This is a genomic window from Acinetobacter sp. AOR12_HL (assembly GCF_027855275.1).
GTDB classification, from domain to species: domain Bacteria; phylum Pseudomonadota; class Gammaproteobacteria; order Pseudomonadales; family Moraxellaceae; genus Acinetobacter; species Acinetobacter baumannii.
Window position 1 is genome coordinate 230,685 of record NZ_JAKTIJ010000005.1, and the last position, 51,352, is coordinate 282,036.

A 51,352-nucleotide genomic window follows, 5' to 3' on the forward strand; every position below is an offset into this window, starting at 1 on the left:
TAGAAAATATCGAAACTATCCATGCTTTAAGAATTCACCTTGTGGTCTACGGTTCAAGCAAGGTGAGTACTGATAATAATAGTGGTATTGATCCGAATAAAACCTGATTACAGGGGCGAGTTCGGGAATATATAAAAGACATACAAATAATAAGGTATTAAGAAGAATGAATCAGTTAAATAATTTACAGCATAAATTTCCAGTAGTGGACGGTATTCCTGAAAGTGTACGTTTGCCATCTCAAATTCATCAGCGTGTCTCACTCGTGGATGGTGAGTTGAAGTTATGGGCTGGTGCAACCAAGAAAACATTATCTCCGATCTGGATACAGCAGCCTGACGGTAGCCTACAGCAAGTTGAACTTGGTAGTTACCCAGTCATGGGCGAAAAAGAAAGCGATGAAGCATTAGAAGCAGCGGTACGAGCTTATAACAATGGTCGTGGCGAATGGCCAATGATGAAGGTTAGTGAGCGTATTGCATGTATGCAAAATTTCATTCAGCGCATGGTAGAGCAACGAGATTTGATTATTAAGCTGATCATGTGGGAAATTGGCAAGAGCTTGGCCGATTCAGAGAAAGAATTTGATCGTACTATTACCTACATGCGTCAAACCATTGATGCCCTGAAAGATCTGGATAATGCTAACTCCCGCTTTGTAATTGCTGAAGGCACCATTGGTCAAATTCGTCGTACTCCATTAGGTGTTGTGTTGTGTATGGGACCATACAACTACCCGCTGAACGAAACCTTCGCAACCCTGATCCCGGCTATGCTGATGGGTAATACTATTATTTTTAAACCACCTCAATTTGGAACCTTACTATTTGAACCATTGCTAGAGGCATTTCGTGATTCATTTCCAAAAGGGGTGATCAATACCATTTATGCACCAGGTTCTCTAGTGGTGCCGCATTTGCTGGCATCTGGGCAAATTAATGTACTGGCACTGATTGGTTCTAGTAAAGTGGCCGACCACTTGAAAAAGCAACATCCTAAATCTCACCGTCTGCGTGCGATTTTGGGGTTGGATGCGAAGAATGCAGCTATCATTTTGCCAGATGCTGATTTGGACCTGACAGTGAAAGAGTGCCTGTTGGGTGCATTGTCATTCAATGGTCAGCGTTGTACAGCTTTAAAAATGCTGATGGTGCACCGTTCGATAGCCGATGAGTTTGTTAACCGTTTAACGACTGAGCTGGCTAAGTTGAAAGTAGGTATGCCGTGGGAAAAAGGTGTATCTATTACGCCGCTACCGGGCATGCACCGTACAGCCTACATGACTGAAGTGATTGAAGATGCTGTGGCAAAAGGAGCAAAAGTGGTTAATCCGGAAGGTGGTGAATTTTGCAAAACCATGTTCTATCCGGCCGTAGTTTATCCAGTGACTGAGGGGATGAGACTGTATCGCGAAGAACAGTTTGGTCCAGTGGTACCAGTTGCTGTTTATGATGATATTGAAACTGTATTGGATTATGTCACTACTTCTGATCATGGTCAGCAGGTGAGTATTTTTGGTAGTGACCCAGCGCAAATTGGCCATTTAGTCGACACACTCGTACATCAAGTTTGTCGTGTAAACATCAACTGTCAGTGTCAACGTGGTCCTGATGTATTCCCATTTGGTGGCCGTAAAGATTCTGCAGAAGGTACACTTTCTGTGCATGATGCGCTTCGTGCATTCTCGATTCGCTCTATGATTGCGGCTAAACAGACGGATGACAGTAAAGGTATGCTGGCTTCTATGGTGTCTGAGCACTATTCTAAATTTGTGAATACCGACTTTATTTTCTAATTGATCTATGGTTAAAAAAACCAGCCTTCGGGCTGGCTTTTTTATGGGAAATAACAAAATAAAAACGCCTGATATGGATCAGGCGTTTTTATTTAAGTAGGAGGCTTATTGACGAATTTGACCGTCACCTAACACAATCCATTTTTGAGAAGTTAAACCTTCTAAGCCAACAGGGCCGCGTGCATGAATCTTATCTGTTGAGATACCAATTTCAGCACCTAAACCATATTCAAAGCCATCGGCAAAACGAGTTGATGCATTAACTACGACAGAGCTTGAATCTACACGAGCCAAGAACTGACGAGCTAAAGTGTAGTTCTCTGTCACAATTGCATCGGTATGATGCGAACCATATTTGTTGATATGGTCAATTGCTTCATCAATACCGCTAACCACTTTAACTGCAAGAATTGGCCCTAAATATTCGGTATACCAATCTTCTTCTGTCGCAGGTTTTACAGTAGTACCCAAAATACGACGTGTTTCTGGGCAACCACGTAACTCAACTTGTTTTTCAGCATAAAGCTCAGCAATGTGTGGTAAGAAAACTTCTGCAATTTTTTCATCAACGAGCAGAGTTTCCATTGCATTACAAACGCCGTAACGATGTGTTTTAGCATTCAAGGTAATTGGTAATGCTTTTTGTAAGTCTGCTTGTGCTTCCACAAACACATGACAGTTACCATCAAGATGCTTAATTACAGGAATACGAGCTTCGTTGGTTACACGCTCAATTAAGCTTTTACCACCACGTGGAACAATGACATCTACATACTCAGCCATAGTAATGAGGTGACCAACCGCTGCGCGGTCAGAAGTTTCAATCACTTGTACTGAGTGCTCAGGTAAACCAGCAACTTTTAAGCCATGCTTCACCGCTTCTGCGATTGCTTTATTTGACTCAAGTGCTTCTGAGCCACCACGTAAAATAATGGCATTGCCCGATTTAATTGCTAAAGATGCAGCTTCAAGTGTGACATTTGGACGTGATTCGTAAATCATACCAACGACACCTAGAGGTACACGCATTTTCCCAATTTGAATGCCTGTGGGGCGATATGCAAGATCCGTAATTTCCCCAATTGGATCGACAAGCGCGATCACATCTTTTAAACCTTGCAACATCCCTTTAAAACGTGCGGGCGTAAGCTCAAGACGATCAAGTAAGGCGCTGTCGAGCTGGTTGCTACGACCTTTTTCCATGTCGATTTGATTCGCCGCCAAGATAGCTGCTTGGTTGTTTTCCAAAGCAGTATAAATAGCAGAGAGTGCATGATTTTTAAGTGAGGTAGAAGCACTTGTTAAGACGCGTGAAGCATCACGTGCTTGTTGCCCAACTTTTTGCATATATTGTTCAATTGAATCTTGCATAGCATTTTTTAATCATTTACCAATGACTACGATAGTAGCAGTCAAATGCGGAACAATGAATGGCTTTTTTGGAAAAATGTGACCGCTATAAAAAAACATTTAAATATTTTGCAAACTATTCGCGGCTTAAACAGGATGAGCGGTCAATTCAGCGATTGCGTATATTTCAGACAATTGTTTAGAATGGACTTGTGCAATACAAACTAATACAAATTTTAAAGATTTGTGCATAAAAGATTACATGTTCAAGAAGGAACTCTTGCAGCATAAAAAAATTACAGCAAGGAGGAAGCAAGGATATGAATTCCATTATTCAAATGGATTCGGAGATAAACCAAGCTTATGCCGGTTTTGGGTTTTTCGATATCTACCATAGAGATAGTTTTAAACAGCCGGCTCGTACCACATGGATTGACGGTTGGAAAATTGAATACATGGCGATTGCAGACCCACAAACGATTCACAAAACACCGATTGTGATTGTTGGTGGTGCTTTTCAAAATTTTAACTCGTATAAATATTGTGTTGAGCAACTATTTGAAAGTGGCCCGGTGATTTTAATCGACTTGCCATCTATGGGCGCAAATCAACAAATTACCAATCGAGATACCGGAATTTCTGCTGGAACATTAGAGCTTCCCGATTTGTCGGAAATGTTAGGACGTTGGCTAGATATCGTCGGAATTCAAAAAGTTTCTGTAATGGGAATGTCGTTGGGTTCAGTTGTTGCTTCATGTTTTGCTTATCATCGTCCAGATTTGATGGACCGTATGATTTTAATGGGTGTCATGCAAAAGACCCGTAAAAGCTGGCGGATGATTCTGGAAGAGTCGCTCAAACTCATGCAAGAAAATCGTATGGAAGAGTTTGGGCAAGCGGTAATTTTATATTTGGTGAATCATGCCAAATTAGATAAAACACGTATGTCGCCTACAGCTAAAAAATTATTTTTTAGGCAAATGGCAGAATTTACGGGTACTGAAAGAGAACGTTATGAAATTAACTGTAATCGCCTTTTGCGTTTAACAGATGTACCTATTCCAGAATGTAAGACACTGGTCGCAGCAGGGCAGTACGATAGTTTTACTTTGCCTCATGAAAATGCCAATTTTGCTTTGCAATGTCCGGATATGGAATTTGCTCTGATTGCTAACGCCGACCATGTGCCGCAGCTCCAGCGCCGTAAAGAAACTATGAGTTTGTTCACTTCATTTTTGAAAGGTGAATCTATCCAAAATCTGGATGGCATTATTCCAATGACGCGTGAGCAAATGCAAAACATGGAACGCCGAGGTGAAGAGCGTATACCAGTTCTCCAGCCTAAAACGAAACTGAGCCACCGTGAATGTGAAACAGAGGTGCCAGTGACGATTGTTGACGTGACTTTTTTTGGAATGTATTTGAAATTAGATGATGTAGCACAGCTTGAGTTTGTAAATGAACATCCACGTGATTTGGCTTTACATTTAGAAGATGAAGAGGGTGCTTTCTCGATTGAGTGTTTAATTTTTGAAGCTACTGAACAAGGAGTCCGTGCCTTATTTAAACATGGTAGCTTTGAGCTTGCTGACCGTTTAAGCCGCTTCATTGCTCGCCAGAAACAAGCAGCTTAACGTTTAATTCTTTTATGATTTGGAAGCCTCAAAACTCACGAGGCTTCCATTTTTTATTTTAATTGAGCATGGATAGTCCAGACTAAGTCGCCTAAATGCTCTTCATCGCTGTTTTTAGAAACTTGTCCAAAGAATATTTGAGGTTGTTCAACGTTAACTTGACTAAAGCCTGCATCTTTAAAAAAGTCTTTCACTTCTAGTGGAGTCTTAAAATGAAAACTAAATGAGCTTCGAGACATAAGTTTAAGTAATTTACTACTGTTCCAGATAATACTAGCAAGTTTGTTTTTAACGGGTTCAGGATACAGGTCAGTTAAATAATGAAGCTTTTTAAAGGAAGCGCCATAGTGGGCAATGGATTGGATCAGTTGCTTTAATAAGTCTTTATCAAAATAGTTAATTAAACCTTCACTGATTACAACTAATGGGCGATTAGAGTCAAACACTTCGAATGCTTGAGCAAAGGCTTCGGTAAATAAATCGACTGATAAAACTTCAGGTGCATTTTTTTCAATTTGTTGTAATGCATTTTGCTTTGTCTGAGCCATATCGGGCAAATCAAGCTCTCGATAGCTAATGGAAGGATAATGCTGCCTAAACCACCAACCACGTGGTGATAAACCACAAGCAATTTCAAGCACCTGTAAATCAGGGTTTTCTTGAATTAACTTCTCTAAATCATGATCAAGCATGGTATGGCGCTGTTTAAGCGTCGTGCGCATGCTGCCGCCCACATATTTCTCTGCCCAAGACTCTAATGGGTGAACTAAATATGCCAGTGATTTGCCTTTGCTGGTGGCAAGTGCTTCATGTGAGATCCCCATTTGATACCAGATATAACCCGTATAGTGGGCTGTAAAAGAGATGTGGCGGTGTTTTGAAAGGTGTTGTGTCATTCGTCCTGAACTCGATTTATTGTTTTTGTGTGATCTTCATTATTAATAACAATGAAGAGGTTCTAATGCATTGATGGTGAATGAACCTGCATGGCGGAGCCCTGTCAATTAGGTTGGCATTCTGGGATGAACTTTCAGTTGGAGTTACTTTTCTTTCGGGAAAAGTAACCAAAACCATTGTCATACGCAAAACCTGTTCACTTTCTGCATCTATCAAATATATTGAAGCAATCAATATCCTTCAGCAGATGAGCAGGTTGCGTATGACTTATCCGCGTATCAGATAGTGAATAGGTTTTTGTAGCCAATTAAAATTTTACTAACTTAAATCGAATTTTTAAACTCTTCAATGGCTGTTTTGACAGCTTGCCAGTCATTTCCAAGCGATAAAGTTTCACCAACTTGGATTTGTGGAATTCGACCACGCATACGTTCTAAACGCTCTTGATTTGGTAGTTCTAAGTTTGCAATACCATCGAGTGCTGTACATGCTGCACTACGGTCATTACACACTAGCCCCATATCACAGCCTGCTGCCAGAGCTGCTTGAATACGCGCGTCTGCACCCCCAGCGACACAAGCAGCTTGCATGCTTAAGTCATCGGAGAAAAGTACGCCATTAAACTTCAAGCGATTACGAAGGACTTCTTGAATCCAGAAAGGTGAGAAACCTGCCGGATTTGGGTCAACCTGATCATAAATCACATGTGCAGGCATGAGCGCATCTAGCTCAGGCATAAGCTTAATAAAGCTTTGCATGTCATGATTATAAATTTCGTCATAGCTACGGCTATCGATTGCGGCTGCGACATGTGAATCGGCTTTTACCGAACCGTGACCAGGGAAGTGCTTACCGGTATTTGCCATGCCGGCTTTTTTCATACCGCGCATAAATGCACCAGCAAGTGGAGCGATATCTTCGATATTTTTAGAGAAGCCACGGTCACCAATTACATCGCTAATTGCATTCAGATCTAAAACTGGCGCAAAACTAAAATCGATCCCCACAGCCAAAACTTCAGTTGCCATTAACCAGCCGCACTGTTCAGCTAATTCAAGTGCTTTTTGAGGTTGAGTGATATAGAGCTCGCCAAAACGGCCCATGGCTGGCAATAATGTAAAGCCAGATTTTAGACGTTGAACGCGACCACCTTCTTGGTCGACAGCAATCAAAATATCTGGGCGAACTTGGCGCATATGGTCGGTTAAAGCACGGACTTGTTGTGGTGATTCAATATTTCGTGCAAATAAAATCATGCCACCGACTTGCGGAGCTTGTAATAGTTCAATATCTTCTTGAGTAAGTTCTGTGCCGGCTATGTCCAGCATCAACGCGCCAATCATATTGGTTCCATTTGAATTTTGATTGAAAAACAATAAGCGAATTTTGCAATGATTTGCTACATTTTGTCAGTACAGAATATGATAAAACTACACGGTATAAACAATTTAGTTGGTTAAGATGTTGAATCTGCTTAGTTCATATCGAAAACAGAGCGTGTAAGATACGAACACCCAAGGAAGTATTAAGAATTTATGAAACTTCAAACTATAGCTTGTGCAGTAGCAATCGCGACTGGCGGTTTATTCTTCTCTCATACGATGAACGAAGCAAGAGCAGCAACCAATACTGCTGCTGTTTCTCAATCGATCCAGCCAACGCAAGAGCAAGCCTTGGTGGCTCGTCAACTGGCAACTTTAGTAGACCGCCAACATTATTTAAATATGCGTCTGGATGCGAACACATCTAACCGTATTCTTGATATGTACTTAGACAGTCTTGATCCGGACCACTCATTATTTTTAGACGCTGAAGTTCAAAACTATAAAAAGCTCTATGGTTCAAATTTTGGTGCTTCATTAAAAGCGGGGAATTTAACTGGGCCATTTGCTATTCACCAGCAATATCGTGAGCGCTTAAAACAGTTTTATGAGTTCATGCTTGCTGAGTTGAAGAAACCACAAAATTTAAAACAGCCAAATACTTTTATTGAAGTAGACCGCGAAAAAGCACCGTATTTTAAAACGTCAGCTGAACAGCAAAATCACTGGCGTAAAATGCTGGTTTCTCAGTTAATTAATTTAACGATTAGCCGTGAAGAAGAGCAGGCGAAACAAAAGGCGTTAAAAGAAAACCCTTCACTTGCTGATGGTCAAGACTTAACAGGCCCAGAAGATTTAACGCCAGCTCAGACGTTGACTAAGCGTTATACGCGTCAGCTTGAAAGAATTAGTCGTGTGAAAAGCGACGATGTGTTGGATAAAACATTAAATGCAATGTTGGCAACTTATGATCCGCACAGTAACTATTATCCGCCAATTGATGCGATAGAGCTGAACCGCCAAACAACCTTACAACTTGAAGGTATTGGGGTATCGATTCGCCCAGAACGTGGTAATGAAGATTACACCAAGATTGAAACTATTGTAGAAGGTGGTCCTGCAAGTAAGTCTGGTCAAGTGAAATCAGGAGACCGAATCGTTGGTGTCGCTCAAGAGGGCGGCAAAATGATCGATGTGGTCGGCTGGTCGAGTTCGGAAATTGTTGGGTTGATTCGTGGTAAGCGCGGTACAAAAGTAACGTTGAAGCTTCTTGGTGCTGGTGCATCAATGAGTCAAGCACGCAATGTGACTTTGGTACGTGATGTTATTCAAGAAGAAGATGCCGGTGTTCGTTCACGTACAGTTGAAGTGACACGTGATGGTAAAAAGCATCTATTAGGTGTGATTGAAATTCCATCGTTCTATTTTGACTATCGTTCACGTCGTGCCGGTCAACAATATCGCTCAGTTTCTGAAGATACTGCAAATGCGTTTGAGGCATTAAAAGCCAAGAAAGTTGAAGGTATTATTATTGACCTGCGTAATGACCCAGGTGGCTCATTAGAAGAAGTTGCACGTATGCTTGGACAAGTGATTAAGTCAGGTCCAGTTGTGCAAATTCGTGATGGTAATGGCAACGTAAGTGTATTTGAAGACAACGATGGTGGTCAGCAAATCTATACAGGTCCACTCGCTGTATTGGTGAACTTGGCATCAGCATCTGCAAGTGAAATTTACTCTGCTGCAATTCAAGATTATGAGCGTGGCATTATCATTGGTAGTACAACCACAGGTAAAGGTACAGCTCAGGTCCAACTCGATACTTTGGCATATGGTCAAGCAACCTTAACTCAGCGTAAATTCTACCGTGTAACTGGTGGTAGTACACAAAACAAAGGTGTAGTGCCAGATATTAAGCTTGTTGATATCTATAACGAAGAGTTTGGTGAGCGTAAATCGAAAAATGCGTTGAAGTGGGATACGATTCCGACTGCACCATTTAAGCGTGAAGGTTCAGTGCAGCCATATGTAGCGAAGCTGTCTCAACTTTCGGAACAACGCGTTGCTGTTGATCCACAGTTTAAGTATTTAAATAAACGTACAGCAATTGCGAAGGTTACGAGTGATCAGAAACAAGTTGTGCTTGATATTGATAAGCGCCGTGCAGAGCTTTTGAGTTTAGAAAAGCAAACTTTAGATGCTGAAAATGAACGTCGTATAGCAACAGGTCAAAAACCTTTCCCTAACTGGGAAAGCTATCAGGCTTCTTTAGATGCTCTAGCTGAATCTCGTGCCAAAATGAAAGCTAATCAACGTCCTGCGTTGCCAGAAGAAGAAACGTTCGTAAATGAAGCTGCGAATGTATTGATGGATTATGCGAAATTGCAGAACCGTTAAGTTCTCTTGTCTGCTTTATGAAAAAGCACGCTGTTCTCAGCGTGCTTTTTTAATTTTTATGTCAGTAAACTGTCATGCATTTATCATCAAAGTGTCAAGAAAGCTGCTTAATCTTTAAGCATGAAAATAAATATACTGATGGATGGCGCTATGCAAGGCTCATACGCGACAGCACTATTAAAACAACAGCAACTTCCTGAAAGCTTCCAATTCTATTTTAAACAAAAACAGCATTTGTCTAATACTCAGGAATTGCACCAACTTCACGAGTTGGTTCGTCCTCGTTTAAAAATTGCGATTGTGACAGAAACATGGCCGCCTGAAATTAATGGTGTAGCACTCTCTTTGTTGCAGTTATGCCAAGGTTTACAGAAACAAGGGCATAAAATTCTACTTGTTCGACCTGAGCAAAAAGCCAAATGTCATGATTTTTTGCCAGAACAAGAATGTCTGGTCATGTCACAAGCGATTCCAAAATATCCAACTTTGCAATTTGGCTGGCCCCAATATTTAAAAGTTTCAAAAGCTTTTGAAAAATTTGTGCCAGATGTCGTACATATTGTGACTGAAGGACCGTTAGGTTTAACAGCCATGCAAGCCGCAAAAGCCAAAGATATTCCGGTCTCTAGTGGTTTTCATTCGCCGTTTCAAGATTTTAGCAGGTTCTTCGATTTGGCCTTTTTGGTGAAGCCGATTCAAAAATACCTTTGCTGGTTCCATAACAATACTCAAGTGACCTGTGTTCCAAGTAAAGATACGGAAGAGGCTTTACGCGGTTTTGGCATTACATGTCCTCTAGTCGTTGTTGGGCGAGGAGTGGATACTACTCGGTTTTCACCAAAACATCGCTCAGAAAGCTTACGCCAGCAATGGGGCGTTGATTCCAATACACGTGTCATGTTGTATGTAGGTCGTTTATCACCGGAAAAAGAAGTCCAGCTGATCGTTGAGAGTTATGCAGCTATGCAAAACATTCAGCAACAGAAAACTAAACTGGTTGTGGTGGGAGATGGCCCGGATCTTGCTCGATTAAAAGCACTACCTGAAGCGAAAAATGTTATTTTTACGGGTAGTTTGCGCGGGCACGATTTGGCAGTCGCATATGCAAGTGCCGATGTCTTTGTATTTGCAAGCCAAGTTGAAACGTTTGGTAACGTAGTTTTGGAAGCAATGGCGAGCGGTTTGCCAGTTATCGCGTATGATTATGCATGTGCACACCAGTATTTAATACATGGCGTAAACGGTTGGTTAAGCCCGCTTGGGCATAAGAACCATTTTATACAACAAATTTATCAGCTTCCTTCAATACAACAACTTAGAGAAATGGGCATACAAGCCTGTCATAAAGTACAGCAAAGCGGTTGGCAACTTCCGGTACAGCAATTAGAACAGGCATTTTATCAGGTAGTGAAGGAACCCTCGGCGGACTTCACCTAAGTATCCTAAAATAGGAGAACAACCATGAAATTTAAGAATGCAAAAATAAAAATACTCGATCTCGATTTACGAGGCTGCTTATATCTCAATAATTTCTCTCATTCACAGCGTGTGGCATTATTCTTTAAAATTATTAGCCGTGCTGGTGACGGACCTTTTTGGTATCTTATGTTGGCGATTGTATGGGGAATGCAGGGCATTACCTATAGCTTGCAAATTATCTATTTGCTACTTGGTGGTTCGGTTGGGACAGCAATTTATAAATTCTTAAAACATAAAACCACGCGTCCACGTCCTTACCAAGTACATCAGGTGATTGTTCTCGGTGAAAGACCACTCGATCACTTTAGTTTTCCATCAGGTCATACGTTACATGCTGTCATGGTGACAATTGTGTTGGGGTATATCCAACCTGTGTTGCTTGCAGCGATGTTGCCGTTCATGGTGCTTGTGGCATTGTCTCGTATGGTACTTGGACTTCACTATCCGAGTGATGTGATTGTGGGCGCACTTATTGGTGCAGCAGTAGCAAGTCTGATTATTTTTGTCGCGCCATTATTGGGCATTGCTTTATAACGAACAGTAATTTTTATCAGCTTAAGCTATCGATTAGGTTTGTGGATTTGCTAAAGTACACAGTTCTTGATTTAGCAGATTAAACAGATAGGAGCCGCTATGGGCTTACGTTGGACAGATACGATTGATATTGCCATTGAATTGTCAGAAGCACATCCAGAAGTTGATCCGCAATGGATTCGGTTTACCGATTTACATGCATGGGTTTGTGCGTTACCAGACTTCAGTGATGACCCAAATAAATCAAGCGAAGGATTGCTAGAAGCTATCCAAATGGCTTGGTTGGATGAAGTTCGCTAAAAACAGTAGAAAAAATCGCAACTTTTACACATTCAAAGCTGATTATTGCCTATGACATCGGTATAATGCGGCAAATTTTTTAAAGTTTAAATCTTAAAATAAAGGAGCCACTCATGGCAATTGAACGTACTTTGTCTATCGTAAAGCCAGATGCTGTGTCTAAAAACCACATCGGTGAAATTTTTGCTCGTTTCGAAAAAGCGGGTTTAAAAATTGTTGCGACTAAAATGAAACACCTTTCTCAAGCTGATGCTGAAGGTTTCTATGCAGAGCACAAAGAACGTGGTTTCTTTGGTGACTTAGTTGCATTCATGACTTCTGGTCCAGTTGTAGTATCTGTTCTTGAAGGTGAAAACGCAGTTCTTGCTCACCGTGAAATCTTAGGTGCTACAAACCCTAAAGAAGCGGCTCCTGGTACTATCCGTGCTGATTTCGCTGTAAGCATCGACGAAAATGCTGCTCACGGTTCTGACTCAGTTGCTTCTGCAGAGCGTGAAATTGCTTACTTCTTTGCTGACAACGAGATCTGCCCACGCACTCGTTAATCGAAAGCATTCAAACCAGATAAGTGGTATACTACTTATCTGGTTTTTTTATTCTCTCAAGAGCATATTGTTTGATTCTTGAACAATATATTCTTTTTTTGACATGGTTTAGGTAAATACACATGAGTTCTGCAGTGGTCGTTTCATCTGAAAATCTTGATGGACAGCAGCAATCTTCGTCCACGCCAGCATCGCCTGCTGCCGAAAAAGTGAATTTACTCGGCATGTCACGTGCTGAATTAGAAAAATTCTTTGAAGATATTGGTGAGAAAAAGTTTCGTGCCGGTCAGGTTATGAAATGGATTCATCAATACTTTGTTACTGATTTTGCTGAAATGACCAATATTTCAGGTAAATTACGTGCAAAGCTTGAACAAATTTGTGAAATTAAAGCCCCTGAAGTCGTACACCGTCATTATTCAAAAGACGGAACACGTAAATGGGTGTTTCGCGTAGGTGAAGGTTCTGGCTCTTTAGTAGAAACTGTATTAATTCCTGCCGAAGATAAAACAGGTTCACGCAAAACTTTGTGTATTTCTTCACAAGTGGGCTGCGCATTGGACTGCTCATTTTGTTCAACAGGTAAGCAAGGTTTCCAGCGCGATTTAACGCCAGATGAAATTATTGGGCAACTTTGGATGGCAAACTATTCTTATATGGAAGAAGTGCCTGTTGCTGAGCGCGAGCGTTCAGTGACCAATGTCGTGATGATGGGTATGGGTGAGCCATTGCTCAACTACGATGCTGTATTAAGCTCAATGCACATTATGCTCGATGACTTTGCTTATGGTATGTCAAAACGTCGTGTGACTTTGTCAACGTCAGGTGTTGTGCCAAAAATTGACCAACTTGCGAAAGATATTGATGTTGCTTTAGCAATTTCCCTACATGCGCCAAATGATGAATTGCGTAATGAACTTGTGCCTATTAATAAAAAATATCCATTGGCTCAGTTGATTGCGGCATGTCAGCGTTATATTGCAAAAGATGGTAATGAAAGCGCGCGTAAACATGTGACCATTGAATATGTCATGTTAGAAGGTGTGAACGACCAACCTGAACATGCACAGCAGTTGCTTAAATTACTTAAAAACTTACCAAGTAAAATTAACTTGATTCCATTTAATCCGTTCCCTCATGCGCCATATGGACGCTCAAGTCGAAATCGTATCATCTCTTTCCAAAAAACTTTGTCTGATGCAGGATTTGTGTGTACGATTCGTCAAACACGTGGCGATGATATTGATGCCGCATGTGGACAATTGGTCGGCCAAGTTGCTGACCGTACGCGTCGTGCTGAGCAGTGGCAAAAGAAAGTGGCTCAACGACAAGAGATTTTACGTACACAAGGATAATATTGAGGGCAGACTTTGAGTACTCCGAAGTTGAAGATCATGTTATGTATGGGGGTTGCTGTTGCACTTTTGGCAAGTGGTTGTCAGACTTCGCAAACGGTTAAAAAGGACCCGGAAAAAGCAGTAAAAGTGCGTACGCAGCTTGCTGCCGAATACATTCGTTCTGGTGACTTGGATTCTGCAAAGCGTTCTCTTGACCAAGCGTTAAGTGTCGATAGTCGTGATGCAACGGCAAATATGATGATGGGTATTTTATTGCAACAAGAAGGCAGTAAACCCAATTTAGAAAAAGCAGAACATTACTTTAAGCGTGCAATTTCGTCTGAACCAGACAATGCTCAGGCACGTAATAATTATGGTACGTATTTGTACCAAATGGAGCGTTATAATGATGCTATTGAGCAATTTCGTATTGCTGGTGCAACATTAGGCTATGATCAACGTTACCAGGCTTTAGAAAATCTGGGGCGAATTTATTTAAAACTAGGCGATATTGCGAGTGCTGAAAAAACATTCAAACAAGCACTTCTTGCTAACCGCGACTCTTACATTTCAATGTTAGAGTTAGCAGAAATTTTTTATTTGCAGCAGCAGATTCCGGCTGCTACACAAATGTATGAACAATATGTTCGTACAGTGGGGCAGAAAAATCAGGGTGCACGCGCACTTTGGATTGGTTTAAGAGTGGCTCGAGCCAATGCGGATAAAATGGGAATGCAAGTTTTAGTAAACCAGTTACGTGCTTTATTCCCGGAAAGTCCAGAATATCAACGTTATTTGCAATTACAGTATAGTACTGAGGCCGTATGGAAATAAATCCTAATTCACAGCAGCCAACTGGCTCAAGCTTACCGACTTCTGCTTTAGGAAATATTCAACGTCCTGGTGAGTATTTACGTCAAATTCGTGTTTCTCAGAAAAAAGAATTAGAGCAAGTATCTTCAGATTTAAATATGCCGCTGAAAACGCTCAATGCGTTAGAACAAGACGACTATAAATCTTTGCCAGAAGCGACTTTTATCAAAGGCTATTATCGTTCTTATGCGAAGTATTTAAATACTGATGCAACTGCAATTATCCAGCGTTTTGATGAGATTTATGCAAACGATACTGGGCTTTTGCCAAATCATGCTTTAAACAACTCACCAATTAAAATCATGGGTAAATTACCGGGTTCTAATAGTGATCGTAACAAAAAATGGTTAAAGCGCGCACTGCTTGCAATTTTGATTATTGCTGTCGTGTCATTAATTGTGATGGGTGTCCAAAAATGGACCTCAAACAAAGAAGATGCTGAGCTGCCAAAAGCAAATCAGTCTAATGTTGAAGTTTTACCTATGAAAGGGAACACCTCTGCAACAGTGGGTGACCAATTGGTGTTAAACTTTAACCGTCCAACTTCTGTTCATATTGTAGATGCAACAGGGAAGGTTTTAGCGACGGGTCGTCAGGCATCGACTTTAACCTTAAATGGTGAGTCTCCATTCCAGATTCGTCTTGATGATGCAACGGCTGTGTCATTAAGTCTAAACCAAGAACAGATTTCATTGTCTCCATATACGGTAAACGGTAAAGCTGAATTCCGTTTATCCCGCTAATACCATGAGTTGAGCGATACAATGATAGAGAACCCAATTAAACGTCGACCAACACGTAAAATCCGTGTTGGTTCGGTCTATGTCGGTGGCGATGCACCTATTAGTGTGCAAAGTATGACAAATACCGAAACTTGCGATGTTGACGCAACTGTGGCTCAGATTGAGCGCTGTGTTGATGCAGGTGCAGATATTATGCGTGTTTCAGTACCTTCTATGGAAGCTGCTGAAGCCTTTGGTGCAATCCGTAAGCGTGTTTCAGTTCCATTAGTTGCTGATATCCATTTTGACCATAGAATTGCTTTGGCAGTTGCAGATTATGGCGCGGACTGCTTGCGTATTAACCCGGGCAATATCGGTTCAGACCAGAAAGTTCGTGAAGTTGTGGCTGCGGCACGTCATCACGGTATTTCTATGCGTATTGGCGTGAACGCGGGTTCTCTAGAAAAAGATTTACAGAAAAAATATGGCGAGCCTACAGGGCAGGCACTTCTTGAGTCAGCTTTACGTCATATTGATATTTTAGACCGTCTTGACTTCCATGAGTTTAAAGTCAGCGTAAAAGCATCGAATGTGTTTTTAACCATGGATGCTTATCGTTTGCTTTCACAACAAATTGATAATCCATTGCACTTGGGTGTAACCGAGGCTGGTATTTACCGTACAGGTACTGTGAAATCAGCGATTGCTCTTGGTGGGTTATTAATGGAAGGCATTGGCGATACGATGCGTATTTCGCTTGCTGCTGAACCTGAAGATGAAATCAAGATCGGTTTTGATATCTTAAAATCGCTTGGCCTACGTTCTAATGGTATTAACTTTATTGCTTGTCCAAGTTGTTCTCGCCAAGAATTTAACGTGATTCAGGTGATGCAGGCTTTAGAAGAGCGTTTAGAAGATATCCGTACACCAATGGACGTTTCGGTTATTGGCTGTAAGGTAAATGGCCCAGGTGAAGCAAAAGAAGCAGATATCGGGGTTGTTGGGGCTGCGCCTCGTTCATTGGTTTATCGTAATGGTGAAAAAAGCCATTTAATTGATACCAATCAATTGGTTGATGAAATCGAAACTATGGTTCGTCAACGTGTTCAAGAGCTTGAAGAAGCTAAATCTAAAGAAATTATTCGTAGTTCATCATGAGTTCAATTGTCGCAATCAAAGGTTTTAATGATGTTTTACCAACGCAAACAGCAGCGTGGAGACGTCTCGAGCAGCATTTAGCATCTTTAATGGATGCTTATGGTTACCAACAAATTCGTTTGCCGATCGTTGAACAAACGGGACTGTTTAAACGTGCTATTGGTGATGCTACCGATATCGTAGAAAAAGAAATGTACACATTCTTCGATAAAGGAAACCCACCTGAGTCACTGACTTTACGTCCGGAAGGAACAGCGGGTTGTGTTCGTGCGTTAGTTGAACATAATTTGTTGCGTGGTGCTACGCCACGTGTGTGGTATATGGGACCTATGTTCCGTTATGAAAAACCACAAAAAGGCCGTTACCGCCAATTCCACCAGTTTGGCGTGGAAACTTTTGGTGTAGCGACTCCAGATATTGACGCTGAATTGATTATGTTGACTGCCCGTTTGTGGAAACGTATGGGTGTTGATCATATGGTTCAACTTGAGTTGAATACTTTGGGTGAAACAGATGAGCGTACGGAATATCGTAATGCTTTGGTTGCGTTCTTAAATGAACATAAAGATGCTTTGGATGAAGATTCACAGCGCCGTTTAACAACAAACCCATTACGTATTTTAGATTCTAAAATTGAGTCGACTCAGAAAATTCTGGAAAATGCGCCGAAATTACATGACTTCTTAAAAGAAGACAGTTTAAGCCACTTCCAACAATTACAAGATTATTTGACTGCTGCAGGCATTAAATTTGTAATTAACCAAAAATTGGTACGTGGTCTAGATTATTACAATAAAACTGTTTTTGAATGGACAACAACAGCATTAGGTTCGCAAGGTACAGTATGTGCAGGTGGACGCTATGACGGTTTGGTTGGCCAGTTAAAAGGTAAGGCTGATCAGTCTGTTCCAGCGGTCGGTTTTGCAATGGGGATGGAGCGTTTATTGCTTCTACTTGAGCAAGTCGAACAAGCTGAAATTGTACGTGACTGTGAAGCTTTCTTGGTTGCAGAGCCTGCTTATCAATCTAAAGCATTAGTTTTGGCAGAACAATTACGTGATCAGTTGGAAGCTGCGAATAGTAACATCCGCATTAAAACTGGTTCACAAGGCAGCATGAAGAGTCAGATGAAAAAAGCTGATCAGGCTGGGGCTGTTTACGCCATAATTTTGGGTGAACGTGAGTGGGAAGCACAGCAGCTTGCTATCAAAGAGTTGGCAACAGCTGAGCAATCACAAGTTGCATTGGCTGAACTTGTACCATTCTTAATTGAAAAATTTACAAAATAAACTGAAACATCTGGAAAAGGACAATCACATGAGCTTAAGTGATGAAGAACAATTCGACAGCTTAAAGTCGTTCGCCAAAAAATATGGTTCTGCCATGATTAGCGGGATTCTCATTGCATTGATTGCCTTTTTCGGGTGGGAATATTGGCAAAAAAGAAACCTTGCAACGAGTCAGACAGAAACTGCAAAGGTACAGCAGTTAATGGATGAAGCGAATGCAACAGCCGATAATCCAAATGCTTTAGCTTCAATAACAGCTTCGGCAGATAAGATTGTAAAAGACGATATTGATTCAGTTCAGGCGATACAAACTCAATTTGTATTGGCAAAACTTGCATATGAAAAACAAGATTATGCTGCTGCTGAAAAAGCTTTGAAAAAAGTTGAGAATTCAAAAGTAAAAGATGAAGGACTGATTCAGGTTGTAAAATTGCGTTTAGCAGATGCACAATTGGCGCAAAACAAATATGATGAAGCTCTAAAAACCTTGTCTGGTGATGTCGATCCGGCATTTAAAGCAACAGTAGAAGAGTTACGCGGTGATATCTTTGTTGCTAAGAAAGATATTGATTCTGCTAAAAAAGCATATCAAGCTGCATGGGATTCGTTACTGGAACGTAAACAAGAGCGACAAATTTTACAAATTAAACTCGAAAGTGTTGGCGTTTTAGTTGAAGATCCACAGATTGAGCGCCCAATTTTGGAAACACAGGTGGAAGAGTCTTAATGAATCAGAAATTCAAACTGCCTTTGGCAATTGCAATCGCATCGGCTGTATTGGTCGGATGTTCTAGCAACAAAGTAAAAGAAGCAAAACCAAATCCACTACCGAAATTGACCGAGTCAAATAAGAGTTTGGTGCCCGTGTTTTCACGCAGTGTTTCTTCTACGAATAAGGCAGATCCATTACGTTTACAACTTGACGCTAGCGAAGGTGTTGTTTTTACCCTTGATCCTAAAGGTGAAGTTGCTGCATACCGTGGTAAACAACGTCTTTGGGAGAAAAAAGTTAGTAAATTGGGCTTAAGCTCTGGTGTTGAAGCAGCTGAAGGTATTGTTGTTGTTGGTAACAGTAAAGGTCAGTTATTTGCTTTAGATCAGGCAACCGGTGAACAAAAATGGACTGCACAATTATCTGGTGCTTTATTAAGTCCTTCTTTAGTTCAGTCTGGCCGCGTGATTACAATTGCAAATGACGGTACTGTATTTGCACATGATGTATCATCAGGACAACAAGTTTGGGCATACAAATTGCCAAATGTTCAGTTCAGTTTACGTGGTCAGCCATCGCCAGTGAGTCTTGACCCTCGTACTGTTTTAATTGCTTCTGCAAATGCATATGTTTATGCAATTGATACGATTAGTGGTATTCCGCGCTTCCAACGCCGTGTTGCAGTAAGTGAAGGGCGTTCTGATATTCAGCGTTTAATTGACATTGATGGTGATCCGGTTGTTGCGGTTCAACTCATGGTAACGACTAGTTTCCAAGGCCAAGTAACTGTTACTGATCTTGCTTCTCAACGTGTGGTTTGGAGTGAAGATTCAAGTAGCACTAAGCGTCCAGAAGTTTATGATAATAAAGTGTTTGTTTCGTCAACTGATGGCAAGCTTACTGCTTATGACTTAACAACAGGCGAACAGCTTTGGCAAAATGATAGTCTCTTAAACCGTCATTTAAGTAATCCTGCCGTGTTGGGATCGGATCTTATTGTTGGTGATTTGGATGGTGTCTTACACCTAATCGACCCGACAACAGGTAAGTTGATTGGTCGTTCTAAAACAAGTGGTGAGGTCAATACATTACGTGTGATTGAGAATCAGCTCTATGTTTCGACCCGAAAAGGCGATTTAAGTATTTGGCAGAATCGTTAATTTTGTTCGCTTGTGCTAAAATAGCCGCTTAACAAATTACGCTGTTAAAAATATCGGGGTGTTTGAATTAAATCAGTTCAAAGCCCCGTCTTTTATTATGGTCATATCTGACCTTAAAATATATCTCCTGTACTGTTTCTAATGCTCATGCCATGAGATATGGCTGGTCTTGAATTAAGGTTATTGTATGAAACCCGTTATTGCGCTCATTGGTCGTCCGAATGTCGGAAAATCAACGTTATTTAACCAGATTACCAAGAGTCGTGATGCACTTGTAGCCGACTTCGCGGGTTTGACTCGTGACCGTAAATATGGTGATGCGACTTATCAAAATAAGTCTTTCATTGTTGTTGATACTGGTGGTATTGGTGAAAGTGAAGGCGGTATCGATAACTACATGGCCGAGCAGTCGAAAACAGCCATCAATGAAGCAGATATTATTATTTTTGTAGTTGATGCGCGTGCCGGATTGTTAGCTTCCGATGAGCAAATTGCCCGTGAATTACGTACTTTAGGCAAGAAAATTTATCTTGTTGCCAATAAGGTTGATGGTGTTCATGCTGAAGCTGCTTTGGTTGAGTTCTACAAGCTTGGTATGGGTGAACCATTACAAGTTGCAGCGAGCCATGGCCGTGGCGTACAACAAATGCTTGAGGATGTACTTCAAGATATTCCAGAAGATGAAAATCCTGAAGAGCATGATAAAGATACCGGATTGCGTCTAGCAATTATTGGTCGTCCGAACGTAGGTAAATCAACGTTAGTAAATCGCTTACTTGGTGAAGACCGTGTGGTAGCGTTTGACCAACCGGGTACAACTCGTGACTCTATTTATATTCCGTTCGAGCGTGAAGGCCGTAAATACACTTTAATTGATACAGCAGGTGTACGCCGTAAAGGTAAAGTTGATGAAATGATTGAGAAATTCTCAATTGTTAAAACTTTGCAAGCAATGAAAGACGCACATGTGGTGGTGGTTGTAGTTGACGCCCGTGAAGGTATTGTTGAGCAAGACTTACATTTAATTGGCTATGCGCTGGAAGCTGGGCGTGCCATGGTCATTGCGATCAATAAATGGGACAACATGAGTGAATACGACCGCAAGCAGTGTAAGCTTGATGTTGAGCGCCGTTTTGACTTTATTCCTTGGGCTCGAATTCACCTTATTTCTGCTCTACATGGTACTGGGGTGGGTGAGTTATATCCATCAATTCACCGTGCTTATGAGTCTGCAAACTTAAAGGTATCTCCTGCGAAATTGACACAAATTTTGAATGATGCAACTGATCAGCATCAGCCGCCGACAGTTCAAGGCCGTCGTATTAAAATGCGTTATGCGCACATGGGCGGACAAAATCCACCGACTATTGTGATTCACGGTAACAAGGTGGATAAGACTCCAGCTGATTATCGCCGTTATTTAGAGAATGTGTTCCGTAAGGTTTACAAGCTTGAAGGTACACCAGTTAAAATTGAATTTAAGACTTCTGAAAACCCGTTTGAAGGTCGTAAGAGTCAGGTTGATGAGCGTACAGCTGCACGTCGTCGTCGTTATATTCAGAAATTCAAAAAAGCAGAAAAGAAATTTAAACGTTAATCTGTTTTTAATTGAAAAAGCCCAAAGTCTTCTTTGGGCTTTTTATTGTATTGTCTAATCAGGTATCAGTAAGGTTTTAATGCTAGCTGTGAATTATGGATGGTTCGGATTAATAAAATGAATAGTAAACATGTGGACATTTATATAGGAAAACTCAATGATTTTTTAAATCGAAAACAACACGACTTTCCCGACTTTCGTACATTTAATGAGTATAAAAAACAGCAAATACAACATATTAAAAATAAACTGATTGCTCAAAAGCTAGAGATAGTACCAACAGATTTAGTATTTGCAAAACATGAGTATGGCAAACCTTACTTACTGGACCATGCCCTGCATTTTAATCACTCACATAGCCAACAATATTATGCTTTAGCGCTGAGTGAGCGAGTTAAAGATATTGGTATAGATGTTGAAGAGCTTGATCGTAAAGTACGTCTGGATAGTCTGGCACAACATGCTTTTCATCCTGATGAATATGCAACGTGGCAAAGTCTAGAACAAGATAGAGAATATTGGTTTAAAGTCTGGACGACTAAAGAAGCTGTTTTAAAAGCATCGGGTCTGGGTATACGTTTAGATTTAAATACCTTAAACACCCAAGCACATCCTACAAATCAGGGCGGATTATGTACGCATGAGCTTATTGGGATATTTGCCTACCAAAACTTTGTGTTAGGTAATATGATCTTAACAGTCGCATGGCGTTCAGAGCAATCATGCCGTGGATTCCAGTTTCCTTCTATTCAGATTCATTCACTTGACCGTTAAATCTAAATTACTCTCATAAAAAAACCGCGAATTACGCGGTTTTTTGAGTTTAGGGTAAGCTATAAAATTAAGCTTGACCTTCAACAGCAGCAGCTTGAGCACGTTGCATATTTGCTTCGAACTCTGCATCAAAGTTGATTGGAGTAAGAAGTAACTGTGGGAAGCTACCTTTTGTTACTAGGTCGTTTACCGCTTCACGTAAGAACGGGAACAAAATGTTCGGGCAGTATGCACCCAAAATGTAAGGTAAACGGTCTTCTTCGATATTATCGATTAAGAAAATACCAGATTGAGTTACATCTACGATGAACGCTGTTTCATTGTCGTTATTGGCTTGAACCACAACTTTTAAAGATACTTCAAAGTGAGTTGGGTCAATCTTTTCAGCAGCTGAAGAAAGATTGATGTTAAGTTCAGGTTGCCATTGTTTAGTGAAAACTTGTGCCCCTGGAACCTCAAAAGAAATATCTTTTGTATAAATACGCTCTAAAGCTAATTGTGGTTGAACTTGTTGTTCTTCGCTCATTGTTTTTTCCTTAATATGGATGCGATGTTAAGCCAATAATTCGTCGAGTTTACCTTCACGCTCTAAAGCATAAAGTTGGTCAAAACCACCGATAAACTGATCATTAATAAAAATTTGTGGAACAGTACGATGATTTGTACGTTGCATTAATTCAGCACGTACTTCTGGCGCTTCAACAGAAAGATTTACTTCTTTGTAAGCAACACCTTTACGCTCAAGTAATTGTTTCGCGCGAACGCAGTACGGGCATACAGAAGTTGAGTAAACAATGACATTTGCTGCCATAACAATTCTCCTTAAGCTTTTGGTTTGCTTTTAACGAGAGGTAAGCCTTGAGCTTTCCAGTTACTGATACCACCATCAAGGCGATAGCTGTCATGGTGAGCGACTTTCTGTAAAGCGCTACCAGCAACTTGCCCTAGGTTGCAAATAAATACCAATGGACGGTCACTTGCTTTTAATTCATCAGCATGACTTGCAATTTGACTATAAGGAATATTGCGGCTACCACTAATGTGACCTTCGCGGAAGTCTTTGCTATCGCGTAAGTCAATCAAAAGAGCATTTTTCGCTTTCACTAAAATACCAAGCGACTGTGGAGAAATTTTACGACCGTTACGTTGACCTTCAAAAATGAAGAACAATACGATCAAGACTCCGAGTGTACCAAACAAAATGGGGTGATTCCCCATAAACTCTAACCAGCGTTCCACAAGTCACCTAAAAAAATTAAAAACAAAATTGACCTAGAGTATAGCGTATATAGATGGTGATCAAAATCACCACTTCAAGGGCAAATGGGGCAGAAAATTAGTTTTTTTGCTGCGCTTCTTGAATCTCATCGATTAAACGTAAAAAGCTGTCTAGGCGGCGTGGTAAAATTTCACCTGCTTCAACAGCCTGTTTTAAGCCACAGTTCTTTTCATGAGTATGAGTGCAATTACGGAACTGACACGAACCTAAATGTGCTTCGATTTCAGGGAAGCCCATACGAATTTTATCTAAATCGAGATGCCAAAGCCCAAACTCGCGAATTCCCGGTGAATCAATCAAGGCGCCATTTTTACCAAAGTTGATTAAACGTGTAGAAGTTGTGGTGTGCTGTCCAAGTGCTGAGTTTCCAGAAATGATATTGGTTTTTTGTTCAGCATCTGGAATGAGCACATTAATAAGTGAGCTTTTCCCAACCCCTGACTGACCTACAAAAGCTACTGTCTCGCCATCAAGACGCTGAGACAATGCTGAGATATCACCTTTAGAATGGCAAATCATGACTTCATAGCCTAAATTTTCATACTCTTTGAGCATGTCGAGAATCGGGTCATTTTCAGTGAGTAAATCTGATTTATTAAGCACTAAAAGAGCCGGAATATTCGCATCTGCACATGCCACTAAGTAACGGTCAATCAAAGTAGGTGCCGGTTCTGGCAGTGGGGCAAAAACAATAACGATTAAGCTGATATTCGCAGCTACAGGTTTTACTTTGTGATAGCGATCCGGGCGTGTAAGTAATGAAGTACGTGGATGAATTGCGGTAATAATCCCTAAACCCGTATTAGGGTCAGCTTGCCACTTCACTCGGTCACCAGTGACCAGTAATTCAAGGTTTGTACGGGTGTGACAGCGCCAAACGCTATTTAATTCAATCGGTTTCCAAAACGGTTCTGGTTCGCCTTCAGCGACTTGCGGTTTTTCTGGGTGATGATCGGGTACAGAAAGTGCCTGTACTTCAAGTTGACGTCCATAGTGCTGTACAACCAGCCCATCTAGATCGTGTGAAGTATCGACTTCTTCTTGGCGAGTTTTATGCTGTTTTTCAATACGACGTTGCTGTTGCTCAGTTAAACGACGCTTACGAATTAGAGCCATTCATATCCCAAAAAAACCATTGTTTGAAGACCGCAAAAATAGCACGAAGCTGGTATGGAATTACAGCGCAGAAGCAAGAAATTTGCTACTATTGATGTTTTTACGGCACTTTAGAACGTACATTCATGAGCAGTACTTTAAATACACGATTAATTTGGATTGATCTGGAAATGACAGGTTTAGATACCGACAACGACCAGATTATTGAAATTGCAACAATTATTACAGATGATCATTTAAACGTACTTGCCGAAGGTCCGGTTTTGGCTATTCATCAACCTGATCGTATTTTAAATGCAATGGATGAGTGGAATACGCGTCAGCACGGCCAGTCAGGTTTAATTGAACGAGTTCGTCGTAGTAAATTGACCGCTCGTGATGCTGAGTTACAGACTTTAGAATTCCTAAAAAAATGGGTAAATCCAAAAGTTTCACCAATGTGTGGTAACTCGATTTGTCAGGATCGCCGTTTCTTACATCGTCTTATGCCTGAACTAGAACAGTATTTCCACTACCGTAATCTTGACGTATCTACAGTAAAAGAACTCTCAAAACGCTGGCGTCCTGAAATTATGAGTGGCCTGAAAAAAAATGCATCACATTTGGCGATGGATGACATTCGTGATTCTATTTCTGAGCTTAAGTATTACCGCGAATACTTCTTCATTATGAATACTGACGGTAAAGATTGATTAGGTTATTCAAGTAAGAAGAAAAGGGGGCGAAAGCTCCCTTTTTTATTGTTTAAAGGACATTGTTACAATAATGCTAAGTGGGAATTTGGCTTTCATATTCATTTTGCTTAAAATGATGTTTTAAGTTTATTTATTATAAAAAGAGAGCATTTATGCAAAGTAATAACCCGATACTGACACGCGTTGAAACGGTCAGTGACTATAGTCAACCGATGACCGTGCAAGGTGCGATTCAAAAATCTGTTATGTTGACCATCATTGCTGCTGCAGTGGGTGTCGCTTTATTTTTCTATGCAGCCTTTACTGCAAATGTTGGTATTGCTTATGCGGCTTCAATTGTGGGTGCAATTGGCGGCTTGGTTTTAGCTTTAATTACAACCTTTAAACCAACAACTGCACCAACTTTAGCAATTCCTTATGCTTTATTTGAAGGGGCTTTCTTAGGTGGTATTTCTTTTACTTTCCAGTTGAAATACCCAGGTGTTCCTCTTCAAGCTTTATTGGCAACTTTCGTCACGACTTTGGTGATGTTTGGTCTATATAAGTTTCAAATCATACGCGCAACTGAAAAGTTCAAGTCAGTTGTAATCTCTGCATCTTTGGCGATCTTTATTGTATTTATCGTGCAGATGGTGATGCGTTTAGCGTTTGGATCAAGCATTCCTTATATTTTTGAAAGCAACTGGTTAGGTATTGGTTTTGCTGCTTTTGTTGCAGTGATTGCTTCACTGAACCTAATTTTAGATTTTGATTTGATCGAAACCAATGCAGCATATCGTGCACCAAAATTCATGGAATGGTTGTGTGGTATTGCCTTACTTGCAACTTTAGTATGGATGTATATCTCTTTCTTACGTTTACTTGGCTTATTGTCTGACGACTAAAAATGAGTTGGTAAAAAGTCGCTCCTAAATCGGAGCGATTTTTTTTCGTGCGATTTTTGAAAAAAGATGCATTATGCAATTTCGAAAAACGTTGAATATTGGCATTATGCTGAAAATTGTTTTGAGTGAGATCGGCATGACACAAGGACTTTTAGCAGGTAAACGCTTTTTGATTGCAGGCGTTGCTAGTAAATTATCAATTGCTTATGGTATTGCACAAGCATTACACCGTGAAGGTGCTGAGCTTGCATTTACTTATCCAAACGAAAAATTAAAAAAACGTGTAGATGAGTTTGCTGAGCAATTCGGTTCTAAGCTTGTGTTTCCATGTGATGTTGCCATTGATGCTGAAATTGATAATGCATTTGCGGAACTTGCAAAACATTGGGACGGTGTAGACGGTGTTGTGCACTCAATCGGCTTTGCACCTGCACACACGCTTGACGGTGACTTCACTGACGTGACTGACCGTGACGGTTTTAAAATTGCTCATGACATTAGTGCATACAGCTTTGTTGCAATGGCACGTGCTGCAAAACCTTTATTACAAGCTCGCCAAGGTTGTTTATTAACTTTGACTTATCAAGGTTCTGAGCGCGTTATGCCTAACTACAACGTAATGGGTATGGCAAAAGCTTCTTTAGAAGCTGGTGTTCGCTATTTAGCATCAAGCCTTGGTGTTGACGGTATCCGTGTAAACGCGATTTCTGCGGGTCCAATCCGTACTTTGGCTGCTTCTGGTATTAAATCTTTCCGTAAAATGCTAGATGCTAACGAAAAAGTTGCGCCGTTAAAGCGTAACGTAACCATTGAAGAAGTGGGTAACGCAGCTTTATTCCTATGCTCACCTTGGGCTTCAGGTATTACTGGTGAAATTCTATATGTAGATGCTGGTTTCAATACTGTAGGTATGAGCCAATCTATGATGGATGATGAATAAGTCTTAAGATTTATTCAGACATAAAAAAAGCCGTAGTTGAAGGACTACGGCTTTTTTACTGGGCGCAAGTTATTGCGGCAGTTCTTTTACAGGCGAACCACCTAATGCCTGCATAAGGGTGACATAAGCGTTGTATTGGCTTTGTTTGGTTTCAACAAGACTCAAGCGCGCAGTACGTGTAGTTTGCTGTGCATCAAGAAGTGTTTTTAACGCAACAGCGCCATAACGGTAGCGGACTTCAGTTAAACGTTCAGTTTTTTCTGCAAGTTCGACATTACGCTCTTGTAACGCTACTTGTTTGTCGAGTTCTGTGCGGCTTGATAACGCGTTTTCTACATCAGCAAAAGCCTGATAAAGCGTTTGGCGATATTGAATAATCGCTTTTTCATAATCTAGGTTGCTAATCGCGATATCTTTTTTCATATCGTTATATTGCAAAAACGGTAAGCTTAAACTCGCTCCAAGCGTAAGGGCAGGGTTACGTAATAACTCTGTTAAAGATGTACTGCTTGAACCTAAACTACTGGTTAAGCTAATTGACGGATAGTAGCTTGCTTTAGTCGCATCTTTGGTTGCTAGTGCTTTTCTCAAGCGAAGCTCAGCTGCTTGCAAGTCTGGGCGACGTGACAAAATATCCGCTGGTAAACCCGCACCAATAGCAGGCAGCGCTGTACGAGGTAAACGCTGTGGCTCTTGAATATTGAGTTGCTGTACTGGCTCATGCAATAACACAGCAATGGCTGTACGCGTTTCAACAAGCTGTTGCTCAATTTGGCTTAAACTTGCTTTTTGGCTTTGAACAGACTGCTCGGCTTGCGTAAGGTCTAATCCTGAAACTGCACCTGCTTTATACTGAGTTTGAACCAATTGATAAAGCTTTTGTGAAGTGGCTAAGCTTTGCTGCGCAGTTGCATAACGTTCATTTAAATAGCCGAGTTGCCAGTAGAGTTTCGCAGTAGTGGCAATCAGACTTTGACCAGTAGCTTGAAGATCTTGTTCGGTTGCTAAGGCTTCCCATTTACTTGCTTCAGTTTGACGAGCAAGCTTGCCAAACAAATCAAGTTCATAGCTCACCCCAGCACTCATTGATAAACCTTTCGCGCTGTCATCGCCCGAATTTAAGTCGAAAGAATGTCCTGTAGAAACACTAGAGCTGGTCCGTAAGCCTTGTTTATTCGCGGTTAAATCAGCTTGCAAGCGTGCTTGCTTGAGTGTGATTCCCGCAACAGCCAAATCACTATTGCGCTCTAATACATTAGTTACGAGTTGGTTGAGCTGTGCATCTCCAAACAATGTCCACCAATGGTCAGAATATTGCTCAACCGATGCTGTTTTAGCTTTAGCCTTATCGTACTGAAAACTGCCTGGAACTTGTACAGCTGGTGCTTGGTAAGGTGTTTTTACTACAGCGGCACATCCCACAAGAGAACTAGTGAGGAGAAGTGCTGCGCTAAGTTTAGTCATAGAAAAAGACATGCAATTTTCCTTATTCTCGTGATAGTGCTGCAACAGGGTCAAGTTTTGCTGCATTCTTGGCAGGTAAGAAGCCGAATACGACACCAATCAATGTTGAACACACAAACGCAGCAACAATTGATGTGGTTGAATAGGCGACAGCAAAGTTGCCACCGGCAAACTTATTAATCAGTTGTCCTAAGCCAAGTGATAGCAGTACGCCAAGTACACCACCAATCAAACATACTAAAATTGCTTCAATCAGGAACTGCTGCAAAATATCACTTTGTCGAGCACCCACAGCCATACGCACACCAATTTCTTGCGTACGTTCAGTCACCGAAACCAGCATAATATTCATTACACCGATACCACCAACTACCAGAGAAATTACAGCAATTGCTGATACTAAGAGAGTCATAGTACTTGTGGTTTTCTCAATGGTTTGTCGGATACTGTCACTGTTCATGGTGAAAATATCTTGGGCACCGTGGCGCTGGGTTAATAAGTTAACGATGGCGTTTTCAGCCGCACTGGTCGAGTATTTATCATTAATACGTACGACAATATTACGGACATGCGCTTGCCCTAACATACGGCTCATGACCGTGGTATAAGGCATATATACATTCAGCGTGTCATCCGAACCCATTCCGCTGGTCTGAGGTTCTACAATGCCGATAATACGAGCTGGTACGCTACCAAGTAACACGACTTGCCCGATTGGGTTAGTACCATCGCTAAAGAATTGTTTTTGCGTATTGGTATCAATCACCACATCTTGTGAGCGGTCGCGGACACTTCGTTGATCAAAGGTTTGGCCGTCTTTAAAAACTAGACCTTTTACATCGAAATAATCGTTACTTACGCCGTTAATAGTCGCATTTGCTTCATTTTGTTGATAGCGCATAGTCTTGGATGTACTGACCATCGGGCTGACTGCACTGACATAAGGCTGTGTCATTAATGCATCGGCATCGGCAGGAACTAGCGTTTTAAAATTGGCTGTCTTGGAGTTATCACCAAAACCACGACCTTGGAATACCGTAATTGTGTTGGTGCCTAAACTGCTAATGTTGCTCAAAATCTGTTGTTGAGAGCCATTACCCAGTGCGACCACCGTTACCACAGAGGCAATACCAATAATGATCCCCAGCATGGTTAAGAAAGTACGCATGCGGTGGGCATTCATGGACAGTAAAGCCATTTGAAAGGCTTCGGATAAGCGATCTAGGGTTGATCGCCAAGCCGAAATACTTTTGCCTTTTTTCTGCTTATTTTGTAAAGCAGGTGCTGCATCTGGATCAGATTTAACTTCTTCTAAAGACTGGTCTGGAACGTTAGGACGGTCACTAATAATTTCCCCATCACTAATCTCGATAATACGCGTTGCATTCTTTGCAACTTGCATATCGTGCGTTACCAAAATAATCGTATGGCCAGCCGCGTTGAGTTCACGCAAAATTCGCATCACTTCAACGCCGCTATGTGAATCGAGTGCACCTGTTGGTTCATCGGCCAAGATCACATCGCCGCCATTCATTAAGGCACGTGCAATTGATACACGTTGCTGTTGACCACCTGAAAGCTGGCTTGGTCGGTTTTGCGTTTTAGTACCTAAACCTAACTCCGTGAGCAGGGCAGTAGCTCGCTGTTTACGGTCTGCTGGAGTAACACCAGCATAAACAGCTGGAACCTCAACGTTACCTTCAGCTGATAAGTCACCCAGTAAATGATAGCGCTGGAAAATAAAGCCAAAATATTCACGGCGTAACTGCGCTAACTGGTCGGGCTCTAGCTTACCGGTTTCTTGACCATTAACCTTATAACTACCACTTGTTGGGCGGTCCAGACAGCCCAAAATATTCATGAGTGTTGATTTCCCAGAGCCGGACTGGCCGACAATAGCAACCAGCTCACCCTCATAAATGGTCAGGTCAATGCCTTTTAAAATTTGAATCGTGCTTTCGCCAGCAGGGAATTCCCGGACCAGATTGCTGACTTCAAGCAAAGCTTGTTTTGTCATGCTTACATTCCCATTGGACCGCTACGGCGACGGTTATTACCACTGTTTGCAGAAGCTGCAGAGTTTTCTGAACTATCGGCAATTACAACTTGGTCACCTTGTTTTAATCCGGCAAGTACTTGTGCATTTACACGGTTATTAATACCTACCAAAATTTGTGTTGGTTTAGTCGTACCATCTGCTTGTAAAACTCGAACTACACTCAGTGTTGCTTTGCCTTGTTCAATAAGTTGTTTTTGTTCAGGAGTCAAATTTAAGCGTTCTAAACGAACACCATTACCTTGATGTTTGCGTTCTGCACTTGGAGTAGAACTTGCTTTATCTGCCGATTGCCCCTGTTTTCTTTGGCCAGAAAATTGTTTGCTACTTAACGCAGAAGATGGAACCAATAAGGCATTTTTTGCTGAATTTAATACGATATAAACTTGTGCAGTCATATCAATACGCAATTTGCCGTCCGTATTTGGAACATCAAATAAAGCGTTGTAGTAAACAGCTGAGCTGGTTGTTGAACTTGTGGTGCTGTTTGATTCACTAGAGATCGAATCTGGAGCAGGTTCGATTTGACGTAAGGTTGCATAGCGCTTGGTTTCATCACCTAAGGTCGTGAAATAGACCTGCTGACCTTTTTCCACTTTCATAATATCGGCTTCACTCACCTGTGCTTTAATCGTCATATTTTGAAGTTTTGCAATTTTGACGATAGTAGGAGCACTTTGGTTTGCGTTTACCGTTTGGCCTTCTTCAGTCACAATCGCAACAACCGTACCATCAGTTGGCGCAACAATACGTGTATAGCCAATATTGGTTTGTGCTGTTGAACGCGTTATTTTTGCAGACTCAATTTGTGCATCTAATGCTTTAACTTGTGCCTGAGCTGTTTTATAAGCAGCTTCAGCCGACTCTAAATCTGCACGAGGTGTTGCATCTTGAGCATACATTTGTTGTTGACGACGATATTCGAGTTGTTTCTCGTTTAAAGAAGCGATTTGCTGAAGACGCTGTGCCTCTAAATTTTTAATATTAGCATCAGATGTTTTTAAACTGTTTTCTTGGGTGGTCGAGTCAATTTGTGCAATAAGTTGACCTTGTTTTACTTGATCACCAAGCTGCACATACATCTTTTTAACCTGACCAGATACCTGAGCACCCACACTAATGAGCTTGGTTGCATCAAGTGTACCGGTTGCAAGTACATTATTCTCAATATCCCCGCGAGTTACCTCTGCTGTAATATATTGAGGCTGCTGTTGTTTAGGCTTTAAGAATTTCCAAGCTAAGACAGCAATAATGGCGATACAGACGACAATAATTACGAGTTTAATTGGCTTTATTTTTGGCATGGCGAGAGGTCGAAAAGTCTAAAATTTAACTTAGTATAAGAGTCAAATGAGGATAAAACGTGAATTTTTATGATATTTCAATAAAGCAGGCAAATGATTTGGCTGCCCTAATGTATAAATAATGTTTTTCCACACAGCTCGGCAATGGCTTGTTGCATTAAATGTTGGGCATTCTCATTTGACATGCCTTTAATTGCGGCATCAATTTGTAAAAGTAGAGCAGACCATCCCAAAAATTGCTGTGGATTGAGTCTTCTTAATGCTTGTTGGTATAAGCTAACTTTTGTTTTCCATATACCCAGTTGTAATGCATTATGTGGTTGTTCAAACAACTGCATTAATAAACGCATTTCTTTACTTAATGTCCATAAGATTAAGCTTTCCGGTTCACCGGAACCGATTAAATATTGAAAGATCTTAATGGACTGAGCAAGATTACCTTCTAATAACGCATCGCTTAAATCGTAAGTGGTGTAACGAGACTGATCTTGTAGACATGCATATAACTGTTCAATTTGAATTAGTTTCTGGTCTGGAAAAGTATCTCTTACCCGCATCAAGCTATTTTTAGCAGCGAGCAGGTTATGCTCATGATGCTGCATGAGCCACTGCCAAGCATCATTGTCGAGTTGAATTTCTAACTTCTCAGCCTCAGCGGCTAATATTCGTTGACGGTCTTGCGGATAGTTAGCAGTAAGGGCAACAACCACACCGTTCGCTTCAACAACTTGGAAAAAAGCAGATTTTAAGCTGCTACTGTCTTGTTTGGGTAAAACAATTAACAGCAGGTTAGTTTCATTATGCTGGATATAACTTTTTAGCTGTTTTAAACCATTGGCATCGGGCTTGATATTGCCGTGAACTTCAATCGCAAGTTGCTGAGAAAATAAAGATAGGCTGTTCAGTGCATTAAAGACATTTTTCCAGTCACTTACACTACTAATATCGTAGCGCTGTCTTTCAATGTCTTGTTGCTGCCAGCTTTTGCGGAAAGTATCGAGTAAATTTTGTTCTAATAAAGGTTCCTGTCCATGCAGGATCCACGCACCCCGAGCTTCCGGAATGCGTTTGAGGGCTTGTAAATAGTCAAGTTTCATTACTTAAGAAAAGATACGTCTATGGTTGAGCTTTTGGTAAGCGATTGGCTGAAATTTGACGAGTAATTTGCTGTGCAAGGTCATCAATTACAATACGTTGCAAGTAACTCTCTTGCTGGTTCTCAGTGTTGACCGTTGCCAAATCATATTGATAACTACGAGCTGCGGTTAAAGTACGCGGCTCTGTAATTTTATTACCTTGACGGTCTTCGATTTGGAAAGTTACAGTCAAGCGTAATAATACTTCTGTAAGTTTACCATTTAGAAGCTGACGACGAGGCGTGTATTCTAAAACACGAAGAACATAGGCGTCGTTGTCATTGCTGAGTTGAACACCATTTGCCGTTAAATACACTTTTAATTGTGTTTCAAGGTCATCGGTTTTTGCCGGTAACTCAAGGCTTAATTTTTTATAAACAAGTGGAGTCGCAGTCGGGTTGGTTCCTTTTAAATGGAAACCACACCCGACTAAGCCTGCACTAAGGCCTAAGGTTAAAACAACAGCGGCTAAACGTTGGGCTAAGTGCATGCTTGATCCTCTCATTAATACCTGTAATTAAACCACGAGGTTAACCAATTTGTTTGGAACCACAATCTCTTTTTTGGTTGGTCCTGTTAAGAACTGCTGAACTTCTGGTAATGCTTTCGCTTGAGCTAATAACTCATCTTTAGAAATATCAACAGAAACTTCAAGTTTACCGCGAAGTTTACCATTTACTTGTACAACAATCGTTTGAGTATTGCGGGTTAATGCAGAAGCATCAACTTCAGGGAAAGTTGCTTCTGTTAAGTCCGTACCAAACTGAGCCAATAAAGTCTGGCTTAAATGCGGAGCAAATGGAGCAAGTAACGTTAACAATGTGGTGATTGCTTCACGTTCTACAGCAACGTCATTGTCATCTTTTGCTTCAAACTTATTGCTTGCATTTAACAATTCCATCAATGCAGCAATTGCAGTATTGAACGCATGACGACGCTCAATATCATCACTTACTTTTTGAATGGTTTCGTGTGTCTTACGACGTAAATCTTGAGCATCTTTAGACAAGTTTGCTTTATCAATTGCTGTTGCAGAGTTTCCTTTTTCAAGGAAACTTGCTGCCAGACGCCATACACGTTTCAAGAAACGGTTTGCACCTTCAACACCTGCATCAGACCATTCTAAAGATTGATCTGGTGGTGCAGCAAACATCATAAATACACGAGCTGTATCTGCGCCGTATTGATCAATAATGGCTTGTGGGTCAATACCGTTATTTTTCGACTTAGACATTTTTTCTTGTCCGCCGATAATCACTTCTTGACCATCACCTGAATATTTTGCAGAAATGATGCGGCCTTTCTCATCACGTTCTAATTCGATGTCAGCAGGGTTAAACCAAGTTTTCTTACCATTTTCTGCTTCACGATAGAAAGTATCTGCAAGCACCATGCCTTGAGTTAACAAGTTGGTAAATGGCTCATTACCTTGTACAACACCTTCATCACGCATTAATTTGTGGAAGAAGCGTGCATAAAGTAAGTGAAGAATCGCGTGTTCAACACCACCAATATATTGGTTTACAGGAAGCCAGTTTTTAGCTGCTTCAGGTTTTACCATACCGCCAGTAAAGTCTGGAGATGCATAGCGTGCGTAGTACCAAGATGATTCTACAAATGTGTCCAATGTATCTGTTTCACGACGTGCATCGCCACCACAGCAAGGACATTTCGTTTCATAGAATTCAGGCATTTTATTTAGTGGATTACCTGAACCATCTGGAACAACGTCAGTTGGTAATACAACCGGAAGTTGATCTTCAGGAACTGTGACTTGACCACAAGTATCACAGTTAATCATTGGAATTGGGCAACCCCAGTAACGTTGACGAGAAACACCCCAGTCACGTAAACGGAATTGAACTTTAGAATTTGCTAAACCTTGTGGTTCTAATTTCGCAAGGAATGCATCAAATGCAGCTTGGAATTCTAGACCGTCAAACTCGCCAGAGTTAACAAGTTTACCTTCTTTAGAACCGTACCATTCTTGCCACTCGGTAGCAGAGTAGTCTGCATCGTCAGCACCTTTGGCATCAATGACTTGCTTAATTGGCAAGTTGAACTTGTTAGCAAATTCGAAGTCACGTTCGTCATGTGCTGGTACAGCCATCACTGCGCCAGAACCGTAAGACATTAATACGTAGTTCGCAATCCAGACAGGGAGCTCTTCGCCAGTTACAGGGTGTTTTACAAATAAACCTGTTGCCATACCTTTCTTCTCGGCTGTAGCCAAGTCAGCTTCTGCAACTGAACCCATGCGGCATTCTTCAATAAATGCAGCCAATTCAGGGTTATTTTCAGCAGCTTTAAGCGCAAGAGGGTGTTCTGCTGCAACGGCAACGTACGTCACACCCATAAGTGTGTCGGCACGTGTTGTATAAACAGTTAAGCCGTCAGCATAAATTTCAGTATTGGCAGATGGGAAGGTAATTTCCATACCTGTAGAACGACCAATCCAGTTACGCTGCATGGTCAACACTTGTTGAGGCCAGCCGTCTTGTAGAGTGTCTAGGTCGTCTAATAATTCTTGTGCATAGTCCGTAATACGGAAGTAGTACATTGGAATATCGCGTTTTTCAACCAATGCACCTGAACGCCAGCCACGACCATTTTCAACTTGTTCGTTTGCCAAAACTGTTTGGTCAACCGGGTCCCAGTTTACTGTTGAAAGTTTACGGTAGATTAAACCTTTTTTATAAAGCTGAACGAACAACCATTGTTCCCAGTGATAGTACTCTGGTGTACACGTTGCAAATTCACGATCCCAATCTACAGATAGACCTAATTTTTTTAATTGGTCACGCATGTAAGCGATGTTTTCAAATGTCCATTTTGCCGGAGCAACTTTATGGGCAATTGCAGCGTTTTCCGCTGGTAAACCAAATGCATCCCAACCCATAGGTTGTAATACGGTTTCGCCTTTTAAACGGTAAAAACGGCTAATTACATCGCCAATGGTATAGTTACGCACATGACCCATGTGCAGTTTGCCACTTGGGTAAGGGAACATTGACAGGATGTAGCGATGTTTACCTTCGACAGTGTCGGCAACTTTAAAGACTTTACGATTTTCCCAATCTTGTTGGACTGATGGTTCAATCGTGTTTGCTTGATATTCTGGGTCAATGTGAGAAATAGTCATAGACGTAAGCTATACAACGAAAATTGAAATGAAAGATTGCTGCACAGCATAGCGCAAAATAGAGGAAAATGTCAGTTTTTAGAGCAGGATTTTATCTTTTAATCTGCGCTATAAAATTTCCCAATCTATTCTTGTTTATTTTAAATGATCGAAGAGTGGTAAAAATATTCACCACTCTCATTTTAATTATCTTGGTGCCGATACAGACGGGGCAGGTGGGACCGGGACAGCAGGTGCACCTTTTTCCACTGCTACGTTAGTTACTTCTTGCACGACTTTATCTTTATCCTGAGATGGTTGTTCTGAGTTTGATGTTGGATTTTTCAACAATGGTTGACTGCCGTAAGTCGAAACTTTGTTCAAATGTTTCGCTCCTTTAGGTGGTGGCGTCGTGGTGTAATGTGTCGAGCCACTTTGATCCATCCATTTATAATATTGCTGTGCCTGACTTTGACTCGAGAAAAGTAAAATTGCTGTTGTAACGGCTGTATACAGGCTTGTTTTTAAATAAGATAAATTCATGTCAGTTCTTCCCCAATGTAAACTGATTATATTTAAATAAACTTTATAAATAAGCAATTTAGAATGGATCGTTTTATATAAAAATAATGAATTTTTAATAAATAATGAGCTAAGAAGAGTAAATTCACGATTTAATATTAGATTAAAAAAGCAGCAGCTAAATTTTTTTATGGAAAAACCTTTTCTTTATTCTTGACTTTGTATATAGAAACAACAAAAATGCTTTCTCTAGTTTTATATGCATTTACTCGATCACCCTTCGAATAACTGTCATGTTTTGTAATAGACATTCTCTCTAGCCGAGAGATTGATTTTACTAAAGTATGTATATCCAGACATGCTTTATTAATGTTAAAACAGCTTATACGGCTGAAAAACAGAAATTTTTCTATTGCAACGAAAACTAGACAATATGTGTGCTATAACAGTGCAGACAATTCAATGAATGAAACACTATTTATGCCTTCCATAAAATAGTGATATAAGATTTTAGGGTGAATCACGTTGGAACTTTTATCTGGTGGTGAAATGCTCGTTCGCGCTCTTGCGGACGAAGGCGTTGAACATGTTTTTGGTTATCCAGGCGGCGCAGTATTACATATTTATGATGCGCTATTTCAACAAGACAAAATCAATCATTACCTCGTGCGCCATGAGCAAGCTGCTGGTCATATGGCAGATGCCTACTCGCGTGCTACAGGTAAGACAGGCGTAGTACTGGTCACTTCTGGTCCAGGCGCAACCAATACAGTAACTCCAATTGCAACAGCTTATATGGACTCAATCCCAATGGTGGTTTTGTCTGGCCAGGTTGCATCACATCTGATTGGTGAAGACGCTTTCCAGGAAACTGACATGGTTGGTATTTCACGTCCTATCGTGAAACACAGCTTTCAGGTCCGCCACGCAAGTGAAATCCCTGCAATTATTAAAAAAGCATTCTATATCGCATCAAGTGGGCGCCCTGGTCCAGTTGTAGTCGATATTCCTAAAGATGCGACTAACCCTGCAGAAAAGTTTGCATACGAATACCCTGAAAAAGTGAAGATGCGTTCATATCAACCACCTTCACGCGGCCACTCTGGTCAAATTCGTAAAGCAATTGATGAATTACTGACTGCAAAACGTCCTGTTATTTATACAGGCGGTGGTGTCGTACAAGGGAATGCTTCTGCGTTATTAACCGAACTTGCACATTTACTTGGTTATCCGGTAACTAACACACTTATGGGGTTAGGCGGATTCCCGGGCGATGACCCACAGTTTATTGGCATGTTAGGTATGCACGGTACATATGAAGCCAATATGGCAATGCACCATGCAGACGTAATTTTGGCGATTGGTGCGCGTTTTGATGACCGCGTAACAAATAACCCAGCCAAGTTCTGCCCGAACTCAAAAGTGATTCATGTCGATATCGACCCTGCAACCATTTCAAAAACGATTATGGCGCATATTCCGATCGTTGGTGCAGTAGAGCCAGTTCTTCAAGAAATGTTGGCACAGTTAAAACAATTAAATGTGTCTAAACCAAATCCTGAAGCAATTGCAGCTTGGTGGTCTCAAATCAATGAATGGCGCAAAGTTCATGGTTTGAAATATGAAAATCCATCTGATGGCACTATGAAGCCACAGCAGGTTGTTGAAACTTTATATAAAGTGACCAATGGCGATGCCATTATTACTTCTGATGTAGGTCAACATCAGATGTTTGGTGCACTTTATTATAAGTACAAACGTCCTCGCCAATGGATCAACTCAGGTGGTCTTGGCACCATGGGTGTTGGTTTACCTTATGCAATGGCTGCGAAGCTTGCTTTCCCAGACCAGCAAGTTGTTTGTATTACGGGTGAAGCTTCAATTCAGATGTGTATTCAGGAACTTTCAACCTGTAAACAATATGGCTTGAACGTAAAAATCTTGTGCTTGAACAACCGTGCATTAGGTATGGTGAAACAATGGCAAGATATGAACTATGAAGGTCGTCATTCAAGTTCTTATGTTGAGTCATTACCTGACTTTGCCAAGTTAATGGAAGCTTATGGTCATGTAGGCATTCAAATTAATCATGCCGATGAACTTGAATCTAAGCTTGCAGAAGCAATGGCAATCAATGATAAATGCGTATTTATCAACGTTATGGTTGACCGTAGCGAACACGTTTATCCAATGCAGGTTGCAGGTCAATCTATGCGTGATATGTGGATTTCTAAAGGGGAGCGCATTTAATGAGACACATTATTTCTGTACTCGTTGAAAACGAAGCTGGTGCGCTTTCTCGTTTGGTGGGCTTATTCAGTCAACGTAACTACAACATTGAAACACTTAATGTTGCACCAACCGAAGATCCGACATTATCGCGTTTGACGTTAACGACTTATGGCGATGATCATAAGATCGAACAAATTACGAAACAGCTCAACAAGCTTGTTGAGGTGGTAAAAGTAGTTGATTTATCAGAAGGTTCACACATTGAGCGTGAACTCATGCTAATCAAAGTAAAAGCATTAGGTGCTTCACGTGCTGAAATTAAACGCACTGCGGATATTTTCCGTGCGCAAATTGTAGACGTGACACCAACGACCTATACCATTCAAATAGCAGGGACAACTGAAAAATTAGATGGTTTTATCGATGCGCTTGCAGAAAACACCATTCTTGAAGTCGTTCGTTCAGGTGTATCAGGTATCGCCCGTGGCGAAAAAGTTTTAGCCATTTAATTTTTTAAAAAGTATTTTAGCGGAGAACACAAATGCAAATTTTTTACGATAAAGACTGTGACTTATCAATCATCCAAAGCAAGAAAGTTGCGATTATTGGTTACGGTTCTCAAGGTCATGCTCATGCACTTAACCTTAAAGACTCAGGTGTAGACGTAACTGTAGGTTTACGTGCTGGTTCAGCTTCTTGGAAGAAAGCTGAAAACGCTGGTCTTAAAGTTGCTGAAGTCCCAGCAGCAGTTAAGCAAGCTGACCTCGTAATGATTTTGACTCCAGATGAATTCCAATCACAACTTTACCGTGACGTGATTGAGCCAAACATCAAAGAAGGCGCGACTTTAGCATTTGCTCATGGTTTCTCTGTTCTATATAACCAAGTTGTTCCACGTAAAGACTTAGACGTAATCATGGTTGCGCCTAAAGCTCCTGGTCACACTGTACGTTCAGAATTCCAACGTGGTTCAGGTGTTCCTGACCTAATCGCAATTCACCAAGACGCTTCTGGTAATGCACGTAACGTTGCGCTTTCTTACGCTTCTGGCGTAGGCGGTGGCCGTACAGGTATTATCGAAACTTCATTCCGTGAAGAAACTGAAACTGACTTATTCGGTGAGCAAGCAGTTCTTTGTGGTGGTGCAGTTGAACTTGTGAAAATGGGCTTCGAAACTTTGGTTGAAGCTGGTTATGCACCAGAAATGGCTTACTTCGAATGCTTACACGAACTTAAGTTAATCGTTGACTTGATGTTCGAAGGCGGTATCGCTGACATGAACTACTCAGTTTCTAACAATGCTGAGTACGGTGAATATGTAACTGGTCCTGAAGTAATCAATGAACAGTCTCGTGAAGCAATGCGTAATGCATTAAAACGTATTCAATCTGGTGAATACGCGAAGATGTTCATCCAAGAAGGTGCGTTGAACTACCCATCTATGACAGCTCGTCGTCGTCAAAATGCTGCACATGGTATTGAACAAACTGGTGCTAAATTACGTGCGATGATGCCTTGGATTCAAGCGAACAAGATCGTAGACAAAGAGAAAAACTAATTCTCTTTTCTATTGTTTTTAAAAGAACCCTGCTAAATGCAGGGTTTTTTATTTTATTAGCCCCTAAAACAAGTTTAAAAAAACATCATTAAGGTCAATTGACCTAGACTTAAGAAATCCTATATTTTTCATATAATTGGATGCTTAATTTTTGTTTACTTTATTGATTTCTAAAGTAAAAAATACTTGACCAAATGTTAGATAATGTTATTGTTTATAACTGACTAAAAAAGTCGAATTTACTAATTTTTCTTTAACGTGTTTAATTGTATTTTGTGCAATGAGTTGAACAAAATAAAAAAAAGTATTGAATAATCATGGAAGTCCAATATGGGTCATGTTGATTACGATAGCACATTGATCGTCGGCTCTTTTATTGCGGCTGGCGCTATTTGCTATATTGTGATTTCCATGGAGCAGTTAATATTTAAGCAAACTTATAAAAAGATTGAGCCGTTTATTTTATTACTCAATGGATTATTACTCGCAGCAGCGATTAGTATTGTCCATATTGTCGGCATGCATGCTTACCATTTATTTGAAGCAGCTTCCTCGAACGTTCCTTTAATTACACTGGCTTTTGGCATTAGTGCTGTACTTTCAAGTGTCGCAATTTGGCTGACTTCTCGTTTTACACTTCCTATATTTAGACTCATTTTAAGCTCAGTCATTATGGGAATTGGGATTTCTGCTTCTTATTATGTGAGTATGTTAGGCTGGAATATTGATATTTATAAGAAAGACTATACCTCTTTTCTTATTTTATTTTCTGTTTTAATTGCCATGAGCGGGTCGGGACTAGCTTTCTTGCTGGCCTATAAATTAAAAGAAAGTGAACGTCACCGTATAAGTTTAAAATTAGCCTTTGCAGTGATGATGACCCTAAGTATTATGGGGATGCACTATACGGCACTTATTTCGACAAATATTACTGATAAGTTTGTAAGCCAATATCAGGCTGAACATGACTTGCTGCTATTTACAATTATTTTGGTTACCTGTCTGGTACTGGTCGCGAGTTTTATTGTTGCCGTGCTGGAACAACGACTGAACCAGCGAAATCTAGAACTGCGCAAAGCCAATAAAGAATTAGCCAACCTCTCTATTCAAGATAACTTAACTAAATTACCAAACCGACTTTATTTAGTGGATTACGCCGAAGTTCTCCTGTCAGATCACCGTTATAAAGACCAAAAAATTGCTTTTCTCTATATTGATTTAGACCGTTTTAAATCGGTAAATGATGCGTTTGGACACCACATTGGTGATCAACTGCTTATACAAATGGCCAATCGTTTACATTGGCAACTCAATGAAAAATGTAAATTGCTTAGAATTGGTGGGGATGAGTTTTTACTAATTGCTGAAAACACTGATACTGAAGAGGCAATGCAACTTGCTGAAAAAGTATTACATCTTATTCAAGACAGTTACCAAATTTCCGGTAAAGAAATTAATATTTCAGCAAGTCTAGGTATCGCACTGTTCCCTGAACATGGGCAAAATGTTCAAGACCTGCTGATGAATGCCGATGCTGCCATGCTGATGTCTAAAGAGCAGGGCCGCAATACTTATACCGTCTTTAGTTATTCTACCCATCAACAAGAAACAAGAAGTCAGTCAAAACTGATCAATGATTTATACAAAGCAGTCGAAGAAAAACAATTTGTTCTCTACTACCAGCCAAAATTTAATACCAATCTTGAGATTTGTGGGGTAGAAGCACTCATTCGCTGGAACCATCCGTCTTTAGGTATGCTGACACCGCATATGTTTATTGGTGGCGCGGAAAAGACAGGTTTAATTATTCCAATGGGATATTGGGCACTTGAGCAAGCTTGCCAACAAATTCAGGAATGGGAACGTAGCAATACGCAGTTTTATCCAATCGCAGTCAATTTATCGGCCTTGCAGTTCGAAAATAAAAAGCTCTTTAGTACTCTCGAAGGCTTATTAAAAAAATACCAAATTCAGCCTCATCACCTCATTATTGAAATTACCGAATCAACCGCAATGCGGCATATCGACTTAAGCATTCGTGCTTGTGAGCGACTGCGCGATATGGGCATTCGTGTGGCAATTGATGACTTTGGAACAGGGCACTCAAGCTTCTTATATTTAAAAGATTTACCAGTCGATGAACTTAAAATTGACCGTGGATTTATTGTCGATTTAAAACCGGGCTCAAAAGAAGAAGTCATTTTAGAAAGTATTATTCATTTGGCGAAAAAGTTAGGTTTAACCGTAACAGCCGAAGGGGTGGAAACACAGCAACAAGTTGAGATTTTAACACGCTTGGGCTGTCAGCAGTTCCAAGGTTATTTGTTGGGTATGCCTGTAAATGTAGGGCAACTGATTCAGTCGCAAGGTGCTCATTTTGTTTAACCCAGATATTTGGTTAAATTTAAAAACTACTACTTAATATAATATCTAAAATAATAATTTAGTTAATCTAATGAAAAATAATAAGAATTTTTAAAACTTGTCATAAATTCCACATTGACACTTCTAAACTCTCAGATTATCCTTTGCCTGCTGGCCTACATTGCCAGCCGGTTGTCGCAGACCGATTAGTAAAGGCATCAGATTATTCCCTCTGAGGAGTAGTCTTGTGTGTACAATCGTCCCTCGCTCGTTGCGGTAGGACGAGTGAGGGACACCTTTGGGTGTGCTGATTCTTTACTATCAGTCTGCGAACCCTTGCTCGTTCTGCCACCATAATCTTTTATTAATGCTTTGGCAGAACTCCCAAAATAAGGAGTTGGCTATGCATACTATTTTTACACCTCCCAGTTAGTCTTTAATGCAGTTTGATCACCTTTAGGTTTTCAGGCATCAGTTCTTCACGACTAAAAAATCATATCAACAATAAAACTTGAGATGCGTTAGCGCAGTCTTTGGGGCCTTTGCATGCTTTTTTTGCTTAGAGCAAAAGTTGCAGTCGTTTTATCTCTATACACAACAAGAAATTATTTTATAACGGTAACTATATGCCATATTCAGATCTCTCATTTCGCGCGTTAAGCGTACTCCATAAGTCTCGATATCTTTTTAATAAACATGGTTTTCATAACGTAGGAGTAGACCACATTGTGCGAGAAGCAGAGGTGCCAAAAGCTTCGTTTTATAACTATTTCCACTCTAAAGAACGGCTTATTGAAATGTGCCTACACTTTCAAAAAGACGTCTTAAAAGAACAAGTGCGCTCAATCATTTACATACAAAAAGATTTAATCTTGCGTGAAAAACTCAAGAAGATTTTCTTTTTACATACCAGTCTGGATGGTTATTACCACTTGCTATTTAGGGCTATTTTTGAAATTGAGAAACTCTACCCCGCAGCTTATCAAGTGGTTGTACAGTATCGGCATTGGTTAACTACTGAAGTTTATAAATTGCTTTTAACTGTGAAGAAAGATGCTACGAAAAGCGATAGCGATATGTTTTTATTTACATTAGAGGGGGCTATTATTCAGCTGCTAGATGAAACTAGGGGTGATACGAGAGAACTGTTATTTACTTATATTTTAAAGGGTATTTTTCTTAAAGATTAACTTATTAAAATCTATATGTTTATTAATTGATATATTTAGAATAACTAAATTTATATAGAGTTCAGGCGGTTGTGCTTTTAAAACATATCGGCCTGAACTTTATATTGAACCAGATAAAAAACAGATCTGATCACCTGATAGAGCATGTTTTACAGATCCTCTCATCTTCAAAATAAAACTTATAATATGGTAAGGAACCGTAATAATTAAATTTTTTAAGCAGCTTCATATTTTTGTTTTGTTTCAAGCTCAATGAGTTTATTTATATAAGACCATGTTTCTTCAGAGTTAATTTCTGGTTTGTTAATAGTCCCGTCAATAATAAGCCCATCTATAATGTTAAGAAAAAGACTGCTTAATACTTTTGGATCTTCAATTTCTAACTCTAAAAATATAGATAAAACTAAACTGTAAATCCATTCACGGTATTTATTTACTTGTTTTTTAATAGAAGGATAGAGCTGCAGGACTTCTATCGTTGCTTTTTTAAATAAACAACCACTAAAATCTTCAGTGTTAATCCAGTCGATATACCAATTAAAAATACTTTTCAGTTTATTTAATGGGTCATCTGCACTATTAACTTTATCTAATAAAGAAGTTTGGACTTCTAAAATTCTTCGGCGAAGACACTCTTCAATTAAAACTTCTTTAGAAGAGAAGTACTTATAAAAAGTCATTTTTGCAACTTTAGATTCAGCAATAATTTTGTCTACCCCAATAGAGGTATAACTTTTCTGATTAAAAAGGGTCATTGCTGTTGTTATAATCGTTTCTCTTTTTGACATTGGTTGCCCCGTCATAGATATTTTTTGATTAACTTTGCTATTGTAAAGTATGAAAGCTTAAATAAAACTTATTTAATGATATTTAAAAAATTATATTTATTCAATAGCTTGGTTTGCCTTGATAAATAAAGAAATAAATATTTTATTGGCAATAGTTTACTTTTTTAAATAATATTAATTAATCCATTGATTTGTTGAGATAATAAACATAATATCAATTCGTTAAGTATGGGTATACGGAATTTATCCTTTTTACGTTCGAATACGTAATGGAAATAGAGGGATAGCCTTTAGCTTAACTATAAGAAAAACTTTTTATTGAGAATGATTATGTCAAAAAAATTTGAAGACTTTAATAATCCAAGAGAAAAAGCATTGCAGGGGATGAAAGATAGTATTCCCACTTCACAATGGGAAGAAAACTTACAGTTTCTCAAACAATTAAGGAATAAAATTGCGCAATTGCCAGTAAGTAAACACCCTGCAATTGAAATATTAAATAACGGTTATCTTGATAAACAAACCCTCACTCGTATTCATTTAGAATATCGTCATGCCATTGTTCAGATTTTTACCGATGCTTTATTAAAGGCGCAGTTTCTGACAAAACAATTGGAGCCAAAGCTTCACTCGGGCGCTAAAATGTTTCCACGGGTGTTGTTGAGCTTAAATATATTAGATGAATTTGGTTTTCGACCGGGTTTAGATAAAGATAATTATTATTTAGGCAATCCTGAATATGCACATTATCCATTATATGAAGATTTGCTAAATGACTATGGTTTGACTGAGGCTGACCGCCGTAATTATAAACCTTCAAAAATTGCAGATCAGGTGAGAACATTTTTAGAAGCTTCTTACGATCGTTATATTAATGTGGTGGCATTATTGGCGGTGGCAGAAGAAGAAGTCATTCTTTTTAGCCCGCCATTACGACAAGCAACCAAGTTTGTAAATATCGATGTTGAGGGTGGTGGTTATTACCATGTACATGGCGTTTCAACAGATGAAACAGCTGAAGCAGCTGATGATGACCATCAAGATGACCTTTGGTTTGCTTTGGCTCAAGCTATTACCAAAGATGATTATGAAAGCTTGACTCAACTATGTCTTGATTATTGTGCACTGTGGACTGAGTTTTGGGATGCACAAATTGCCGATTTCCAATTTATTGAAGAAAAGAAATTAGCATAAGCTGTTCAGTTTATTCGTAAAAAGCCTGTTGATATTGAACAGGCTTTTTTAATGGCTCAATTAAAAATATTCCAAATATGAAAACACGGATAGACAACTCAACAATCTCTAAACAGGACCTATAAATCTGCTACAATTACGCCAATTTTTATTTTGATCGACTTTAGATCTTTGGCACTGCAATCTCCGCAGTAGGTGTATTTCATGAGTTTTAAAGATGAGTTAGCGGCACAGGTCGCTGAAGTATTGAGCTTTTTATTTTAGTGTATGGATAGGGTGTCCGACTAGCCATTAACATTGCAATTGATATAAAAAATAGACAGATCTGTACGCATTTTATAAAATATAATCGATTAAGTCTCATTTATAACAAACGTAATGTTTAATAATATTTCCCAAGTTTTAGAGAGTATAGGTTTTCTCTCACAGCATCGTTCGGTGTATCTCCAGTTTTCAGATGCATCCCTGAATAGCCAGGTTTTTTTACAACGTATAGATGGGCAACATTATCTTAATCAGGGCATGACAGCCGAGCTGATTTGTTTATCAACCAATGCTCATATTTCACTCAAAACATTTATTGGGTTGCAGGTTGCGGTTGATCAGGTCACAGATCAAGGCCAACAGTTTCGTACTACAGGGATTATTACTGGAGCATCACAAGGACAGAGTGATGGTGCTCTAACCTTATATAAACTCACGATATCTGATCCAACCTACCTCTGGCATAAACGCAGAAACAGTCGTGTGTTTATGAACAAAAGTGTACGGGATATTAGCGAAATTCTGTTTAAAGAATGGCAGGGGAAAAGTCCTTTATTTGCTTCTAGTCTGACTTTAGATTTAAGTGGATTGAAACAGGCATACGATATCCGGCCTTTCATTATGCAGCTCAATGAAAGTGACTATGACTTTCTAACCCGCTTATGGCGGAGTGAAGGCATTAACTGGTTGATTGATGAAGCTGAGCTTACCGTGGCGAGCAATACGGACAATATTCAGCCACAAAAATTACGCCTTATTGATGACAATAGCCAGTATCAGGCACTGACTAGAAGGACAATCCGTTTCCATCGTAGCAGTGCAACTGAACAGTTTGACAGTATGACCAGTTTGATCGCTGGACGTCATTTGCAGCCGACTTCTGTTTTTGTGCAGCGTTGGCAGTCAGATGTACTACAACAAACTGATGGGGCAGGCAGTGTACAAAGTACACATCAGCATAGTACCAGCTATGACAATCAAAGTTTAAGCCTTGAAGATGCATGGCACTTCAGTCCGGCATGGATGCAGGATTTAAACGGCGAAGATGGGGCAACCTCAGCAAGTAATCAACAACTGGAAAAATTTAACCAGAACTTAAGCGCTTACCATGATGCCCAATCCAAGCAGTTTGTTGCTCAAACCACAGTACGGGATACACAAGTTGGTTACTGGTTTGAACTGAATGAACACCCTGAAATTGATCTGCATAGTGGGGCAGATAAAGAGTTTCTGATCATTGGTAAGCATTACTACAACCAAAATAACTTACCGAAAGACTTAGACCAGCAAATACAAACTTTAACTACACAAAGCCATTGGCAATCTAGTCATACAAAAGAGCGTCAAGGCAATCAACTGATTTTACAACGTCGCCATATCAAGACAGTTCCTGAATACCAGCCCTTACAAGATCGTCCTCAAGCCTCTGTACAACGTGCCCGTGTAGTCGGACCTGAAGGTGAAAGTATCCATGTTGATCAGTGGGGCCGTATTAAAGTTCGTTTCTTGTTTACCCGAGCTAATGACCATAGCCATGATGGAGGCGCGGGGAGTAACGACAACGATACTGATTCGGCTTGGGTTGATGTTGTAACCCCGTGGGCTGGAAAAGGGTATGGTGCACGCTTCTTGCCACGTGTTGGTGAGATTGTGGTTATCGACTTCTTTGACGGCAATATTGACCGTCCGTTTGTAGTGGGACGTATTCATGAAGCCGAACGTCATCCAGCCCAGTTCGACCAGAAAGGGCAGCTACCTGACACTAAAAAACTCAGCGGTATTCGTTCAGAAGAAGTGGATGGTAAAGGCTTTAACCAGCTGCGTTTTGATGATACGACTGGGCAAATTAGTGCACAGTTACAAAGTAGCCATGCGGTCAGTCAGTTAAACTTAGGCAACTTAAGCCATCCAAAAGATAAGGCCGAGAGTGATGGTCGTGGAGAGGGCTTTGAACTCAGAACTGACCAGTGGGGCGCGGTTAGAGCAGGTAAAGGTTTACTTGTTAGTACCCATAAACAGGACCAAGCTCAAGGCACACATTTAGATGCAGCCGATGCCAAGCAACAAATCGAAGGTGGTCTTAATAATGCTAAGGCACTGAGTGAAGTTGCTAAAAACCAGCAAACTGATCCATTGGAAATGTTTGAGAACTTAAAAACGTTCATAGAGCAAATTGAAGAAAAAGATCAGGACAAAGCTGCCACTTTTAAGCAAGCCTTGATGGTCTTAACAGCACCAAACAGTATTGCAGTCGCTAGTAATGAAGATATTCATTTAAGTGCAGATGGTCAGTTAAGCCAAAATGCTGGGGACAGCATTAGCCTAAGCACTCAAAAGAACCTGATTGCACATGCACAAAACAAGATTAGCCTGTTTGCCGCTCAACAGGGAGCACGGCTCTATGCAGGCAAAGGTAAAGTTGAGATACAAGCGCAAGGCGATGGAGCAGATTTAATTGCCCGTAAAGGTATCCAGATTATTTCTACAGAAGACAAAATAGAAATTAATGCTTCTAAAGAAATTGTGATTACCTCGGGTAGTTCCCAAATCAAGATTAATAGCTCAGGTATTTTCCCAGTCACGGGCGGCAAATTTGAAGTGAAGGCGGGGCAGCATGTGTTTATGGGTGGGGCAAAGGCGAACTATATTTTACCGTCTTTACCAACACAAGAAATCAAGACAGATGACTTATTGCTGGAATATTTACATAGCGATGGGACACCTGTTAAAGGTGCTGAATATGAGGTTTTATTATCTGATGGTTCCATCCGTAAAGGAAAACTAGATGCTTCGGGTAAGGCTATTGTGAGTGGTGTACCTGCTGGACGAGCCAAAATCCAATATGGGGAAGACCAAAGTAAAGATGAGTTTCCAGCTTTAGAAGTAGATGACTGGTTTACTCAACTTGGAAGCAGTACAAAGACTGGAAAAGAGGAATAAAGAATTATGCCAGATCCTCAAAATCAACAATTCTGGTCAAAGATCGCAGAACGACCTACGAAAATACAACAGCAGTTCTGGTATGGCGCTGAAAAATTAGCAAAGTATCTCAATGATAATCCAGCTATGTATAAAGGTTATATGACCTATGATACGAGTAAGCCTGATCCTAATCTGTCATGGTGGGAAAAGATATTATTTTACAGTGGGCAGGCTCATTACAATGAGGCGGTGACCCACTATAACACCAGTAAGGTAATCGCCGATCAAGGGAGCTGGTTATGGGGCATGCTCAAGGGTGACTTTAATAAAGATCCTTCAATGTCTCAGATTATTGTTGGTGGACTTATTAGTCTTATACCTGTAGCTGATCAGGTGTGTGATATCCGCGATTTGATTGCCAACTTTATCACCTTGTCGGATGAGAAAGCCCGAACGAAAGATAACTATATGGCACTTGCTTTGACAAGTGTGGGTATCATTCCTGAAGTTGGTTCAGCAATCAAAACGATTGTGAAATCAAGCCGGGCAAAAGATGTTAGTAAGGTCAAGTTATTTAAGTTCATGGAGTATTTTGAGGCGGCTTTAACAAAGCTCAAAATTAAATGTCCATGGGGTAAGGCACCAGAGGCATGGTTAAGGTCTCGACCATGGAAAGGCATAGCGACACAAGCTTTTAATACTTTAAAAAATAATATTGACCGAATCCTATCTGTCATTAATAAGTGTTTGATACGGTTCAATGGTGCATTGAAAGTTGCCTTAGCAAAATTTCAGGCAACACTAAACCATGTTTTAAATACCATCAAAAAGTATATTGATCAGTTGTGTGATGAAGTGGATAAGGCGATTGGTCATTTATTACCTCAACCACCATTAGCAATGGCACATGCTGGTGGCGGTGGTAAGAACACCCCTACAGGGCGTTATGAGGCCAATGTTAGTTCCGGTAAAAAAACAGAAACCAGCCATCGTCAAAAGAAAGAAACACCTCCACCACCAAGGAAAATGAAACCAAAGCATGTGGTTGAGCCGTGTTTGGAACCGAAAAAAGGGTTGAAGAATAGTTGGGGGAAAAAGACTGGTAAGTCTCAGGCTGAACTAGATGCCGAGTTTGATCGCCAGCTTAAGCGACAAGAGGAAGGGCTTAACCGTCTGACGGTTGAGGAGTATCAACAGAACAGACAACTTTATGAAAAGTATAAGCGGGCTGGAACAGGTACTCAGCAACAAAGAATCCGAGAAGATATGCAACGACAGTTAGAGGAATCTGAATATAAAAAATTAAAAACAGAGCAACCTCAATTATCGAAAGGCCAAATAGAAAGAATGGCTGAAAATAATGCTAAAAAAACGTTAGAAGGATTAGATGTCTTACATAATCCAGATATGCAATTAGGTGGTTTTGATGTCAAATATGATCCTAAAAAGCCCCCTACACTAGATGATTTTGGACATAGTGGCGTAAATCGTTCTATTGGTTCTCAAATGGCTGCAAAGAAGCGTCTTGCCAATATGGATGCGGCGGCAGCTCAAGCTAAAGCAAAGGGAATGGGGAAAGATGCAATGGATGTTGAATTGAAGCGTTGTAAGTAATAGAGGGTAGTAAGATGAACCAAGAAGATATTGATTACTTTTATGAGAAATATGGTCAGCCAATTGATAAAGTTGAAGTGACAGAGGACATCATAAAAAAATATCGGGGTAAACTGCCTGAAAGTATTTTAGAGCAATGGCGTTTATTTGGTTTTGCTGGTTATTTGAATGGTTTGTACTGGATTACTAACCCAGACGATTACGCTGAAGTGATTTATGACTGGTTAGAGGAGACCCCATTACTGGATGATGATGCCTATCATGTTTTGGCCCGTTCTGCATTTGGTGAGCTGTTAATTTGGGGCGAACGTAATTGTGGTAGATACTACATTAAAACAATGGAAGGTATCTTACATGACAATGGAGAACAGTTAGAAAGTGCTGAGTTTTATGGTAGTGATTTTTTCTTTTTACCTAAAAAAAATTATCTAGATTACACAGACAAAAACGGCAATAAACTATTTGATCGAGCTGTAAAAAAATTAGGGGTTTTAAAGGCAGATGAAATGTATGCCTTTGAGCCTGCTTTGGCATTAGGTGGGGAAGAATCATTACAGTACCTAACAAAAGTTAATCTTCCTGTTCACATGAAGCTACTAAAACAGGTAACTCCATTAAGATTGAGAACTTTTGAGGACCTTACGGCTGCTCTATATGGTACATCGTATAGTGTGGACGATTTAACAAGTGGACAAGATGCTGAGTCACAATATCAAGAATCTGTTCAAGCTGGAGAAGCTTGTCCTAGAACAGGTTACTGGACAACGCCTGCACAACCCAATACACGCCATTATTGTAAGAAAGGTGAAGTTCTTCCTGAAATTAAGGAACAAG

General features: G+C 40.3%; 43 protein-coding genes. 28 read left to right on the plus strand and 15 right to left on the minus strand.

Features of this window, described 5'->3' with window-relative positions:
• Positions 1 to 166 precede the first annotated feature (166 nt).
• Positions 167 to 1,795, plus strand: a complete 1,629-nt coding sequence (locus MKL36_RS02160) for an NADP-dependent glyceraldehyde-3-phosphate dehydrogenase (RefSeq protein WP_001072702.1) — start codon at positions 167 to 169, stop codon at positions 1,793 to 1,795.
• 105 nt (positions 1,796 to 1,900) lie between these two features.
• Here MKL36_RS02160 and MKL36_RS02165 read toward each other — a convergent pair whose 3' ends face one another.
• Positions 1,901 to 3,166: a glutamate-5-semialdehyde dehydrogenase gene (locus MKL36_RS02165; RefSeq protein ID WP_001154159.1), complete on the minus strand. Its 1,266-nt coding sequence runs from the start codon at positions 3,164 to 3,166 to the stop codon at positions 1,901 to 1,903.
• Between the two features lie 299 nt (positions 3,167 to 3,465).
• Here MKL36_RS02165 and MKL36_RS02170 point away from each other — a divergent pair, with 299 nt between their 5' ends.
• Complete coding sequence (locus tag MKL36_RS02170) at positions 3,466 to 4,779, plus strand: alpha/beta fold hydrolase (protein WP_001084486.1); 1,314 nt, start codon at positions 3,466 to 3,468, stop codon at positions 4,777 to 4,779.
• 53 nt (positions 4,780 to 4,832) lie between these two features.
• Here the strand turns inward: MKL36_RS02170 and MKL36_RS02175 are convergent, their stop codons facing one another.
• Together MKL36_RS02175 and nagZ are read right to left on the minus strand one after the other, a co-directional pair.
• Positions 4,833 to 5,675: a class I SAM-dependent methyltransferase gene (locus MKL36_RS02175; protein WP_000191938.1), complete on the minus strand. Its 843-nt coding sequence runs from the start codon at positions 5,673 to 5,675 to the stop codon at positions 4,833 to 4,835.
• A 324-nt stretch (positions 5,676 to 5,999) separates the two neighbouring features.
• Positions 6,000 to 7,019 carry a beta-N-acetylhexosaminidase gene (gene nagZ / locus MKL36_RS02180; protein WP_000578583.1) on the minus strand — a complete coding sequence of 340 codons (1,020 nt, stop codon included), beginning with the start codon at positions 7,017 to 7,019 and terminating at the stop codon, positions 6,000 to 6,002.
• Positions 7,020 to 7,211: 192 nt separating this feature from the next.
• On the opposite strand from nagZ, the gene MKL36_RS02185 reads away from it, so the two are divergent.
• The 14 genes from MKL36_RS02185 (at position 7,212) to MKL36_RS02250 (ending at position 21,875) form a co-directional block, all read left to right on the plus strand.
• The gene (locus MKL36_RS02185) at positions 7,212 to 9,395 is read left to right on the plus strand and encodes a carboxy terminal-processing peptidase (protein ID WP_000776302.1); all 2,184 of its coding nucleotides are present in this window, start codon (positions 7,212 to 7,214) and stop codon (positions 9,393 to 9,395) included.
• 138 nt (positions 9,396 to 9,533) lie between these two features.
• Positions 9,534 to 10,832: a glycosyltransferase family 4 protein gene (locus tag MKL36_RS02190; RefSeq protein WP_086374126.1), complete on the plus strand. Its 1,299-nt coding sequence runs from the start codon at positions 9,534 to 9,536 to the stop codon at positions 10,830 to 10,832.
• 24 nt (positions 10,833 to 10,856) lie between these two features.
• Positions 10,857 to 11,408 (plus strand): phosphatase PAP2 family protein, encoded by a 552-nt coding sequence (locus tag MKL36_RS02195; protein ID WP_000669565.1) that lies wholly within the window; start codon positions 10,857 to 10,859, stop codon positions 11,406 to 11,408.
• A gap of 99 nt (positions 11,409 to 11,507) precedes the next feature.
• Positions 11,508 to 11,708, plus strand: a complete 201-nt coding sequence (gene iscX / locus MKL36_RS02200) for a Fe-S cluster assembly protein IscX (RefSeq protein WP_000524328.1) — start codon at positions 11,508 to 11,510, stop codon at positions 11,706 to 11,708.
• Between the two features lie 113 nt (positions 11,709 to 11,821).
• Positions 11,822 to 12,253 (plus strand): nucleoside-diphosphate kinase, encoded by a 432-nt coding sequence (ndk, locus tag MKL36_RS02205; RefSeq protein WP_000963851.1) that lies wholly within the window; start codon positions 11,822 to 11,824, stop codon positions 12,251 to 12,253.
• Positions 12,254 to 12,375: 122 nt separating this feature from the next.
• On the plus strand, positions 12,376 to 13,608 hold the full coding sequence (gene rlmN, locus MKL36_RS02210; RefSeq protein ID WP_000093084.1) for a 23S rRNA (adenine(2503)-C(2))-methyltransferase RlmN: 1,233 nt from the start codon (positions 12,376 to 12,378) through the stop codon (positions 13,606 to 13,608).
• A gap of 15 nt (positions 13,609 to 13,623) precedes the next feature.
• Positions 13,624 to 14,424, plus strand: a complete 801-nt coding sequence (gene pilW / locus MKL36_RS02215; RefSeq protein WP_004738086.1) for a type IV pilus biogenesis/stability protein PilW — start codon at positions 13,624 to 13,626, stop codon at positions 14,422 to 14,424.
• On the plus strand, positions 14,415 to 15,206 hold the full coding sequence (locus tag MKL36_RS02220; protein ID WP_000405163.1) for a helix-turn-helix domain-containing protein: 792 nt from the start codon (positions 14,415 to 14,417) through the stop codon (positions 15,204 to 15,206). Before pilW ends, MKL36_RS02220 begins: the two co-directional genes overlap by 10 nt.
• Positions 15,207 to 15,227: 21 nt before the next feature.
• Positions 15,228 to 16,343 (plus strand): flavodoxin-dependent (E)-4-hydroxy-3-methylbut-2-enyl-diphosphate synthase, encoded by a 1,116-nt coding sequence (ispG, locus tag MKL36_RS02225; protein WP_000572095.1) that lies wholly within the window; start codon positions 15,228 to 15,230, stop codon positions 16,341 to 16,343.
• Complete coding sequence (gene hisS / locus MKL36_RS02230; protein WP_000095253.1) at positions 16,340 to 17,632, plus strand: histidine--tRNA ligase; 1,293 nt, start codon at positions 16,340 to 16,342, stop codon at positions 17,630 to 17,632. The genes ispG and hisS overlap by 4 nt, the downstream gene beginning before the upstream one ends.
• A gap of 28 nt (positions 17,633 to 17,660) precedes the next feature.
• Entirely contained in the window at positions 17,661 to 18,359 is a 699-nt protein-coding gene (locus MKL36_RS02235; protein ID WP_000058788.1) for a YfgM family protein, read from the plus strand.
• Complete coding sequence (gene bamB, locus MKL36_RS02240; RefSeq protein WP_021510537.1) at positions 18,359 to 19,504, plus strand: outer membrane protein assembly factor BamB; 1,146 nt, start codon at positions 18,359 to 18,361, stop codon at positions 19,502 to 19,504. Before MKL36_RS02235 ends, bamB begins: the two co-directional genes overlap by 1 nt.
• A gap of 187 nt (positions 19,505 to 19,691) precedes the next feature.
• Entirely contained in the window at positions 19,692 to 21,101 is a 1,410-nt protein-coding gene (gene der / locus MKL36_RS02245) for a ribosome biogenesis GTPase Der (protein WP_000805592.1), read from the plus strand.
• A gap of 117 nt (positions 21,102 to 21,218) precedes the next feature.
• A complete protein-coding gene (locus MKL36_RS02250; protein ID WP_021510538.1) occupies positions 21,219 to 21,875 on the plus strand; it encodes a 4'-phosphopantetheinyl transferase family protein in 657 nt (218 codons plus the stop codon).
• A gap of 67 nt (positions 21,876 to 21,942) precedes the next feature.
• Here MKL36_RS02250 and secB read toward each other — a convergent pair whose 3' ends face one another.
• From secB to rsgA, 4 genes are all read right to left on the minus strand, one after another.
• Complete coding sequence (gene secB, locus MKL36_RS02255; protein ID WP_001288260.1) at positions 21,943 to 22,401, minus strand: protein-export chaperone SecB; 459 nt, start codon at positions 22,399 to 22,401, stop codon at positions 21,943 to 21,945.
• A 27-nt stretch (positions 22,402 to 22,428) separates the two neighbouring features.
• Positions 22,429 to 22,686 carry a glutaredoxin 3 gene (grxC, locus tag MKL36_RS02260; protein WP_000729828.1) on the minus strand — a complete coding sequence of 86 codons (258 nt, stop codon included), beginning with the start codon at positions 22,684 to 22,686 and terminating at the stop codon, positions 22,429 to 22,431.
• A gap of 11 nt (positions 22,687 to 22,697) precedes the next feature.
• Positions 22,698 to 23,114 (minus strand): rhodanese-like domain-containing protein, encoded by a 417-nt coding sequence (locus MKL36_RS02265; RefSeq protein WP_000443006.1) that lies wholly within the window; start codon positions 23,112 to 23,114, stop codon positions 22,698 to 22,700.
• A 97-nt stretch (positions 23,115 to 23,211) separates the two neighbouring features.
• Positions 23,212 to 24,270 carry a ribosome small subunit-dependent GTPase A gene (gene rsgA, locus MKL36_RS02270; protein WP_021510539.1) on the minus strand — a complete coding sequence of 353 codons (1,059 nt, stop codon included), beginning with the start codon at positions 24,268 to 24,270 and terminating at the stop codon, positions 23,212 to 23,214.
• Between the two features lie 125 nt (positions 24,271 to 24,395).
• On the opposite strand from rsgA, the gene orn reads away from it, so the two are divergent.
• From orn to MKL36_RS02285, 3 genes are all read left to right on the plus strand, one after another.
• Positions 24,396 to 24,962: an oligoribonuclease gene (gene orn, locus MKL36_RS02275; protein ID WP_000099436.1), complete on the plus strand. Its 567-nt coding sequence runs from the start codon at positions 24,396 to 24,398 to the stop codon at positions 24,960 to 24,962.
• 155 nt (positions 24,963 to 25,117) lie between these two features.
• Positions 25,118 to 25,849, plus strand: coding sequence for a Bax inhibitor-1/YccA family protein (locus MKL36_RS02280; RefSeq protein WP_001191562.1), 732 nt, complete (start codon positions 25,118 to 25,120; stop codon positions 25,847 to 25,849).
• A gap of 136 nt (positions 25,850 to 25,985) precedes the next feature.
• On the plus strand, positions 25,986 to 26,789 hold the full coding sequence (locus tag MKL36_RS02285; protein ID WP_031945516.1) for an enoyl-ACP reductase FabI: 804 nt from the start codon (positions 25,986 to 25,988) through the stop codon (positions 26,787 to 26,789).
• Between the two features lie 69 nt (positions 26,790 to 26,858).
• Here MKL36_RS02285 and adeC read toward each other — a convergent pair whose 3' ends face one another.
• The 7 genes from adeC to MKL36_RS02320 all read right to left on the minus strand — a co-directional run bounded on the left by adeC (position 26,859) and on the right by MKL36_RS02320 (position 36,413).
• Positions 26,859 to 28,253: an AdeC/AdeK/OprM family multidrug efflux complex outer membrane factor gene (gene adeC, locus MKL36_RS02290; protein WP_161795023.1), complete on the minus strand. Its 1,395-nt coding sequence runs from the start codon at positions 28,251 to 28,253 to the stop codon at positions 26,859 to 26,861.
• A 22-nt stretch (positions 28,254 to 28,275) separates the two neighbouring features.
• Positions 28,276 to 30,270 (minus strand): MacB family efflux pump subunit, encoded by a 1,995-nt coding sequence (locus tag MKL36_RS02295; protein WP_000165905.1) that lies wholly within the window; start codon positions 30,268 to 30,270, stop codon positions 28,276 to 28,278.
• Between the two features lie 2 nt (positions 30,271 to 30,272).
• On the minus strand, positions 30,273 to 31,613 hold the full coding sequence (locus MKL36_RS02300; protein ID WP_001124214.1) for a MacA family efflux pump subunit: 1,341 nt from the start codon (positions 31,611 to 31,613) through the stop codon (positions 30,273 to 30,275).
• 107 nt (positions 31,614 to 31,720) lie between these two features.
• On the minus strand, positions 31,721 to 32,710 hold the full coding sequence (gene holA, locus MKL36_RS02305) for a DNA polymerase III subunit delta (protein ID WP_000762831.1): 990 nt from the start codon (positions 32,708 to 32,710) through the stop codon (positions 31,721 to 31,723).
• 19 nt (positions 32,711 to 32,729) lie between these two features.
• On the minus strand, positions 32,730 to 33,239 hold the full coding sequence (locus MKL36_RS02310) for an LPS-assembly lipoprotein LptE (protein ID WP_000549819.1): 510 nt from the start codon (positions 33,237 to 33,239) through the stop codon (positions 32,730 to 32,732).
• Between the two features lie 27 nt (positions 33,240 to 33,266).
• Positions 33,267 to 35,891: a leucine--tRNA ligase gene (leuS, locus tag MKL36_RS02315; RefSeq protein WP_000155770.1), complete on the minus strand. Its 2,625-nt coding sequence runs from the start codon at positions 35,889 to 35,891 to the stop codon at positions 33,267 to 33,269.
• A 186-nt stretch (positions 35,892 to 36,077) separates the two neighbouring features.
• Positions 36,078 to 36,413, minus strand: a complete 336-nt coding sequence (locus MKL36_RS02320) for a DUF4124 domain-containing protein (protein ID WP_021510541.1) — start codon at positions 36,411 to 36,413, stop codon at positions 36,078 to 36,080.
• Positions 36,414 to 36,917: 504 nt separating this feature from the next.
• On the opposite strand from MKL36_RS02320, the gene MKL36_RS02325 reads away from it, so the two are divergent.
• From MKL36_RS02325 to MKL36_RS02345, 5 genes are all read left to right on the plus strand, one after another.
• Positions 36,918 to 38,642 (plus strand): acetolactate synthase 3 large subunit, encoded by a 1,725-nt coding sequence (locus MKL36_RS02325; protein WP_000422094.1) that lies wholly within the window; start codon positions 36,918 to 36,920, stop codon positions 38,640 to 38,642.
• A complete protein-coding gene (gene ilvN / locus MKL36_RS02330) occupies positions 38,642 to 39,133 on the plus strand; it encodes an acetolactate synthase small subunit (RefSeq protein WP_001215920.1) in 492 nt (163 codons plus the stop codon). Before MKL36_RS02325 ends, ilvN begins: the two co-directional genes overlap by 1 nt.
• Positions 39,134 to 39,165: 32 nt before the next feature.
• Positions 39,166 to 40,182, plus strand: coding sequence for a ketol-acid reductoisomerase (gene ilvC, locus MKL36_RS02335; protein WP_001165443.1), 1,017 nt, complete (start codon positions 39,166 to 39,168; stop codon positions 40,180 to 40,182).
• Positions 40,183 to 40,512: 330 nt separating this feature from the next.
• Positions 40,513 to 42,567, plus strand: coding sequence for a bifunctional diguanylate cyclase/phosphodiesterase (locus MKL36_RS02340; RefSeq protein WP_000510211.1), 2,055 nt, complete (start codon positions 40,513 to 40,515; stop codon positions 42,565 to 42,567).
• Positions 42,568 to 43,172: 605 nt separating this feature from the next.
• Positions 43,173 to 43,736: a TetR/AcrR family transcriptional regulator gene (locus MKL36_RS02345; RefSeq protein WP_021510542.1), complete on the plus strand. Its 564-nt coding sequence runs from the start codon at positions 43,173 to 43,175 to the stop codon at positions 43,734 to 43,736.
• Between the two features lie 215 nt (positions 43,737 to 43,951).
• Here the strand turns inward: MKL36_RS02345 and MKL36_RS02350 are convergent, their stop codons facing one another.
• The gene (locus MKL36_RS02350) at positions 43,952 to 44,524 is read right to left on the minus strand and encodes a TetR/AcrR family transcriptional regulator (protein WP_000043984.1); all 573 of its coding nucleotides are present in this window, start codon (positions 44,522 to 44,524) and stop codon (positions 43,952 to 43,954) included.
• A 330-nt stretch (positions 44,525 to 44,854) separates the two neighbouring features.
• Here MKL36_RS02350 and MKL36_RS02355 point away from each other — a divergent pair, with 330 nt between their 5' ends.
• The 4 genes from MKL36_RS02355 to MKL36_RS02370 form a co-directional block, all read left to right on the plus strand.
• The gene (locus tag MKL36_RS02355; protein ID WP_021510543.1) at positions 44,855 to 45,718 is read left to right on the plus strand and encodes a hypothetical protein; all 864 of its coding nucleotides are present in this window, start codon (positions 44,855 to 44,857) and stop codon (positions 45,716 to 45,718) included.
• A 378-nt stretch (positions 45,719 to 46,096) separates the two neighbouring features.
• A complete protein-coding gene (locus MKL36_RS02360; protein WP_021510544.1) occupies positions 46,097 to 48,922 on the plus strand; it encodes a DUF2345 domain-containing protein in 2,826 nt (941 codons plus the stop codon).
• 6 nt (positions 48,923 to 48,928) lie between these two features.
• Positions 48,929 to 50,518, plus strand: coding sequence for a type VI secretion system effector DNase TafE (gene tafE, locus MKL36_RS02365; RefSeq protein WP_021510545.1), 1,590 nt, complete (start codon positions 48,929 to 48,931; stop codon positions 50,516 to 50,518).
• 14 nt (positions 50,519 to 50,532) lie between these two features.
• A partial coding sequence (locus MKL36_RS02370) for a type VI secretion system immunity protein, TaeI family (protein ID WP_270908964.1) occupies positions 50,533 to 51,352 on the plus strand: 820 nt, incomplete at its 3' end.

Bases quoted from the DNA above. Each gene is read 5' to 3' on its own strand.
- MKL36_RS02160 (WP_001072702.1), top strand. From the start codon at position 167: ATGAATCAGTTAAATAATTTACAGCATAAATTTCCAGTAGTGGACGGT.
- MKL36_RS02165 (WP_001154159.1), bottom strand. From the start codon at position 3,166: ATGCAAGATTCAATTGAACAATATATGCAAAAAGTTGGGCAACAAGCA.
- MKL36_RS02170 (WP_001084486.1), top strand. From the start codon at position 3,466: ATGAATTCCATTATTCAAATGGATTCGGAGATAAACCAAGCTTATGCC.
- MKL36_RS02175 (WP_000191938.1), bottom strand. From the start codon at position 5,675: ATGACACAACACCTTTCAAAACACCGCCACATCTCTTTTACAGCCCAC.
- nagZ (WP_000578583.1), bottom strand. From the start codon at position 7,019: ATGATTGGCGCGTTGATGCTGGACATAGCCGGCACAGAACTTACTCAA.
- MKL36_RS02185 (WP_000776302.1), top strand. From the start codon at position 7,212: ATGAAACTTCAAACTATAGCTTGTGCAGTAGCAATCGCGACTGGCGGT.
- MKL36_RS02190 (WP_086374126.1), top strand. From the start codon at position 9,534: ATGGATGGCGCTATGCAAGGCTCATACGCGACAGCACTATTAAAACAA.
- MKL36_RS02195 (WP_000669565.1), top strand. From the start codon at position 10,857: ATGAAATTTAAGAATGCAAAAATAAAAATACTCGATCTCGATTTACGA.
- iscX (WP_000524328.1), top strand. From the start codon at position 11,508: ATGGGCTTACGTTGGACAGATACGATTGATATTGCCATTGAATTGTCA.
- ndk (WP_000963851.1), top strand. From the start codon at position 11,822: ATGGCAATTGAACGTACTTTGTCTATCGTAAAGCCAGATGCTGTGTCT.
- rlmN (WP_000093084.1), top strand. From the start codon at position 12,376: ATGAGTTCTGCAGTGGTCGTTTCATCTGAAAATCTTGATGGACAGCAG.
- MKL36_RS02220 (WP_000405163.1), top strand. From the start codon at position 14,415: ATGGAAATAAATCCTAATTCACAGCAGCCAACTGGCTCAAGCTTACCG.
- ispG (WP_000572095.1), top strand. From the start codon at position 15,228: ATGATAGAGAACCCAATTAAACGTCGACCAACACGTAAAATCCGTGTT.
- hisS (WP_000095253.1), top strand. From the start codon at position 16,340: ATGAGTTCAATTGTCGCAATCAAAGGTTTTAATGATGTTTTACCAACG.
- MKL36_RS02235 (WP_000058788.1), top strand. From the start codon at position 17,661: ATGAGCTTAAGTGATGAAGAACAATTCGACAGCTTAAAGTCGTTCGCC.
- bamB (WP_021510537.1), top strand. From the start codon at position 18,359: ATGAATCAGAAATTCAAACTGCCTTTGGCAATTGCAATCGCATCGGCT.
- der (WP_000805592.1), top strand. From the start codon at position 19,692: ATGAAACCCGTTATTGCGCTCATTGGTCGTCCGAATGTCGGAAAATCA.
- MKL36_RS02250 (WP_021510538.1), top strand. From the start codon at position 21,219: ATGAATAGTAAACATGTGGACATTTATATAGGAAAACTCAATGATTTT.
- secB (WP_001288260.1), bottom strand. From the start codon at position 22,401: ATGAGCGAAGAACAACAAGTTCAACCACAATTAGCTTTAGAGCGTATT.
- grxC (WP_000729828.1), bottom strand. From the start codon at position 22,686: ATGGCAGCAAATGTCATTGTTTACTCAACTTCTGTATGCCCGTACTGC.
- rsgA (WP_021510539.1), bottom strand. From the start codon at position 24,270: ATGGCTCTAATTCGTAAGCGTCGTTTAACTGAGCAACAGCAACGTCGT.
- orn (WP_000099436.1), top strand. From the start codon at position 24,396: ATGAGCAGTACTTTAAATACACGATTAATTTGGATTGATCTGGAAATG.
- MKL36_RS02280 (WP_001191562.1), top strand. From the start codon at position 25,118: ATGCAAAGTAATAACCCGATACTGACACGCGTTGAAACGGTCAGTGAC.
- MKL36_RS02285 (WP_031945516.1), top strand. From the start codon at position 25,986: ATGACACAAGGACTTTTAGCAGGTAAACGCTTTTTGATTGCAGGCGTT.
- adeC (WP_161795023.1), bottom strand. From the start codon at position 28,253: ATGACTAAACTTAGCGCAGCACTTCTCCTCACTAGTTCTCTTGTGGGA.
- MKL36_RS02295 (WP_000165905.1), bottom strand. From the start codon at position 30,270: ATGACAAAACAAGCTTTGCTTGAAGTCAGCAATCTGGTCCGGGAATTC.
- MKL36_RS02300 (WP_001124214.1), bottom strand. From the start codon at position 31,613: ATGCCAAAAATAAAGCCAATTAAACTCGTAATTATTGTCGTCTGTATC.
- holA (WP_000762831.1), bottom strand. From the start codon at position 32,710: ATGAAACTTGACTATTTACAAGCCCTCAAACGCATTCCGGAAGCTCGG.
- MKL36_RS02310 (WP_000549819.1), bottom strand. From the start codon at position 33,239: ATGCACTTAGCCCAACGTTTAGCCGCTGTTGTTTTAACCTTAGGCCTT.
- leuS (WP_000155770.1), bottom strand. From the start codon at position 35,891: ATGACTATTTCTCACATTGACCCAGAATATCAAGCAAACACGATTGAA.
- MKL36_RS02320 (WP_021510541.1), bottom strand. From the start codon at position 36,413: ATGAATTTATCTTATTTAAAAACAAGCCTGTATACAGCCGTTACAACA.
- ilvN (WP_001215920.1), top strand. From the start codon at position 38,642: ATGAGACACATTATTTCTGTACTCGTTGAAAACGAAGCTGGTGCGCTT.
- ilvC (WP_001165443.1), top strand. From the start codon at position 39,166: ATGCAAATTTTTTACGATAAAGACTGTGACTTATCAATCATCCAAAGC.
- MKL36_RS02340 (WP_000510211.1), top strand. From the start codon at position 40,513: ATGGGTCATGTTGATTACGATAGCACATTGATCGTCGGCTCTTTTATT.
- MKL36_RS02345 (WP_021510542.1), top strand. From the start codon at position 43,173: ATGCCATATTCAGATCTCTCATTTCGCGCGTTAAGCGTACTCCATAAG.
- MKL36_RS02350 (WP_000043984.1), bottom strand. From the start codon at position 44,524: ATGTCAAAAAGAGAAACGATTATAACAACAGCAATGACCCTTTTTAAT.
- MKL36_RS02355 (WP_021510543.1), top strand. From the start codon at position 44,855: ATGTCAAAAAAATTTGAAGACTTTAATAATCCAAGAGAAAAAGCATTG.
- MKL36_RS02360 (WP_021510544.1), top strand. From the start codon at position 46,097: ATGTTTAATAATATTTCCCAAGTTTTAGAGAGTATAGGTTTTCTCTCA.
- tafE (WP_021510545.1), top strand. From the start codon at position 48,929: ATGCCAGATCCTCAAAATCAACAATTCTGGTCAAAGATCGCAGAACGA.